General features: G+C 63.4%; 35 protein-coding genes and 2 pseudogenes (1 of these 37 running past the window's edge). 14 read left to right on the plus strand and 23 right to left on the minus strand.

Annotated elements, in window-relative coordinates; translation table 11 throughout:
• Nucleotides 1–1,971: the start of a translocation/assembly module TamB domain-containing protein gene (locus CIT25_RS02060; protein ID WP_095482912.1), read on the minus strand. It extends 4,080 nt beyond the left edge of the window; the window shows 1,971 of its 6,051 coding nt (coding positions 1–1,971); its start codon is at nt 1,969–1,971; its stop codon lies beyond the left edge, outside the window.
• Nucleotides 1,971–3,899 carry an autotransporter assembly complex protein TamA gene (locus tag CIT25_RS02065; protein WP_095482913.1) on the minus strand — a complete coding sequence of 643 codons (1,929 nt, stop codon included), beginning with the start codon at nt 3,897–3,899 and terminating at the stop codon, nt 1,971–1,973. Before CIT25_RS02065 ends, CIT25_RS02060 begins: the two co-directional genes overlap by 1 nt.
• Nucleotides 3,900–4,275: 376 nt before the next feature.
• Between CIT25_RS02065 and CIT25_RS02075 the strand changes: the two genes are divergently transcribed.
• The 7 genes from CIT25_RS02075 to CIT25_RS02105 all read left to right on the plus strand — a co-directional run bounded on the left by CIT25_RS02075 (nt 4,276) and on the right by CIT25_RS02105 (nt 17,043).
• Nucleotides 4,276–9,756 (plus strand): alpha-2-macroglobulin family protein, encoded by a 5,481-nt coding sequence (locus CIT25_RS02075; protein ID WP_095482914.1) that lies wholly within the window; start codon nt 4,276–4,278, stop codon nt 9,754–9,756.
• 312 nt (nt 9,757–10,068) lie between these two features.
• Nucleotides 10,069–12,159, plus strand: a complete 2,091-nt coding sequence (gene pbpC / locus CIT25_RS02080; protein ID WP_095482915.1) for a penicillin-binding protein 1C — start codon at nt 10,069–10,071, stop codon at nt 12,157–12,159.
• Between the two features lie 18 nt (nt 12,160–12,177).
• Nucleotides 12,178–12,900 carry a M15 family metallopeptidase gene (locus tag CIT25_RS02085; protein WP_095482916.1) on the plus strand — a complete coding sequence of 241 codons (723 nt, stop codon included), beginning with the start codon at nt 12,178–12,180 and terminating at the stop codon, nt 12,898–12,900.
• Nucleotides 12,901–13,144: 244 nt separating this feature from the next.
• The gene (locus tag CIT25_RS02090; protein WP_095482917.1) at nt 13,145–14,173 is read left to right on the plus strand and encodes a sulfate ABC transporter substrate-binding protein; all 1,029 of its coding nucleotides are present in this window, start codon (nt 13,145–13,147) and stop codon (nt 14,171–14,173) included.
• Nucleotides 14,174–14,205: 32 nt separating this feature from the next.
• The gene (gene cysT / locus CIT25_RS02095; RefSeq protein WP_095482918.1) at nt 14,206–15,057 is read left to right on the plus strand and encodes a sulfate ABC transporter permease subunit CysT; all 852 of its coding nucleotides are present in this window, start codon (nt 14,206–14,208) and stop codon (nt 15,055–15,057) included.
• Nucleotides 15,050–15,934, plus strand: a complete 885-nt coding sequence (gene cysW, locus CIT25_RS02100; protein WP_095482919.1) for a sulfate ABC transporter permease subunit CysW — start codon at nt 15,050–15,052, stop codon at nt 15,932–15,934. Before cysT ends, cysW begins: the two co-directional genes overlap by 8 nt.
• Nucleotides 15,935–16,002: 68 nt before the next feature.
• On the plus strand, nt 16,003–17,043 hold the full coding sequence (locus CIT25_RS02105; protein ID WP_095482920.1) for a sulfate/molybdate ABC transporter ATP-binding protein: 1,041 nt from the start codon (nt 16,003–16,005) through the stop codon (nt 17,041–17,043).
• A gap of 67 nt (nt 17,044–17,110) precedes the next feature.
• Here the strand turns inward: CIT25_RS02105 and CIT25_RS02110 are convergent, their stop codons facing one another.
• Together CIT25_RS02110 and CIT25_RS02115 are read right to left on the minus strand one after the other, a co-directional pair.
• On the minus strand, nt 17,111–17,587 hold the full coding sequence (locus CIT25_RS02110) for a GNAT family N-acetyltransferase (protein WP_095482921.1): 477 nt from the start codon (nt 17,585–17,587) through the stop codon (nt 17,111–17,113).
• Nucleotides 17,587–17,868 carry a type II toxin-antitoxin system TacA family antitoxin gene (locus CIT25_RS02115; protein WP_095482922.1) on the minus strand — a complete coding sequence of 94 codons (282 nt, stop codon included), beginning with the start codon at nt 17,866–17,868 and terminating at the stop codon, nt 17,587–17,589. The genes CIT25_RS02110 and CIT25_RS02115 overlap by 1 nt, the downstream gene beginning before the upstream one ends.
• Before the next feature lie 271 nt (nt 17,869–18,139).
• On the opposite strand from CIT25_RS02115, the gene CIT25_RS02120 reads away from it, so the two are divergent.
• Nucleotides 18,140–19,126 (plus strand): sulfate ABC transporter substrate-binding protein, encoded by a 987-nt coding sequence (locus tag CIT25_RS02120; protein WP_095482923.1) that lies wholly within the window; start codon nt 18,140–18,142, stop codon nt 19,124–19,126.
• Nucleotides 19,127–19,377: 251 nt separating this feature from the next.
• The gene (locus tag CIT25_RS02130; RefSeq protein WP_006202816.1) at nt 19,378–19,827 is read left to right on the plus strand and encodes an RrF2 family transcriptional regulator; all 450 of its coding nucleotides are present in this window, start codon (nt 19,378–19,380) and stop codon (nt 19,825–19,827) included.
• Between the two features lie 72 nt (nt 19,828–19,899).
• On the opposite strand, the pseudogene CIT25_RS37085 reads toward CIT25_RS02130, so the two are convergent.
• The 15 genes and pseudogenes from CIT25_RS37085 to CIT25_RS02205 all read right to left on the minus strand — a co-directional run.
• Nucleotides 19,900–20,037: pseudogene (locus tag CIT25_RS37085) on the minus strand (IS5/IS1182 family transposase); the annotation flags it as partial.
• Nucleotides 20,038–20,139: 102 nt separating this feature from the next.
• On the minus strand, nt 20,140–20,688 hold the full coding sequence (locus tag CIT25_RS02140; RefSeq protein ID WP_095482925.1) for a dihydrofolate reductase family protein: 549 nt from the start codon (nt 20,686–20,688) through the stop codon (nt 20,140–20,142).
• A 222-nt stretch (nt 20,689–20,910) separates the two neighbouring features.
• A complete protein-coding gene (locus CIT25_RS02145) occupies nt 20,911–21,837 on the minus strand; it encodes an SRPBCC family protein (protein ID WP_095482926.1) in 927 nt (308 codons plus the stop codon).
• Nucleotides 21,834–22,175, minus strand: a complete 342-nt coding sequence (locus CIT25_RS02150) for an ArsR/SmtB family transcription factor (RefSeq protein WP_095482948.1) — start codon at nt 22,173–22,175, stop codon at nt 21,834–21,836. The genes CIT25_RS02145 and CIT25_RS02150 overlap by 4 nt, the downstream gene beginning before the upstream one ends.
• 274 nt (nt 22,176–22,449) lie before the next feature.
• Nucleotides 22,450–22,998, minus strand: coding sequence for a gluconokinase (locus CIT25_RS02155; protein ID WP_425351726.1), 549 nt, complete (start codon nt 22,996–22,998; stop codon nt 22,450–22,452).
• Between the two features lie 7 nt (nt 22,999–23,005).
• Nucleotides 23,006–23,992 carry an ABC transporter permease gene (locus CIT25_RS02160; RefSeq protein ID WP_095482949.1) on the minus strand — a complete coding sequence of 329 codons (987 nt, stop codon included), beginning with the start codon at nt 23,990–23,992 and terminating at the stop codon, nt 23,006–23,008.
• The gene (locus tag CIT25_RS02165) at nt 23,989–24,969 is read right to left on the minus strand and encodes an ABC transporter permease (protein WP_095482928.1); all 981 of its coding nucleotides are present in this window, start codon (nt 24,967–24,969) and stop codon (nt 23,989–23,991) included. The genes CIT25_RS02160 and CIT25_RS02165 overlap by 4 nt, the downstream gene beginning before the upstream one ends.
• Complete coding sequence (locus CIT25_RS02170; protein ID WP_245329740.1) at nt 24,966–26,558, minus strand: sugar ABC transporter ATP-binding protein; 1,593 nt, start codon at nt 26,556–26,558, stop codon at nt 24,966–24,968. The genes CIT25_RS02165 and CIT25_RS02170 overlap by 4 nt, the downstream gene beginning before the upstream one ends.
• Before the next feature lie 71 nt (nt 26,559–26,629).
• Complete coding sequence (locus tag CIT25_RS02175; RefSeq protein WP_095482929.1) at nt 26,630–27,754, minus strand: sugar ABC transporter substrate-binding protein; 1,125 nt, start codon at nt 27,752–27,754, stop codon at nt 26,630–26,632.
• Between the two features lie 298 nt (nt 27,755–28,052).
• Nucleotides 28,053–29,081 carry an HTH-type transcriptional regulator GntR gene (gene gntR, locus CIT25_RS02180; protein ID WP_095482930.1) on the minus strand — a complete coding sequence of 343 codons (1,029 nt, stop codon included), beginning with the start codon at nt 29,079–29,081 and terminating at the stop codon, nt 28,053–28,055.
• A gap of 237 nt (nt 29,082–29,318) precedes the next feature.
• The gene (locus tag CIT25_RS02185; protein ID WP_095482931.1) at nt 29,319–29,534 is read right to left on the minus strand and encodes a hypothetical protein; all 216 of its coding nucleotides are present in this window, start codon (nt 29,532–29,534) and stop codon (nt 29,319–29,321) included.
• 128 nt (nt 29,535–29,662) lie between these two features.
• Nucleotides 29,663–30,073, minus strand: coding sequence for an SRPBCC family protein (locus tag CIT25_RS02190; RefSeq protein ID WP_095482932.1), 411 nt, complete (start codon nt 30,071–30,073; stop codon nt 29,663–29,665).
• Nucleotides 30,070–30,393, minus strand: coding sequence for an ArsR/SmtB family transcription factor (locus CIT25_RS02195; protein WP_095482933.1), 324 nt, complete (start codon nt 30,391–30,393; stop codon nt 30,070–30,072). Before CIT25_RS02195 ends, CIT25_RS02190 begins: the two co-directional genes overlap by 4 nt.
• A 314-nt stretch (nt 30,394–30,707) precedes the next feature.
• A pseudogene (locus tag CIT25_RS02200) lies at nt 30,708–31,678 on the minus strand (squalene cyclase).
• A 267-nt stretch (nt 31,679–31,945) separates the two neighbouring features.
• Nucleotides 31,946–33,118 carry an MFS transporter gene (locus CIT25_RS02205; protein ID WP_095482950.1) on the minus strand — a complete coding sequence of 391 codons (1,173 nt, stop codon included), beginning with the start codon at nt 33,116–33,118 and terminating at the stop codon, nt 31,946–31,948.
• A 236-nt stretch (nt 33,119–33,354) separates the two neighbouring features.
• Between CIT25_RS02205 and CIT25_RS02210 the strand changes: the two genes are divergently transcribed.
• Nucleotides 33,355–33,642 carry a DUF3175 domain-containing protein gene (locus CIT25_RS02210; protein WP_095482934.1) on the plus strand — a complete coding sequence of 96 codons (288 nt, stop codon included), beginning with the start codon at nt 33,355–33,357 and terminating at the stop codon, nt 33,640–33,642.
• Nucleotides 33,643–33,687: 45 nt separating this feature from the next.
• On the opposite strand, the gene CIT25_RS02215 is transcribed toward CIT25_RS02210, so the two are convergent.
• Nucleotides 33,688–34,464, minus strand: coding sequence for a FadR/GntR family transcriptional regulator (locus CIT25_RS02215; protein WP_095482935.1), 777 nt, complete (start codon nt 34,462–34,464; stop codon nt 33,688–33,690).
• Between the two features lie 100 nt (nt 34,465–34,564).
• Entirely contained in the window at nt 34,565–35,461 is an 897-nt protein-coding gene (locus tag CIT25_RS02220; protein ID WP_095482936.1) for an NAD-dependent epimerase/dehydratase family protein, read from the minus strand.
• 155 nt (nt 35,462–35,616) lie between these two features.
• Between CIT25_RS02220 and CIT25_RS02225 the strand changes: the two genes are divergently transcribed.
• The gene (locus tag CIT25_RS02225; protein ID WP_095482937.1) at nt 35,617–36,543 is read left to right on the plus strand and encodes an NAD(P)-dependent oxidoreductase; all 927 of its coding nucleotides are present in this window, start codon (nt 35,617–35,619) and stop codon (nt 36,541–36,543) included.
• Nucleotides 36,544–36,750: 207 nt separating this feature from the next.
• On the opposite strand, the gene CIT25_RS02230 is transcribed toward CIT25_RS02225, so the two are convergent.
• A complete protein-coding gene (locus tag CIT25_RS02230; protein ID WP_095482938.1) occupies nt 36,751–37,548 on the minus strand; it encodes a FadR/GntR family transcriptional regulator in 798 nt (265 codons plus the stop codon).
• A 135-nt stretch (nt 37,549–37,683) separates the two neighbouring features.
• Nucleotides 37,684–38,673, minus strand: coding sequence for a sugar-binding protein (locus tag CIT25_RS02235; protein ID WP_095482939.1), 990 nt, complete (start codon nt 38,671–38,673; stop codon nt 37,684–37,686).
• 430 nt (nt 38,674–39,103) lie between these two features.
• Here CIT25_RS02235 and CIT25_RS02240 point away from each other — a divergent pair, with 430 nt between their 5' ends.
• The 3 genes from CIT25_RS02240 (at nt 39,104) to CIT25_RS02250 (ending at nt 41,741) form a co-directional block, all read left to right on the plus strand.
• Entirely contained in the window at nt 39,104–39,844 is a 741-nt protein-coding gene (locus CIT25_RS02240) for an ATP-binding cassette domain-containing protein (RefSeq protein WP_095482940.1), read from the plus strand.
• Nucleotides 39,845–39,884: 40 nt separating this feature from the next.
• Complete coding sequence (locus CIT25_RS02245) at nt 39,885–40,883, plus strand: ABC transporter permease (RefSeq protein WP_095482941.1); 999 nt, start codon at nt 39,885–39,887, stop codon at nt 40,881–40,883.
• 90 nt (nt 40,884–40,973) lie between these two features.
• Nucleotides 40,974–41,741 carry an SDR family oxidoreductase gene (locus CIT25_RS02250; RefSeq protein ID WP_095482942.1) on the plus strand — a complete coding sequence of 256 codons (768 nt, stop codon included), beginning with the start codon at nt 40,974–40,976 and terminating at the stop codon, nt 41,739–41,741.
• The last annotated feature ends 95 nt before the right edge of the window (nt 41,742–41,836 follow it).

The raw sequence follows: 41,836 nt of genomic DNA on the forward strand, positions 1-41,836 counted from the left end.
GTTGTCGGCCAGCGACACGCTAAGCCCGTTGATGGAACGCTTTCCGTCACGCGTGACCAGTGATGCCCTGAGATCGAGCGGCTGGTCGTCGACGGATCCGGTCAGTGAGACATCGGCGGCGGGGTTGGCGATGTCGGCCTTCCCGGTCGCCGCCAGCTTGATCGTCTTGACCGTATGACCGGACGCCGTCAGGCTGTCGCTGTCGGCCGAGACCGAGAAATCCGGCGCCGTGCGCGCGCCGCTCGCCGTCAGCGCGAAATCGACGGCCCCGCCGACGGGTATGCCAACCATGGGCGACAGCACCGAAACGTCACCGAGCGTGCCCTTGATGTCGGCCTGGATGTCGGTGCCCGTCGCGCTGGCGGTGCCGCTGGCGCTGAGCGTGCCCGAAGTGAATTGCAGCGCATTGGCGGCAAAGGAACCCTGCGGATCGCGGGTCGCCGTCGCCGAGAATGTCACACGCTCGCCGAGAACCGAGCGGATCTGCGGCGGCAGCGCGGTCGAGACGGCATCGGCATTCATCTTGAGCGTCATCGCCAAATCGGCCAGCGTCACCCTGGACGTCACCGAGGCGTTGAGCGCGTCGCTGCGCAGCGTGCCTTGATCGACGACGATCTCGGCCTTGCTGACCGATCCGGCGAGGTCCGCTGTCACCCTGCCGGTCACCAGCGGCGCCAGCGTCGCCACGTCCGTGTTCAGGCCACCGGCCGCAAGCTTGATGGTGACCGGTCCGCTGCGGTCCTGGATGTCGAAGCCGTCGGAATGGATTTCAGCCGTCAGATCGTCCACCCGCGTGCCGCCCGCCACCACCGAGACCAGAGACGCGCCGATGTCGACGATCGGCGCCTTGCCGCCGCCGAACGCGCGGGCCGTGGCGCCGGTGATCGCGACGGTCACCGGCTGCGCCGCAGTGCCGAGGCTGAGCACAATCGGCGGGCCCTTGGCGGCGAGCTCCACCGAAAGATCGCTGGCGCCATTGGGGTCGATGATGCCCGCGGCGGTGCCGTGCACCGCATCGCTGTCGATATTGGCGCGCTCGACTTCGACGCCGCCCGTCACGATCGCGGTTCCGGCGAGGTCGAAGCTGGTTTTGCCGGTAAACAAGGGTTTTATATTGTCGGGTATGAAGCGCTGGAAGTCGCCATCGCCCTTGGCCTCGACATAGTTGCCCTTGTCGGTGAGCTGGTGGCGGCCGGTGAGTTGGGTGACGATCTGGCCGTCGACGACGAAGGTGCCGATGCCGCTCCAGTTGGCGACCGGCCCCGTGCCCGTGACGACGATGTCGACCGGAGGCGCATCTGGCAAATTGAGCAGATTGGCGATGATGCCGCCGGCCGGCTCGGACGCCTTCAGGTCGAGGTCGAGCTTGTTGTCGGCGGGTGCGAAATGGATGTTGGCGTCGACCTTGCCTTGCTTGCCATCATGGCGGGTGATGTTGAGGTTCGTTTCGAGCGCCAGTGGCGCCGCGTCGGCCTTGAACGCACCCTTGGCCGCCAGCTCTGCGATGCCGCTGCCGGCCAGGGCCTGCCCGAGCGCAATTTCTGGCAGGTCGATCTGCTTGATGTCGAGCGACACCGGCAGTGTGGTGGCACCACCTTGGCTCGGCTGCGTGCCGGCCACCGGCAATCGCGCCAGCTCGATGCGATCGGCGGCGATGCGGCCGGCGCTGAAGCTCTTCGACAGAAGCGCCAGCGGCGACCAGTCGACGGCCACCTTGCGCGCCACCAGCCAGGCGCCCTGGCGATCCTCCAGCACCACGTGGTCGACGGTCAGCGCGCCGGACCAGATGCCGTCGATGCCGCTGACCGTGACCTTCCGGTCATCGGTCGACGCCATGGCCGAGATGAGGCCGGCGAGATTGTCGCGGCCGCGCTCGGTCTTGGTCAGCACGACGAGCGCACCGACCACCGCCGCCACTAGGACGAGCAGCGTGTAAAGGACAATGCGGAGGATGCGCTTGAACATTGTCATCAGAACGCCTGGCCGATGCCGGCATAGATGCCGAAACGCGGGTCGTCGGGACCCCGGTTGAGCGGCACCGCCGCATCCACACGCAGCGGTCCGAACGGCGTAATATAGCGCAGGCCGACGCCGGCGCCGACCTTCATGTCGGAAAAATCCGGGAACTGCTCGGTCGAGACCGTGCCGGCATCGACGAACGGCACGACGCCGATCGTGTCGGTGACGGCGATGCGCATCTCGAGCGAGGTCTCGAAGTACGAAAGCCCGCCGATCGGCTCTCCGTCGATGTCCTTCGGACCGATGCCCTGATAGGCATAACCGCGCACCGAGCCGCCGCCGCCGGCATAAAAACGCCGGTCGGCCGGAACGTCCTGAAGGCCGGCACCGATGATCGAGCCGATGGCGACGCGTTCGGCCAAGACGAACTTCGAGGCCGCGTCGATCGACTGATAGGCCGATCCTTCGCCCCTCAGCTTGACGAAGGCCGCACCGTTCAAAATGTCGTAGCTCGGCTCGACATAGGCCAGCGCCCTGAATCCCGTCGTTGGGTTCAGCCGGCTGTCGCGATTGTCGTAGACATATTGCAGCGGAACGCTGGCGATCAGATAGGTGTGCTTGCCGAAGGAATCGGTGATCTTCGAATAGTCGAGCGCGACTTCCGCAGAAACCGTCTGCTGCTTGTCGAGTTCATAGGACAGACCGGTGTTGCCCTTAACCGCGAAATGGTCGTAGGCGTCGGGATGCTCCAATACGGTGTTGACGCCGGCGAAGAATTTCGACGCCGGCCCCACCACGCCCGGCTTTTCGAACATGATGCCAGCATTGTAGTTGAGCTCGGTCAGGTCGTTGCTGCCGATGCCGCTGATTGCGCCCTCGATGCGCAGCTTTTCGGCACGGCCGAACAGATTGCGGTGGCCCCAATAACCTTCGAGGCCGAGCCCCTCGGTGTTGGAAAAGGTGCCGCCAATGCCGAAATAGCGCGGCTTGCGCTCGCTCACTTCGACGCCGATCGGGATGTTGCCGTCGGCGTCGAGACTGTCGGCCTCCTTCAGCGTCACGCTGTTGAAGACTTCCAGCCCGAGCAGCCGGTCGCGCGCCTCGTCGACCTCTTCCGGCGAATATTGGCGGCCGCGCTCCAGGCCGGTCATGTATTCAGTGAAATCACGGTCGACCTTTTCGGTGCCCTCGACCGTGGTGTCGCCGTAGCCGGCAACCGGCCCGGCCGCCACGGTCAGCGTCACGTCGAGCGTCGAGGTGGCGTGGTCGGCAACGATCTCGCGATCCGTCACATTGGCCAACGGCCTGCCTTCCTCTTTGAGCGCCCGCACGATCGACGCCTCGGCTTTGAGCACCGCACCGGAACCGGCATCGCCGCCGGCGATCAGGCCGAAATCGGCGCCCAGCAGTCCCGCCGCATCGCCTTCCAGCCTGATGTCGCCAAGCGTGAATTTCGGCCCGGTCGCAATGTTGATCACCACCGGAATCGGCTGCGGCCCCGAAAATTCGGCGTCGGGCGGCAAATCATCGAGCGGCTTGCCTTCGATGGTGATGGTGACGACGCCCTCGTAGCGGGCGTCCGCGTAAAGTGCGGCGATAAGCTGATCGCGGTCGCCGCGCGCCTTGGCCAGCAGGCCGAGCGAACCGGAAACCGGGCGTTCTTCGTCGGCCTTCAGTGCCGACGCGTTTTCGAGCTTCTTGACGAGATCCTCGTCGGCGTCGGGCGCCTCGATGGTCACCGCATAGCGCAGCGGATCGACGATATCGGCATCTTCGTCGTCCGACGACCCCCACAGCTTGATGCCGAATATCTCGAAAGCGGCCGCATTTCCGCTCGTGGCAACCAGTGCAGTCGAGCACAGCAAAGCGAAAAGCAGGGCGTGCGAAAGCACGCGCCTTGGCGCGGTTCCTCCCGACATCTGCCTTTCACACGCCGACATTACAACTCTACACTAGCTCCCAAAGCTAAAATTGGAATGAAGTTCTGAATTGCTCGTAAAGGAGCCACAATCCAATTGTCTGAAATGGACAGGGCTTGGAATTCACACCTTCTGCGTCGCCGCAAGAAAGCGTGATCCCTGTCCTATGGAGGTACTACCGGCCATCGGCCGGAAAGGAAACCGTTGGCAGGCGGAACCTGCCGCGTCCTCGCGTTGACAAGCTGGACTGAAGCTTGAACATGTCTGGACGTTAGAGCGAGGTGCGTCCATTCGGACGCACAAAGTACGCTCTAAGACTTTGAAGTGACGCATCGTGCTTTCCGAAAATCGATTCCGATTTTTGGGCCGATGCGTAAGCAGTGTCTGGAGGGGTATTATGGCAATGCGCGCGGCTCGTGGTCTGTCGATCCTTTTCCTTCTCTTTTTCGCCTGGGGCGGTATCGCGCAAGCGGCCGAAGCACGCCGGGTGATGACATCGGACAATTCCGATTATTTCGGTTTCGACCTCAGATCCGATCAGAATGTCAGCCTCGACCAGTGCAAGACGACATGTCTCGGCGATCCCGCCTGCCGCGCCTTCACCTACAACCCCAAGGCCAAATGGTGTTTTCTCAAATCCGACTATAACACGCTGAAGCCGTTCAACGGCGCCGTCGCCGGCAAGGTCGTCAACATCGATGGCGACCCCGATATCGGCGCGCCGCCGGACCTCGCCTTCTTCCCCGCCTGGATGGCCGACCAGGCCCAGCAATATCGCAACATGCTCACCGGCCCGGCCTATACCAAGCCTACCGATGGGCTGGCGGCGCTGAAGCAGGCGGCACAACAAGCGTCGCAGACCGGCGACCGCCGCTCGGCCATGCAAAAATACGAAGCTTTGGTTTCGGTATTGCCCGACGACGGCCAGCTCTGGCTTGAACTGGCGCGGGAAACGCTCGCCGTGCCGCCAACCGCCAACAGTGCGGAGGCGTCCACACTGCCCGCGAACGCCACCTCCGCCGCCTTCAACGCCTACAAATTGCTGCGCACCACAAAAACGCGCGCCGAAGCGCTGGCCCTGCTCGGCGACGGGCTCGATCGCCGCGACCTCTCCCGGCCGGCCCTGCAGGCCTACGAAGCGAGCCTCGCGCTGGTCAATTCGTCTTGGGTCTCGGCCGCCTATCAGGATCTCAAGGCCCGCAAGGGCTTCCGCATCGTCGATCACACGGTAGACGCCGACACCAGCGCGCCGCGCATCTGCGCGCAGTTTTCCGAGGACCTGGTCAAGACCGGCGTCGACTATTCGCAATTCGTCACCGTCGACAACGCCGCCCCCAAGGGCGTCGAGGCCAAGGACAAGCAGATCTGCGTCGAAGGGCTCGAGCATGGCCAGCATTACGACGTGACCTTCCGCCCCGGCCTGCCGGCCGCCATCGGCGAGGTGATCACCTCACCGGTGGTGCTGTCGATCTATGTGCAGGACCGCGCCCCGTCCGCCCGTTTCACCGGCGACAGCTTTGTGCTGCCCGCCGGCGCGCGCCGCGGCATCCCGGTCGTCACCGTCAACATGAACGCCGCCGAAATGAAGCTCTATCGCATCGGCGACCGCTCGCTGACCCAACTTCTTTCGGGCTACCAGTTCCTGCGCCAGCTTGACGGCTACGACATCTCCAACATTTCCGATCAGATGGGCGAGCCGGTCTGGCAAGGCCAGCTCGACATCGCCAGCGACCTGAACAAGGAAGTCACCACCTCCTTCCCGGTCGACGAGGCGCTGCCGCAGCGCAAGCCTGGTGTCTATGTGCTGACCGCACAACCGATCGACGAGAATGACGACGACTATGATTCCCGCGCCACGCAATGGTTCGTTGTCTCCGATATCGGCCTGTCGACCTATACCGGACAGGATGGATTGAACGTCTTTGCCCGTTCGCTCGGAACCGCCAAGCCGATCGCGGGTGCTGAACTGACGCTGCTCGCCAGGAACAATGACATCCTCGGCACCGCGACCACGGACGCGGAAGGCCGTGCCGTCTTCAACCCCGGCCTGACGCGCGGCGACGGCGGCATGGTGCCGGCCGTGCTGACGGCGAAACAGGGCAACAACGACTTCGTCTTCCTCGACATGGGCCGCGCCGGCTTTGACCTGTCCGATCGTGGCGTCACCGGGCGTCCGGCGCCGGGCGCGCTCGACGTCTATGCCTGGACCGAACGCGGCATCTACCGCGCCGGCGAGGACGTCCATGTCGCAGCGCTTGCCCGCGACGGCGCTGCCAAGGCGGTCGAGAACCTGCCGCTGACCTTCATCTTCACGCGTCCCGACGGCGTCGAGAACCGCCGCATCGTCAGCGACGGCGCGTCGGCCGGCGGCCACGCCGTCGACCTGCCGCTCGAACCCAATGCCATGCGCGGCACCTGGACGGTGGCGATCCACACCGATCCCAAGCAAGCGGCGGTCGCCAGCCACATGTTCCTGGTCGAGGATTTCGTGCCGGATCGCATCGAGTTCGACCTGTCGTCCGACAAGCAGGAGATCGCGCAGGGCGAAACAGCCAATGTCACCGTCGACGGCCGCTTCCTTTATGGCGCGCCGGCCGCCGGGCTGGCGCTCGAAGGCGAGCTGACGCTGTCGACCACTCGCGACTGGGACCGTTTCAAGGGCTATTCCTTCGGCCTCGCCGACGAGCAGTCAGCGGAACCGTCGGTCACGCCGTTCACAGGCCTGCCGGTGGTCGGCGAGGACGGCAAGGCGACCTTCCCGGTTTCCGTCGACCAATTGCCCTCAACCACCAAGCTCGTCGATGCCAAGGTTACGGTCAGGATGCGTGAGACCGGCGGCCGCGCCGTCGAACGCTCGCTCAACATCGGCATCCGGCCGCAAGGCCATATGATCGGCATCCGCCCGGATTTCGACGGCGACGAGGTGCCGCAAGGCGGCACGGCCAAGTTCAGCATGGTCGCCGTCGACCCTGACGGCAAGCGTGAGGCGCTGCAGGGCGCGCAATGGTCGCTGGTCAAAGTCGAACGCAATTACCAATGGTACCGCTCGAGCAATTCCTGGAACTATGAGCCGGTAACGTTCACCAAGTCGGTGGCCAACGGCCAGGTCGACCTGACCGCCGATGGCGAGGCCACCGTCTCGCTGCCGGTCGACTGGGGCCGCTACCGGCTCGAGATCGAGACATCGGATCCGGAAGGCCCGGCGACCAGCTACGAGTTCGACGCCGGCTGGTATGTCAGCTCCACCACCACCGAAACGCCCGACGGCCTCGAGATCGCCCTCGACAAGGATACCTATGCGGCGGGCGAAGTGGCCAAGCTCAAAGTGTCGCCGCATTTTGCCGGCGAGCTGCTCGTCACCATTGGTGCCGACAAACTCTTGAAGACCGTCACCGCGACCGTTCCAGAAGGCGGCAGCACCATCGACATCCCGGTCGGCGACGACTGGGGCGCAGGCGCCTATGTCACGGCAACGCTGTTCAGGCCGGGCGATGCGCAGGAAACGCGCATGCCGGCGCGCGCCATCGGCGTCAAATGGCTGAAGGTCGATCCGGGCTCGAAGAAGCTCGCCGTCACCTTGACGCCGCCGGACAAGACCATGCCGCGCCAGCAGCTGTCGATCCCGGTCTCGGTGGCCGGCGTGCAGCCGGGCGCCAATGCCTATGTCATGGTCGCGGCCGTCGATGTCGGCATCCTCAACCTCACCAGTTACAAGGTGCCGGATCCGGAGACCTGGTTCTTCGGCCAGCGCATGCTCGGCCTTGAAGTGCGCGACCTCTACGGCCGCCTGATCGACGGCTCGCTGGGCACGTCAGGCAAGCTGCGCACCGGCGGCGACGGCGCCAACATGCAGTCGCAAGGCAGCCCGCCGACCGAAAAACTGGTCGCCTTCTTCTCCGGTCCGGTCCAGCTCGACGCCGACGGCAAGGCGCGGATCGATTTCGACATCCCGCAGTTCAATGGCACCGTGCGCGTCATGGCCGTCGCCTGGACCAAGGACGGGGTCGGCCATGCCCAGTCCGACGTGATCGTGCGCGATCCGGTCGTGATCACTGCCGGCCTGCCGCGCTTCCTGGCGCCCGGCGATTCGGCCGTCATGCGGCTCGACGTCGCCGACACCGATGGTCCAGAGGGCGACTATGCACTGTCGATAGATACCACCGGCGGGCTGTCGACCGGCACTGCCGCCCTGCCCGAGAAGCTGACGCTCGCCAAAGGCAAGCGGCAGACGCTGACCGTGCCGCTGATGGCTGAGAAGCCAGGCAACGCCTCGATCACGATCAAGCTCGCCCATGCCGACGGCACGGCTGTTGAACAGACGCTCTATGTTCCGGTGCGTCCGGCGCAATTGCCGGTGACCACCCGCATGGTGGTCGACCTCAAGGGCAATGGCGGGTCGCTGCGCGTCGACAAGGAGCTGCTGGCGGCAAGCGTGCTCGACGGCGCTTCGGTCAGCGTCGGCGTTTCGCAGGCGGCGGCCTTTGACGTGCCGTCGCTCCTGATGACGCTCGACCGCTACCCCTATGGCTGCGCCGAGCAGACCACCAGCCGCGCCATGCCGCTTCTCTATGTCAACGACATGGCCTCGGGCATCGGCATGGCCAGCGACCCCGACCTGCGTGGCCGCATCCAGGACGCCATCTACAAGGTGCTGAGCTATCAGGCCTCGGCCGGCAGCTTCGGCCTGTGGGGTCCGGGCTCCGGCGACCTGTGGCTCGACGCCTACGTCACTGATTTCCTGACCCGGGCGCGTGAGCAGAAATACGACGTGCCGGCCCAGGCGATGAACCAGGCGCTGAGCAATCTGCAAAACGCGATCGGCTACGACCAGGACGTCAAGGGTCGCGGCAGCGAGATCGCCTATGCGCTCTATGTGCTGGCCCGCAACAAGAAGGCTTCGATCGGCGACCTGCGCTACTATGCCGACACGCAGCTCGAAGCCTTTACGAGCCCGATGGCCCTTGCCCAATTGGCGGCAGGCGTGGCGCTTTATGGCGACACGCAGCGTTCGGAAGCCACCTTCCAGGCCGCCCTGCAACTGGCCCAGTCGACCTCCGCATACGACTACTACAGGTCCGACTATGGCTCGCCGCTGCGTGACGGCGCGGCGATGCTCGCGCTCGCCGCCGAATCGAAGCCGGTGCCGACGATCGTGCCGGCGCTGATCACGCTGGTGACGAAGGAACGCGCCGCCGTCAGATGGACCAGCACCCAGGACGAGTCCTGGATGCTGCTGGCGGCCCGCGCGCTGAAGGCCGGCAACGATGCGATCGCGCTGACCATCAATGGCGCACCGCATGTCGGCGCCTATTCGGAGCAGATCGCCGGCAGCGACCTGGTCGATAGCCCACTGACCGTCGCCAACACCGGCAGCAACCCGCTGCAGGCAGTCGTCACCACGGTGGCCTCGCCGATCCAGCCACTGCCGGCCAGCGGCAACGGCTTCACCATCGGCCGCACCTACTACAAGCTCGACGGCACCGAAGCCAATGTCACGGAGGCGACCCAGAACGAACGCTATGTCGTCGTGCTCAAGATCTACGAGCAGAACAAGTGGCCGTCGCGGCTCGTGATCACCGATTTGCTGCCGGCCGGCTTCGAAATCGACAATCCGGGCCTGGTTTCCAGCGCCCAGTTGTCGAACTTCTCCTGGCTGGCCCAGACCGACGCCGCCCATCTCGAATTCCGCGACGACCGTTTCGTCGCGGCCTTCAATCCGAACGACGGCGACGGCGACCGCAACATCACGCTCGCCTATGTCGTGCGCGCGGTGACGCCGGGCACCTATGCCCATCCGGCGGCAACGGTCGAGGACATGTACCGGCCGCAATATTCGGCCCGCACCGCGACCGGCATGATGGAGGTCAAGACGCCGTAAGGCGCCGATGGTGATCATGACAATGGCGATGGCGCTACCCCTCATTGCCCTGCCGGGCATTTCTCCCCGTAGAACGGGGAGAAAGACGCTTTCGCAAAAGATTTCGCCAATCTTCCAGCGTTGCAGAAAAGGGAGCCGAGGTCACGGCCGGCTCTCCTTCTCCCCTTGTGGGAGAAGGTGGCCGCGAAGCGGCCGGATGAGGGGTGTTCCAGCTTGGCACCGATAGCGCTCTGGCCAGCACCTCTCAACCGTCTTGGCGCTGCGCGCCAATCCACCTTCTCCCACAAGGGGAGAAGGAAGAAGGGCGGCGCGATGCTCTCCAGGAAATTCCTACGCCGAACGGCCATCACCGCCGCCGCTTGCGCCGGCCTCATGGCCATCTCCGCCGCCACCCTTTGGCAGCTCGACCGCGCCTTTCCGCCGCCGCTACCGGCAGAACTCACCGTGTCGACCGAGGTGCTCGACCGCGACGGCCAGCTTCTGCGCGCCTTCGCCACGCCGGACGGCTACTGGCGGCTCGCCACCCGCCTCGACCAGGTCGACAAACAGCTCGTCGACATGCTGGTGACGTACGAGGACAAGCGCTTCTGGGACCATCAAGGCGTCGACGTGCTGGCGCTGGCCCGCGCCGCCGGTCAGTTCGCGACCAATGGCCGTATCGTCTCCGGCGGCTCGACGCTGTCGATGCAACTTGCCAGGCTGGCAGAGCCGCGCGACAGCCGCAGTCTCGGCTCGAAGATCAAGCAGATGCTGCGCGCGCTACAGATCGAGCGGCGACTCACCAAGCGCGAGATCCTCGAACGCTATTTGACGCTGGCGCCCTATGGCGGCAATCTCGAAGGCGTGCGCGCCGCCTCGCTGGCCTATTTCGGCAAGGAGCCAAAGCGGCTGACGCTCTCGGAGGCCGCCCTGCTCGTCGCGCTGCCGCAATTGCCGGAAAAGCGCAGGCCCGACCGCAACCTCGCAATCGCTCACGCCGCTCGCGATCGGGTGCTGGCGCGCATGGTTTCATCAGGCCTGCTTGGCGAGCGCGAAGCCGCACGTGCTGCGCTCGACGACGTTTCCGCCATCCGCCGCACGTTGCCGGCGCTCGCCGCCCATGCCGCTTATGCGATGCTGCCAAGGGCCGTCCCCGGCCAGAAGCTGCAACTGACGATCCGCAAAAGCGTCCAGGAAGGGTTGGAACAGGTGGCCAGGGATGCCGCCACCAGGCTCGGGCCCCGCCTGTCGGTCGCCATGGTGCTGGCCGACGCCCGCACCGGCGACATCCTCGGCGAGGTCGGCTCCGCCAATTTCTTCGACGCCAGCCGCTCCGGCTGGATCGACATGACCAGGATCGTCCGCTCGCCCGGTTCGACGTTGAAACCGTTCATCTACGGGCTCGCCTTCGAGCAGGGACTGGTGGCGCAGGAAACGCTGATCGACGACAGTCCGACGGATTTCGGGGGCTATCGGCCGAAGAATTTCGACATGGGCTACCAAGGCGACGTCAGCATCAGGCAGGCGCTGCAACTGTCGCTCAACGTGCCGGCGATCAGGGTGCTTGACGCGGTCGGACCGGCGCGGCTGCTCGCGCGCTTCCGGCAGGCCGGCGTCACGCCGATCCTGCCGGTCAACAAGGCTCCGGGTCTCGCCATCGGCCTTGGCGGCGTCGGCGTGACGCTGCGCGACCTCGTCCAGCTCTATGCCGGGCTTGCCAATGGCGGCAAGGCGCATACCCTGCGTGACGGCACCGAGCCGGCCAATGCCGAACGCTCCACCACTACCATCCTCGACGATCAGGCGAACTGGCAGATCACCGACATATTGTCGGGCGTCAAGCCGCCCGAAGGCGCGGCCCAGCGCGGCATCGCCTACAAGACCGGCACCTCCTACGGCTACCGCGATGCCTGGTCGGTCGGTTTCGACGGGCGCTACGTGCTGGGCGTCTGGGTCGGCCGTCCCGATGCCGGCGCGGTGCCTGGCCTGTCCGGCTATGTCTCGGCTGCACCCATCCTGTTCGAGGGCTTCGTCCGCTCCGGCCTGGCCACCGTGCCATTGCCAAGCCGGCCGGCCGGCGTCATCCGACCCAGGCGCGACGATCTGCCGGTGACATTGGCGCGCTTCGGTTCTGGCGCCGATGGGTTGGTGCAGGCGGCGCCGACCGAGCCCGCGCCGACGATCATCTTTCCGCCAGATGGCGCCCACGTGGATCTCGACACCACTACCGCCGAAGCCTCGCCGCTGGTGCTGAAGCTGCAAGGTGGCCGCGCGCCGTTCCGCTGGCTGGCCAACGGCAAGCCGCTGGTCGGCATCGACCGGCGGCGCACGGCGACCTGGCAGCCAGACGGCACCGGCTACTCGACCCTGACCGTGATCGACGCAGTCGGGCGTGCGGCAAGCGTGAAGGTTTTCGTCGAGTGAACGTCTTCGTTGAATAGAATGCGCCAAGCGATTCAACGCATTGCGTTTTGCGCCCTGCTGTCGGCTGCCGGCATTGTCCCCGTCTTTTGCGCAGACCTCCCCGCCGGCTTCGTTCGGCTGGCCGACATCGATCGCACCATCCGCCAGGACATCCGCTACGCCGGTCTCGACAACTTCCTGCACCGCAAGGCGGCCGGCTACGACGCGCCGGTATGCATACTCACCGGGCGAGCGGCGGAAGCGCTTTCCGGCGTCCAGAAATTGGTTGCCGCCGAGGGGCTGACGCTGGTCGTCTTCGACTGCTACCGCCCTGCCCGCGCGGTCTCCGACATGGGCGAATGGACCAGGGAAGGCGGACCACCCGACCCGCAATGGTACCCGGCGGTCAAGCGCAAGGACCTCATCGCCAAAGGTTATATCGGCGAACTGTCGACCCATTCGCGCGGCTCGACCGTCGATGTCGCCATCGCGCGAACCGACCGCAACACCGCCCCGAAACCGGCCTGCGGTGTATCAGATGCCGACATGCTCGATTTCGGCACCGGCTTTGACTGTTTCGACCCAATGAGTGAAACGGCGCACCGTCCGCTCGCCGAGGAAGCAACCGCAAACCGCAAGAGGCTTGTAGAGGCCATGCGCGCCGGCGGCTTCAGGAATTATCCGCGCGAATGGTGGCACTTCACGCTGGAAAACGAGCCATTTCCGAAGCAGCGCTTCGATTTTCTCGTCACCGCCGACTGAACCAGTGGCCACCGCGAAAGCAAATCGCGCCCAGATCACATCCAGCCATTGCCGAGGCGCGACCTGTCTCTAGATAGATCGCTTCATGAGCCCGGATTCTGCACCCCGGCGTCGAGAGGAAAGAATTTCTTCGTGAGGCCAAAGATCAGCGAAAAATTGCTTCTGAGGGACAAAAAAAGCAACATTGAGTGCATCTAATTTCTACCAATTCGGTAGATTTGAGGTGATCTCAACGGAGGCGTAAATGACCAATCCTCATTTCAGGAAACTGCTCGGCGCCCTTGTCGCTGCATCGGTCCAATTCGGAACACTCGGTTTCGCGTTTGCCGATACCACCATTCTCAACGTGTCCTATGATCCGACGCGTGAGCTATACAAGCAATTCGACGAGGCCTTTGTCGCCCACTGGAAGGCCGAGACCGGTGAGACGGTAACCGTCCAGCAGTCGCATGGCGGGTCGGGCGCGCAGGCCCGCGCCGTGATCGACGGCCTCGACGCCGACGTGGTGACGCTGGCGCTCGAAGGCGACATCAACGCCATCGTCTCGAAATCGCAGAAGATCAATCCCGACTGGCGGACCAAGTTCGAGAACAATTCGGCGCCCTACACTTCGACCATCGTCTTCCTTGTCCGCAAGGGCAATCCGAAGGGCATCCAGGACTGGGGCGACCTCGTCAAGGACGACGTCCAGGTGATCACGCCGAACCCCAAGACTTCGGGCGGAGCGCGCTGGAACTATCTCGCCGCCTGGGCCTATGCCAACGCCAAGGATGGCGGCGACGAGGCCAAGACCAAGGAATTCGTCGGCAACCTCTACGCCCATGTTCCGGTGCTCGACACCGGCGCGCGCGGCTCAACGGTGACCTTCGCGCAAAAGGGCCTGGGCGACGTGCTGCTGGCCTGGGAAAACGAAGCCTATCTGGCGCTCGACGAGTTCGGCGCCGACAATTTCGATATCGTCTACCCGCCGACCTCGATCCTGGCTGAGCCGCCGGTCGCCGTGGTCGACGCCAATGTCGATGCCAAGGGCACGCGAAAAGTCGCCGAAGCCTATCTGGGCTATCTCTACTCCAAGGAAGGCCAGACGCTGATCGCCAAGAACCACTATCGCCCGTCGAAGCCCGATTTGGTGCCGGCGGAGGACCTCGCCAAACTGCCGGAGATCAAGCTGATCACCATCGACGATCCACTTTTTGGCGGTTGGAAGAAGGCGCAGCCTTACCATTTCGGCGACGGTGGTATATTCGACCAGATCTACAAGCCGGCCCAGTAGGCCTAACAAGCTAGACTCTAGATCAGGACGACATGACCACAGCACCCGCAAAAGCGGGGTGGCGGTTCAGACAGCCGAGCGTCATTCCGGGTTTCGGATTGACGCTCGGCTTCTCTCTTGCCTACCTCACGCTCATCATCCTCATCCCCCTTTCCGGGCTGATCTGGCGATCGGCCGCGCTCGGCTGGGCCGATTTCTGGGCGATCGCCACCGATCGCCGCACCGTCAACGCGCTTGAAATCAGTTTTGGCACCGCTTTCATTGCCGCCGCGGTCAATGTCGTCTTCGGCACGATCGTCGCCTGGGTGCTGGTGCGCTACAACTTTCCTGGCCGCCGCATCGTCGATGCAATGGTCGACCTGCCCTTCGCGCTGCCGACGGCGGTCGCAGGCATCGCGCTGACCACGCTCTACGCGCCGAATGGCTGGCTCGGCAGCCTGCTGGCACCGCTCGGCATCAAGGTCGCCTACACGCCGCTCGGCATCGTCATCGCGCTGATCTTCATCGGTCTGCCTTTTGTCGTGCGCACCGTCCAGCCGATCATGGAGGAGATCGACAAGGAGGTGGAGGAAGTGGCCGCGACGCTCGGCGCCAACCGCTTCCAGACCATCGCCCGGGTTCTGCTTCCGGGCCTCGCGCCCGCCATTGTCACCGGTTTCGCACTGGCTTTCGCGCGCGGTGTCGGTGAGTACGGCTCGGTCATCTTCATTGCCGGCAACCTGCCTTACAAATCCGAGATCGCGCCGCTGCTGATCGTCATCCGGCTGGAGGAATACAATTATGCGGCGGCGACCGCGATCGCGGCAATCATGCTCGCTTTGTCGTTTGTGATGCTGCTGGTCATCAATCTGGTGCAGACGTGGAGCCGTAAGCGCTATGGCTGACCCGGAGATCAAATCCTACGCACCGCACCACGAAAGCCAGTCGGCGGCAGTGACCGAAAGCCGCCCGGCGAAAGCCGTGCTGATGATCGTTACCTTTGCCTTCCTCGGCATTTTCCTGCTCTTGCCGCTGATCGTCGTCTTCAACGAAGCCTTCGCAAAAGGTCTCGGCGCTTACACGGAGGCGCTGACCAACCCAGACACGCGCTCGGCGATCCATCTGACACTGCTGGTGGCGGCGATCTCGGTGCCGCTCAATGTCGTCTTCGGCATCTCCGCCGCTTGGGCGATCGCCAAATTCGAGTTCAAGGGCAAGGCCTTCCTGACCACGCTCATCGACCTGCCGTTTTCGGTCTCGCCGGTCATTTCCGGCTTGGTCTATGTGCTTTTGTTCGGCGCGCAAGGCCTGCTCGGCGCCTGGCTGAAGGCGCATGGCATCGTCATCCTGTTTGCCGTGCCGGGCATCGTGCTCGCCACCATCTTCGTCACCTTCCCCTTTGTCGCCCGCGAACTGATCCCGTTGATGCAGGAACAGGGCAATGGCGACGAGGAGGCAGCGCTGTCGCTCGGCGCCAATGGCTGGCAGGCTTTCTGGTACGTGACGCTGCCCAACGTCAAATGGGGGCTGCTCTACGGCGTGCTGTTGTGCAATGCCCGCGCCATGGGCGAGTTCGGCGCGGTGTCGGTGGTGTCCGGCCACATACGCGGGCTGACCAACACCATGCCGCTGCATGTCGAAATCCTCTACAATGAGTACAACGCCGCCGCCGCCTTCGCCGTCGCTTCGCTACTCGCGGGCCTGGCGCTCGTCACGCTGGTCTTGAAAACACTTCTCGAAATGCGCTACGGCGCCGAGATCGCCGCGACGCGCGGACATTAATGCCTGTTGCCCAAAAGTGTATAGCGGTTTTGGGATAACGACATGCATCGACAAAAAAGGGACGGTTGATGGAAGTTCGCGTTGCCAACGTGCGCAAGGAGTTTGAGCGGTTTCCCGCCCTCCACGATGTTTCGCTCGACATCAAGTCCGGCGAGCTGATCGCGCTGCTCGGGCCTTCCGGCTCCGGCAAGACGACGCTGCTCAGGCTGATCGCCGGACTGGAGCGACCGACGAGGGGAAAGATATTCTTCGGTGAGGAGGACGCGTCGCAAAAGTCGATCCAGGAGCGTAATGTCGGCTTCGTCTTCCAGCACTATGCGCTGTTTCGCCATATGACGGTCGCCGACAATATCGGCTTCGGACTCAAGGTCCGGCACGGGCCGACACGCCCGTCCGCGCAGGAAATCCGCCGCCGGGCCTCCGAGCTTCTCGACCTCGTCCAGCTTTCCGGCTTGGAAAAACGCTATCCGGCGCAGCTTTCGGGCGGCCAGCGCCAGCGCGTGGCGCTTGCCCGCGCCATGGCGATCGAACCGGCTGTGCTTTTGCTGGACGAGCCGTTCGGCGCGCTCGATGCCCAGGTCCGCCGCGAGTTGCGGCGCTGGCTGCGCGACATCCACGACGCCACCGGCCACACCACGGTCTTCGTCACCCATGACCAGGAAGAAGCGCTGGAGCTTGCCGACCGCGTGGTGGTGATGAGCCAGGGCCGCATCGAGCAGGTCGGCACCGCCGATGAAATCTACGACACGCCGAATTCGCCCTTCGTCTACGGCTTCATCGGCGAATCGAGCTCGCTTCCCGTCAAGGTCGAGGACGGCCAGGTCTGGATCGCCGATCGCCCGATCGGCCTCTCCGCGACACAGGCGCCGCAAGGCGAAGCGACGCTGTTCTTCCGCCCGCACGATGTCGAGCTGGTGGACGAATGCAATGGCTGCATCGCCGGCACGGTCGCCGCCAGCCGCCGCGTCGCCGGCACCAGACGCGTGGAGCTCGAAATCGGCGGCGAGCGTCAGCGGGTCGAGATCGAGCTGCCCGTCGACCACCCAGCGGCGCAGAAAAGCCGGGTGGCGTTCCGGCCGCGGCGCTGGAAGCTTTTTCCGGCCGCTTAGCCGCAAGGCGATGGTGAATCCGGCTGATGGTGGTCGCCTCTTCATGCTGAGCGACATCGACTACCTTTCAACGCGCCTTTAGCGAGAGCACCAGGGTCATCGGATTTTTTGGGGAAGCCGCAAAGCCGTAGTGCTCATAGAAAGCTTTCGCTTCAGCCGATATGGCATGAACAAAAATGCCGCGAATCCCGAGGATCGTCGCGGCATGGCCAGTGCGCAGAACGGCATCTTGCAAGAGCGCTGCGCCTAGCCCCTTCCCTTGCCAGCTTGCGTCCACGGCGAGACGCCCGAGGACAGCCATAGGGACGGGATCCGGCATGTTGCGGCGAATGGCGCCTGGCGCTTCCGCAAGATCAAGCCCACCCGAGGACAGACAGTAGTAGCCGACAACGCGCACGCCTTCCGTTACGACATAAGTGCGCGACGCGCCGCTGACCTGGTTGGCCCGCGCCCTGCGGCGAAGCCATTGATCCAGGCTCTCGGTCCCGCTTTGGAATAGTTCGAGATCGTGGTTGTCGGCAAGAGGCGTGGGCGCCGACAGCATCAGCCCTGCCAGGGCTTGGGCGCATTCATAAGGCGTGCAAAACCTTCGCCGCTCGGTGGCTCGTCAAGAATGTCGAGATAGTGTTGGTAACTCTCGGGATCGACCTTGATCAGCGCTTGATCGAGCAACGTGTCCTCGGCCGCGCGGTAGGCGGCATCGATCATAAAGTCGGAGCGGGTTTTACCGCGTATTTTCGCGGCGCGGTCAATCAGAACTCGCACATCCTCTCGGATGCGCAGATTGACAGGCTTGGCGTGGGTTTCAGGTGCAGTTTTTGTCATTGAGGACTCCTCTTTCCCACCATAACACTCCGCATACACAATGTGTATCTATTTCATTGCCTCACTAGGAAGGTGATTGGAAAAGCACCGGCGGTGTGGCGGGAACACACCGAAATGACTCTGCTTGGAAGAAAATCCTAGCAATGGGCTGTCTCGGCAATCTTTTTTCTCACAGCAACACCATAGATCCGGCTTGCATGCCTCGTCGTCTCGGGCATCGTCCGATTATTCTGCGGCATTCGACAAACGACATTTTCAGGAGCCCGTTTTCATGAAGCGATTTTTGCTTGGCGTCGCCACATTGGCCGGTCTGTTCCTGGCATCCTCCCAAGCCTGGTCGGCCGACAAATTATTGAACGCGTCCTACGATGTCGGCCGCGAATTGTTTGCGCAGGTCAACAAGGCCTTCATCGCTGGGCACCCCGGCGTCACCATCGATCAGTCGCATGCCGGGACGTCGGCGCAGGCGCGCGCCATCGCCGAGGGGCTCGGCGCCGATGTCGTCACCTTCAACCAGGTCCTCGACATCGACTTTCTGGTCTCGAAGGGTCTTATCTCCGCCGACTGGCAAAAAGACTTCCCCGACAATGCCTCGCCTTTCTATTCGCTGCCGTCCTTTTTGGTGCGCGCCGGCAATCCGAAGAACATCAAGGATTGGAACGATCTCGTGCGCGACGACGTCCAGGTGATCTTCCCCAATCCAAAAACGTCGGGCAATGCGCGCTACACCTATCTCGCGGCCACCGCCTACGCCAAGGAGGCCTTCAAGGGCGATGACGCCAAGGTGAAGGAATTCGTCACCAAACTCTTCAACAACGTGCCGATCTTCGACAGCGGCGGACGCGCCGCCACCACCACCTTCGTGCAGCGAGAAATCGGCGACGTGCTGATCACCTTCGAGTCGGAAACCCGCGGCATCAGCAGGGAGTATGGCGAGGACAAGTTCCAGCAGGTGACGCCTTCGGTCAGCCTGTTGGCGGAGTTTCCGGTGGCGATCGTCGACACGGTCGCCGACGAGCACGGCACACGCGATCTCGCCAAGACCTATCTCGACTTCCTCTATACGCAGGAGGGCCAGGACATCGCCGCCCGCAACGGCCTGCGGGCCCGCGACGCGGCGGTCGCGGCCAAATACACGGCTGAGTTTCCCGATGTCCGCCTGCTGACGGTGGAAGATGTCTTCGGCGGCTGGGCCAAGGTCCAGGCCGAGCATTTCGCCGCGGGCGGATTGCTCGACCAGACCTACGGCAGTCGCTGAAGCAAGCGATCTTCGAACTGAAACGAAAGTCGGCTTTTGCCGGCTTTCTTCGTTTTTCGCTCCGGAAAGGTGATTTCCCGCTTTCCGGGCGCCTGCCATCCAAAAACGTTACGAAGAATCAACGCGTTTGCGCGCAATGTGTCAGCAGGCGGCTTGTCTGCGCGAACGGCATCGCAAGGCTCAACCGTCATGATTTGCACACAAACAGCCGCCAGACGCGGGTGGTTGGGGCTTCATGGGTTGACTCGGGCATGCTGACCAAAAAAGGCAAATACGGCCTCAAGGCCCTCGTGCATCTGTCCGGCCTGCCGGTCGGCCAGCTCGCATTCGTCAATGACATTGCGGTCGCCAACAACATCCCGAAGAAATTCCTGGATGCCATTCTGGGCGAGTTACGCAATGCCGGCTTCGTCCAGAGCCGCAAGGGCAAGGAGGGCGGCTATCGCCTCGCGCGGCCGGCCTCCGAGATCAAGATCGGCCATGTCGTGCGTGTCCTCGACGGGCCGCTGGCGCCGATCCCTTGCGCCAGCCGCACGCAGTACCAGCGTTGCGAGGATTGCGACGAGGCGACCTGCCAGGTCAGGCACATGATGCTGGAGGTGCGCCAGGCGATCGCCGAGGTGCTGGACAATCGCAGCCTCGCCGCCATGCGCGATGCCGACAATGACGATTTTCCGGTCGAACTGACGTCGCAGATCTAATCTAAATTTAGGCCGTAGACTCATAAGCGCGGAGCCAAAGCCGCATTGACCGACACAATGATCTGGAACCTCCTTTTTTGCTGTCACAGCCCGCTGATGGGCGCGAACGGAGGTTCTGTCGATCATCTGGATCTCGCCGTCGTGCGCAGCCGTGATACACTCCATCAGTCGGCCCCACACGCCTGCCTTCCGCCATCGCACGAAGCGGTCGACGGCGGCTGCGCCCCTTGGCCGCCGATCGTCTGGAGCGCGCCGCTTCCGCAGGCCCTCCATTTCGACAAGCCTAGTTGACGGGAAAGAGCGGATCGATCGTCATTGTCTGCTCTCCGGCGCGTAATGGAGGATGACAACACCTGACTTGAGCGTCCTCGTCTCCAGATGCTTCAGGGGTATCCGGTTCGGGCCGCCCTTGAAGAGCGGCGTGCCTCTCCCGAGAATGACGGGGTTGATCCCGAGGTGATACTCGTCGATCAGGCCGTGCTCCATCAGGCTCGCCGTGAGGTCGGCGCTGCCGAACACGAAGATGTCTCCGCCGTCCCTGGTCTTCAGCTTGGAGACTTCTTCCGCGACATTGCCGTTGAAGAGCTTCGTGTTGTTCCAGTCGGCGCTTTTCAGCGTGCGCGAGAAGACCACCTTCTCGATCTTGTTCATGAAATCCGCGATCCAGCCTTGCTCGGACGGCCAATAGGCTGCCATGAGCTCGTAGGTCACGCGACCGAAGATCAGCGTGTCGGCCTTTTCCTGGGTCTCACGAATGTAGTTCTCAAGTTCTTCTTCGAAGACGAACCAACTGATGTCCCTGTCCGGACCTTCGAAGAAGCCGTCGACGGTCACCATGTCCCATATGATCAGTTTTCTCATAGAACCCTCCTCTTCGTGTATCCCTTTGTGAATTCTCGGCCCTATCCCGCGAATCGGAAGCGCATGTTGGTGATTTGCCCCGCTTCCGAGATCTCGGTCTTCTCCAGCCTGACCGGCTCCATGCCTTCTGACTGAAGAGGCGGATGCCGACGCCGATGAGGACGGGCGCGACACGGATGAGGACCTCGTCCACAAGCCTAATTCGGCGCGAGTCGCAGCACCTCAGCGGGATGCGACGAAGCGTTCCAGTTTGCCCAGAGTTTGCAGTCCCAGCTCCACGGCACCGAAGCCCTTCGCCTCCTGGAACTCGGCAGCCGTGCTGAATACCATGCCCAGCGTTACCTTCGTCGCCCCGTCCTGATCCTCGAACGAGGCCCAGGCGTCGGCATGTTTCGGCCCGTTTTCGCCCCAATGCAGCGTATAGCCGATCCTCTCCTCGGGCCGGACCTCGTTATAGAGATGGTGGTTCGGGAAGACCGTGCCGTCACGCGCGATCATGTCGAATACCCATTCGCCGCCCGTTCGCAAGTCGATCCTCTTCGTTCGACAGGAGAAGCCTTCCGGCCCCCACCATTGCGGCAGCGTTTCAGGGTTCATCCACGCGCCCCACACGATGGACCGCGGCGCCTGAATCACCCGCTGCAGTACCATGGCCCGTTCAGCCGCGCCCGCGAGGTTGTCTAGTCCCGCGCCGAAGCCTTCCCGATAGCCTGCCTCCATGTCCTCCGCCAGCGAGGAAAGCTGCACCGTCACGACCAACCGGCTGCGCTCGTCCGCACCTTCGAAATCGGCTGTCACCAGCGCTGCTGATTGCGTCACGCCTTCGGACGAGACCACCTCGTAGTTCACGCTGCACAGCGCCGGCTGCAACGCCAGCCAGCCGCACTCGCAGCGGATGTCCGAATGGCCCTCTATCTTGCAGAGCGAGACCTCGCGTCCACCCACCCTGGTATCGACCTCCAAGAACTCCACGGTGACCGAGGGCGATGGCGCAGCCCAGATCGCCCGCGCGGCCGGAGCCGTCCATGCCTCCCATAGTACGGCCAGTGGCGCGCCCACGTCCCGTTCGAAGGTGAGCGTCGCAAAGCGGCCCTTCCTTTCATCAGGCACCGCATGGGTCGCACTGTTTGTAGCGAGGTTCTGTGTCATTCTGCGCGCTCCTTCATCACATTCATCACAAATGCGTCCAACCGGTCGAGCCGAGCTTCCCAGATGGCCCGCTGTTCATCGAGCCATGTCCGCGCTGGGTCCAGAGCCTCGGGCACGATGGCGCAGGTGCGTATCCGCCCGTCCTTGGAGGTGGAGATCAACCCAGCCTCCTCCAGCACAGAAAGGTGCCGCATCACCGTGGGCAGACGCAGTCCCGTCGGACCAGCCAAATCCGTCACCCGCGCAGGCCTTTCGGCGAGTCGAGTCAGGATCGACCGACGGGTCGGATCGGCCAGAGCGTGGAAGAGCAGCGATAGATCGGGATAATGCTTAGCCATGTCGCTAACTATCGCCCACTTTTCCGGTGGCGCAAGCGAAAACTTCGTCAAGTCGCTAAGTTTTTTTCCCAACGCGCCGAGTTCTCGGAGTAGGCGGCTTACATTGCCGATTCCGCTGAGAAGTTGCTCGCAGCGATGCGAGCGCAGGCCGATGCCTGCAATCGAAGACAAATTCCTGAAGCCGCCAGTCCGCTTCCCACCAATCTCAGCCGTTCGCGTTTTATGGGTTCACGGACTGGCACCCTGAAAGCGAGAGCCGCGCCGGCGAGCCGGCTCATGAATTCGCCTCGAACAGGCTCACGGCGTCGGCGACAATGTCGGCGATCGGGCGCGTCGCATCGAGCGTCACTGCGTTCTCGTCGGCTGCCGGCGCTTCAAGCGTGGCGAACTGGCTGTCGACCAGGCTTGCCGGCATGAAATGGCCCTGGCGGGAGCCGACGCGCTGCTTGGCGGTCGCTGGATCGATTTCCAGATAGAGGAAAACGATATCCTGGCAAAAGCCACGCAGGCGCTCGCGGTAGCTGCGCTTCAGCGCCGAGCAGGCGGCGACGACACCTTGCCCATCGCCGACCGATCCCGCAATGCGCCGGCCGATCGCGTCGAGCCAGCCTTCACGCAATGCGTCGGTCAGCGGCTCACCGCTTGCCATCCGCGCGACGTTTTCCGGCGGATGCAGCCTGTCGCCCTCGACGAAGATGGCGCCCAACGCTGCGGCCAGCGCTTCGCCGACGGCCGACTTGCCACAGCCGGCAACGCCCATCACCACGACGGCCGGTGCGGACCGGACGGGATCCCTCTGCAATTGTGCTGCCTTTTCGTCCACGATGCGGTCAGCGGCTGGCCGGCGCGCGGCCGTAAAGCAGGAGCATGGCGACGATGACGACGCCGTAGATGATCTGCCGCCCCGCCTCAGGCATCTGCATGACCGAAAGGATGGATTGCAGGAGCGTGATCAGGATGACGCCCGCGACGGTGCCGAGATAGGAGCCGCGGCCGCCGAGGATCGAGGTGCCGCCAAGCACGACCGCTGCTATCGACGGCAGAAGATAGGCATCGCCCATCGACTGTGCCGCCTTGGAGGCGTAGCCGGCCAGAAGCACGCCACCGAAGGCCGAGAGGCCGCCGGACGCGGCGAAGGCGATCAGCACCACGCGCCGCGTGTCGATGCCGGAGAGGTAGGCGGCGCGCTCGCGGTTGCCGATGCCGTAGACCGTGCGGCCGAAGCCGGTGCGGGTCAGCACGAAGACCATCGCAGCACCGATCAGCGCCCAGATGATGACTGCGTTGGGCACGCCCGGAATGGCAAAGCCGGTCGCCAGATCGCGCATCGCCCGGGTCGCCGAATCCTGCGGCGAGAAGCCGCCCGTATAGACCACCATCAGCCCTTGCGCGACGGCGTTGGTGGCGAGCGTGATGATCATCGAGGGAATGCGCAGATAAGCGACGCCGATACCGTTGACGATGCCGATCGCGACACCGCAGAAAATGCCGAACGGGATCGCCAGCGCCACGCCGACCGGGCCGTAGGCGGCCGCCGCACAGGCCATCATCGCGCCTGCCGCCACCGACCACGGCACCGACAGGTCGATCTGGCCGAGCAGGATGACCAGCATCATGCCAGTGGCGATGACGCCGAGAAACGAGGCGACCTTGAGCTGCTGCAGCAGATATTCCGGCGACAGGAAGCTGCGCGAATAGAGGCTGCCGACAAACAGCAGCAGCACGATGCAGGCGAAGGCGGTCAGCACCGCGGGGTCGGCGCGGCGAATGAATTTCGGCATGCGTCCGGCGATGCCGCCTGTTATCGGTTCGCTCACAGGAACCACTCCAGCCGGTTGCGGACCCTGAACAGGGCGAAGGCGCCGAGGCTGACCGCGATCAGCAGGATGACGCCCTGGAACAGCGGCTGCCAGAGTGGATCGAAATCGAAGACGAAGAGCAGGTCGCCGATGGTACGAAACGCGAGCGCCCCAAAAATCGCGCCGATGGCGCTGCCCTTGCCGCCGAACAATGAGACGCCGCCAAGCACCACGGCGGCGATGGAAAACAGCGTATAGGCATTGCCGCTGGCATAGGCCGCCTCGCCCGTATAGGTGAAGAAGGTCAGGAACAATCCGCCGATCGCGGCCAGCAGGCCGGCCAGCGCATAAGCGGCGAATTTGCCGCGGCGGATCGGCACGCCGGACATGTAGGCGGCCATCTCCGACGATCCGGCCGCGTAGGCCGCACGGCCGAGCACCGAGCGGCTGAACGGCACCCAGACGACGAGCACGACGGCCAGCAGCACCACCAGGCTCGCCGGCACCACGCCGAACAGCCGCCCGGTCAGCGCGTCGGCGAGATCCTCGTTGACCGAGCCGCCCGGGAAGGGTCTCAGCAGCAGTGCGATGCCGTAATAGACCGCACCGGTGGCGATGGTGGTGACGATCGGCTGCAGCCGTCCGTAGATGACGATGGCGCCGTTGATCGCCCCGCACAGCAGCCCGGTGCCGAGCACCGCGACGACGCCGAAGGCGGTCTCGATACCGGTGCCGACGACCAGCCATGAGGCCAGGCAGTTGGTCAGCAGAAAGATCATGCCGACGGAAAGGTCGATGCCGGCGGTGATCACCACCAGCGTCTGCGCCATGGCGACGAAGGCGAGCAGCACGCCCTTGTTCGAGGCCGTCTGCACGACATTGGCGGTAAAGCCCGCCGGATGGTTCGAGGTGTAGATCGTGAACATCACGATGAAGATGCCGAACGCCAGCAGCGTTCCGCGTTGTTCGGCAAGCCAGTAACGCCAGTCCTTCACGCGTCCGCTCCTCGGGCTGGCGTTTTCGCCATGCCTCGGGCTGGCGTCTTCGCCATGCCTCTGACAGCCATCTCTTCGCCATGGATGTTGAGTGCGCTGGCGATCAGCGCCCGCTCGGTGATCTCGGCGCCGACCAGCTCGCGCTTGACCGCCCCGTCATAGAGCACCAGCACCCGGTCGCAGCAGCCGATCAGCTCGTCATAGTCGGTGGAGTAAAACAGGATCGCCGCACCTTGGTCGGCGAGCTTGCGCATCAGCTGATAGAGCTCCTGCTTGGTGCCGACATCGATGCCCCGCGTCGGGTCGTTGAGCAGGATGATGCGCGGCTGCCGCATCAGCCATTTGGCGATGACGACCTTCTGCTGGTTGCCGCCGGACAGCGCGCCGACTGGAATATCGAGGCCTGCCGTCTTGATCGCCAGCAGAGCGACCATGTCGTCGATCAGCCGCTGCTCGGCGGCACGGTCGATGATGCCCGCCCTGGAAAGCCGGTCGAGCGCTGCGAAGGAGAGGTTTTCGCGTACCGTCATCGGCAGCATCAGGCCTTCCGTCTTGCGATCCTCCGGGATCAGCGCCATGCCGATCCGGTCATCGCGCGCCGCGGCCGGGCTGGCGATGGTCGCCGGTCTGCCATCGATCAATATCTGGCCGCTGAGGCCGCGAAGCACGCCGAAGAAGGCGAGCAGCAATTCGCGCTGACCCTGGCCGTCGAGACCGCCGAGACCGACGACCTCGCCTGCCCCGACCGACAGCGAGATATTGTCCAACCGGTCGGTCCAGGACAGTTTTCGCGCCTCCAGCACCGGAGCGGCGGTGGCCGGCGCGCGCACCGGTTTTGGTGGGAAGATGTGGCTGTATTCGCGGCCGATCATCAGCTCGACGACTTCGTTGTCGCTCTTCGTGCCTGCAGCGTAGCTGGCGACATTGCGGCCGTTGCGGAACACCGTGCACTGGTCGGCCAGCTCGGCGATCTCGTTCATCCGATGCGAGATGTAGAGCAGCGCCAGCCCTTCCGAGCGCAGCCGCTTCAAGACGCCGAATATCTTGGCGACGTCGGCCGCGGTGAGCGCCGAGGTAGCCTCGTCGAGGATCAGGATGCGAGGCTTCCTGGCAAGTGCTTTGGCGATCTCGACTATCTGCCTTCTTGAAAGAGGAAGGTCCTTGACCAACGCCAGCGGGTGGATGTCGGCGGCGCCCGCGCGCGCCAGCGCCTCCTCCGCGATGCGGCGCTGCGCCTTGCGGTCGATCATGCCGAAGCGCTTGGGCGGATCGGAAATAACGATGTTATCGGCGACGCTGAGTTCGGGGACGAGCGACAGTTCCTGGAAGATGCAGACGATGCCGGCCTGGTTGGCAGCGGCCGGCGACGCGAAGGTCACCTCGCTTCCGTCCAGCATCATGCGGCCTTCGTCAGGCGCGACGACGCCGGCCATGACCTTGATCAGCGTCGATTTGCCGGCGCCGTTTTCGCCGAGGATGGCGTGGATGCTGCCCGACGTGACCGAAAGCTTGGCCTTTTCCAGCGCCCGCACACCGCCATAGCGCTTGGATATGCCCTCCATGCGGAAGAGCGGAACCGCACCGTCCATCGGCCCCTCCCAAGGCGCTTGTTTTTCGGGACCGGCGCCGCGGGATTATCCCGAGGCGCCGAGCGATCACTCTATTGGTTTTCCTTGCTCTGGCCCATGATTTCCTGCGCGGTGAAATTGATGCCGCAGGTCGGGAAGGAATTTCCGACGAAGAAATTGTCGGACTGGTCGGGGAAATAGTCTTGGCCTTCCTTGAAGTTCGGATCCTCGACGATCGCCAGCGGCAGCTTCACCGCTTGCGGGATGACCTGGCCTTCGAGCGCTGCGATCGCCGTCTTGATGGCGACCGCCACCTGGGCGGGCCCGGTTCCGGCCGACGAGCATTTCAGCCCGTCTGCGGCAAACTTGGCGCAGAATTTGCGGAAGCCATTCTCCGTTTCGCCGCCGAACGGCACGAACGGATGCTTGGCATCCATCATCGCCTGGACGATGCCGGTGTCGCCGCCCTGCCCGGTGACGCCGTCGAAGGGACCGTTAGTGGCGATCGCGTCGGCCGAGGCCTTTTGCGCCACGCCATCATCCCATTTGCCGACGACTTCGGTGACCTCCCACTTCTTGCCTGAAGCATCGAGGACCTCGTGGATGCCATTGTGGCGGTCGGTGTCGACCGACGTGCCGGCAACGCCGCGCACCTCGAGGATCTTGCCACCATTGGGAATATGCTTGATCAGCCAGTTGGCCCACAACTCGCCAAGGCCTTTCTGGTCGACATTGACGTTGATGGCGTCCTTGGTGTCGAGAATATTGTCGAAAGCGACCAGCACGACGCCGGCTTCCTTGGCGCGCTTGATAACCGGTCCGAAAGCCGTCGGATTCTGCGCGTTGACGACGATCGCGTCATAGCCGGAATCGATGAAGTTGTTGATCGCCGAAATCTGCGCCGGCACGTCTTCGCCGGTCGAGACGACTTTGAATTCTTTCAGTTTGGCGGCGACCTCCGGCTGCGCCGCATAGGCCTTCGCCGTCTGCACCATCTGGATGCGCCAGGTGTTGGCGATGTAGCCATTGGCGAGCGCAATGCGGTATGGGCCTTCCTTTTTAGGAAATTTGAAGAACTGCGTATCGGCGGCCCATGGCGCAAAGCAGTCCGGCTCGGCGGACGGGCCCGTGACGATTTCGGGTTCGGCGAGCGCCGACGAACTCAGCATGACGAATGCAGTGGCGGCAACGATGCCACCAACGAGTGACTTGATCATCGATATTCCTCCCAGTTGCAGTTTCTGATTGTTCTTACGCGTCTCGCGCGTTTGGCCCGGCACCTCCCGCCTTGCCCGTCGCGCTGTTTCAGGTGGCCGAATGCCGACCCGATCTCCTCCCTTGCCGCACGGCAACCGAAGTAAAAACTATCATATTATACATAATAAACAAGGATGAGCTGTCGCTTATATATAATAAACAAACTTCGGTCTTTGCCGCGAGTTTCGCCCAGAGGCGGACGGTAGCGCTACCATGACGTAGTGTAAAGCGGCATTTCGCAACGCCTGCAAAGCGCTTTCAGCGGGCCGTGCTCTCGCGGCGCTTGAGTTCGAAGCCGAGGTCGACGACCGGCTCTTGCGGCCGCCTGCCTGCAATCGCCGCCAGCGCCATGGCGACCGACCGCCGGCCGATCTCGTAGCGAGGCGTCCGGACGCTGGTGACGGATGGAAAAGCCACTTCCATCATGTCGAGATCGTTGAAGCCTGTGATGCCGATCGTCTTCGGCACCGCGATCGAGGCGCGATGGCACTCGAACAGCACGCCGAGCGCGATATCGTCATTGTTGCAGAAAACCGCGTCGAGCGTCGGCACCTTGGCCAACGCGTCGCGAAACAGTTCGCGCCCGAGCGTCACGCTGGACGGCACCGGCGTGGTGGTGACCAGCCGCGCGTCGAACAAACCGGCCGCCTCCATCGCCGCGCGATAGCCGGCCAGACGCCGCTGCGAGCGCGGGTCCATGCGCGCGCCGATGAAGCCGATGCGGCGATAGCCCATTTCGATCATGTGCTCCGTCGCCGCCTTGCCGCCGTCGAAATGCGAGAAGCCGACCATCATGTCGACCGGATCAGGGCCGGTCTCCATGACCTGCACCACCGGGCAGCCCGCCGTCTCGAGCAGTCTTCGCGAAATTGGCGTCTGGTCGATGCCCGCCACGATCAGCGCCGCGGGGCGCTGCGGGCCGAAAACCTGCAGCAGCCGTTCCTCCTCGAGGCCGGAATAATGGGTGTTGCCGAGCTGGATGCGGTAGGAGCTGTCGGACAGGCTGTCATAGATGCCGCGCAGCACTTCGGCAAAGACGCTGTTGGTGAGCGACGGCACCAGCACGCCAAAGACTTCGGCGCGCGCCGAAGCCAGCGCTCGCGCATTCGGGTCGGGCAAATAGCCGAGCTCATCGACGGCCGCCTGGATCTGGCGGCGCAAATCTTCCGAGACACGCTCCGGCTCACGCAGGGCGCGCGATACAGTGATGGCGCCGACACCGGCCTTGCGCGCGACGTCGGCGATGGTCGGACGGCCGCCGCCGCGGCGCGAGCGCGGTTTGGTCACAGCCTTGCCCCGAACGTCGCACCTTCGCCGAAGCGCGGCCGCGAAATGCTATTCAGCGTCTTTGCCACTGTCGCCATGCCAACCCATGCTTGCCAGAGATTATGGCTGCCGCCTGGCGTCGCGCAGCCTTACCCCATTGTCAAGCGAACGGGCCAGGACTGCTGATCGAACTCGCGTAGGTCTCAGTTTGAATTTCGGCTGTGGGTGGATTTGCAGGTGTCTTCTCGTCCATCGCCTCTATGCCGTGCGTCGTCTGCTGCTGCGCCACCTGTCGGCATAGGGCAACGCGAACAAGTACAGACCGCTGAGCATGAGCAAGGCGAGCGGGATCAGCGGCATCAGGTATACCCAGTAGGCGGGCTCCACACCTACGCCCAACGTGATGAAGATGGCGGCGACGACCGCCGTAAAAATGATCGACAGCCAGCGGTGGAATTGCCGAATCCAGTTCATGAGGACCTCCCCTGAAGACGAGCCGAAGCGGATCGGGCGACCCGCTTGGCCTTGCAACCTTGTTTGATTTGATGGACGTCTTGTTGGCCATTGCGTTCTTCGCAGATGCCTGTTGGTGCCGGCGCGCCTCACTCTATCCGCGCCAGGACCTGCTCCAGGTTCGCAAAGAACCGCTGCCAGCCGTATTTTGCGCCCTGGTAGTACTGTTGCTGATCCGGCCGGAAACCCATCTGCTCCATGCGCAGATGGGTCCCTGTGCTCGTAGGGGTGAGCGTCCACGTGACGACACTTTTGAGATCCTTGGTATCCCAGCTGTAGGACAGCGACTTGTTGGGCTCGACTGCCTGGACCTGACAGTCGACCGCCCCCCAGTCCGCGCTAAGATTGAAACGGTGACCCTCATCTGGCTTGAAATCGTTCTTCATCAGCCACTCCTCGATCAGGTGCGATTGCGTGAGCGCGCGCCAAATCTTTTCCGGCGGAAAAGCGACCTCCCGTTCGACAACGACGGAGCGCGTTTCGGTCGCAGTATTGGTCATTGGTCCATCCTTTTGAGCAGATCCTCGAGGTCGTCGAACCGGCTTTTCCAGAACCCGGTCATTTGGTTTGTCCAGTCGATCAGCGGGGCCAAGGCGCCGAGCTCCGCGCTATAGTGCGTGTTGCGGCCTTCGTGGCGGTCGCGCACCAGCCCGGCCTGCTTCAGCACCCCAAGATGCTTTGACACGGCCGGTTGCGAGACCCCGGCCCGAGCCGTCAGGGCCACGACCGTCTGGTCTCCATCGCGACACAGCCGCTCGAAGATGGCCCGTCGCGTCGGATCGGCAAGCGTTCTGAAAAGGATTTCGTGGGGCTGCGGCATCGCGATCGATAACTCATTGGCTATTGATGAACCAATAACCGACGAGATATGTGTAAGTCAAGCAGGAACGTGGACCGGCAGCAGCGTCACAGGAGCCGCCGGCCATGTCTTGCTACCACCGATTGCGGACTGCTATCGATTAATCAGCAAGCTTCCACTCGGGGTAGCATCAGGTCGTAGCGGGAACGGCAGGTTTGGGAAGCTCCATGAAGGTCGATGGCGCAACCCAAGCCGGCCAAAGCATCTGGCCTCCGTACAGTCTCCGAGCGTTCTACCTCGCCGTTGAGTGGACGGCAGTCCTCCACTGAACGATTTTATGCGCGCTGCTTCCACCATTTGAGCACCCGCATTGCACGGAGGGTCACCCACTTGGACGCTTGCCCGGGCCGGCGTCGACCTCGAACCATACCTGCCCTTTAGGAGTCCAGTCGAGGGGCCAAGTGCCATCTGCCAGGCACTTGGAGCGGAGGCGGGCGATGGCGTCGGCAAGCGGCGGATCAGGTTCGGCACCAGTAAGCATGGACGCGGAACGGAAATAGTCCAGCGCACGCAGTATGTCGTAATGCCAGCGGTTGGGGTGATGGAGACACAGAAACTGATCGTCCGCAGGGTTTCCCGAGCTTAGACGTCGGAAGAGGCTACGCTCCAAAAGGAACGACTCTCCAGATTGGCGAGCTTCTCTGGATTCGGATGTGCCGCCGGTCGCCTTCTCATACTCCAACAGCCCTTCCAGCACATTGATCGTGGTGTGGAACGACGAGCGGATCGAACCATTGGCCCTCTCGCAATTCCAACCGCCGTCATCGAGACGCTCGCCAAGCAGCCGAACAACAATGGATGAAATATCGGCTCCAAAATATGCACCATCAGCAACAGTTCGCCCGTTGATGCACTCTTCAACTTCCCCCTCCCAATAGGGCTGGCCACCCTCATCCCAGCGCGAGTTGAGGCCAACCAGCTCGACGATCCGCTTCGCACGATCCGACGATGGGTCGAAACCAAACTCGCGAAGCTGCGAGAGCGAGAAGGTTGTTGCCGTCCAAGGCTGGCCGAACTTTTCCCAGTCTTGAGGTTTGAAACCGCGCGGGACAAAAGAGCCTGCCGCCCATTGCCCGTCCTCATCTTGGCAAGCCAGAAGCTTGGCTCCCCAGCCAATGGGTTCGATCTTGGCCCGTTCAGCCGCCCACTCCGGTACCGGAGTATCGAGGAGGTCGCGCATCACCTGCCAGCGGATCGCTGGGTCGGAATCGAGAAGCCAAGCAATCACATCGCCTGCGGCAGTCATCTGAGCCGTCCAGTTGCCAACTTAAAATCAACATTACAGCGTGCATCGCTAGTAGGCACAGCCGACGTCTGCAATGGTGGGCGAAATTCGAACTGAGACACCAACCCAAACTCGCGATCCGTTGCTAAATGACGGCAGATATGCTAGATATTTGGGCATGGTGCTGATTTGCGCCAGCAACCCGTCCTTGAGGCGGGTTTTTTTGTATGCCTTGCTCGCCGGCTCTGCCTTCGCCAGGCGCGGCAAGTCTCGGGTCCGTTCTCCGCTTCAGGCCATCGCGGCGGCGCTGCGCCGCGCCTTCCACAACAGCAGCACCATGGCCACTATGTTCAGCAGGTTCCAGGCAATGCCGTTGAGGAACGCGGCGGCATAGGAACCGGTCAGATCGTAAATCCAGCCCGACATCCAGCCGCCGATCGCCATGCCGAAGATCGTCGCCATGATGACGATGCCTACGCGCTGGCCGGCCTCTCGGGCCGGCATGTATTCCCGCACGATGATGGCATAGCAAGGCACGATTCCGCCTTGCGACAGGCCGAAGACCAGCGAGACGACGTAAAGCGAGGCGAGCCCGTCGAAGGGGATGTAGAGCAACAACGACAAGGCTTGCAGCACCGAGCCGATCAGCAGGGTTTTCACGCCGCCGATGCGATCGGCAAGGAAGCCGGACGCCAGCCGGCTGACGACGCCCGCCGCCATCATGATCGACAGCATGTCGGCGCCCCGCGCAACGCCATAGCCGAGGTCCATGCAATAGGCGACGATATGGACCTGAGGCATCGACATCGCCACGCAGCAGCTAAGGCCGGCGACGACGAGCAGCACCTGCAGGGCTGCCGGCGACAGCGATATCGGCTGGACGGGCCGGCTGCCGGGTGAACCGGAAATGGCGGCGCGTGGTGCGCCGCGCCTGAGCAGCAGGATCAGCGGCACCATGGTCACGAGGCAGACGACACCGATCGCGGCATAGGTGAAACGCCAGCCTTCGCTCTGCATGATATAGGGCATAACCATCGGCCAGATCGCCCCGGCGAGATAGCTGCCGGCAGCGGCAGCCGACACCGCGACGCCGCGCCGGCGGTTGAACCAGTGCGAGATGTCGGCGATCAACGGCCCGAAGATCGCCGAGGTGCCGACGCCGATCAAAACACCCTGGACAAGGGTGAACTGCAGCACCGAGGTGGTCAGCGACGCCAGCAGGAAACCGGCACCGAGCGCCACCGAGGCAATGAGCGCCGGTATCCAGTAGCCCATGCGGTCGATGGCGCGACCGATCGCAACATTGCCGACGGCGAAGCCGACCATGGTCGCGGTATAGGGCATCGACGCGGCGGCGCGATCGACGCCGAATTCCGCCTGCATGGCGGGGAGGACCACGACCACCGCCCACATGCCGACACCGCCGATCGTCGACAGCAGCATCGAGATGCCGAGCCGCATCCAGGCATAGGCGCTGTCGATGCCGGGGCTGCTTGCCTGGCTAGAGACGGTTGTGATCAAGGCGTTTCCTGTCCGCGGTTCTGCAAAATCGACCGGTTCAACACCACTATCGGCACATTCGTGGCGCCGTGCAGCGCCACATCACGCAATCCGTGGCTCCAGGGATTTAAGCTGAAATGGAACAGTGGCCGCCGTCCCGGAGTTTTCCATTAACTCACCGATGGAAGGAGGTTGTCATGACCGCGAAAAGGAAATGGTCGGCCGAGGTGAACGAGCACAGCGATGCGCTGGACCTCGAGGAACATGTCTTCGAATCCCACGACCCCAAGAAGATCGCGGCCTCGCTCAAGCGATCGGCCGAGCACAGCGATCGGCGCAAGGCCGAGCCGTTCCAGTCCGCCATGTCGATGCTGAATTTCTACATCAACCGTGCCGGTAAGAACCTGCCGGCCAAGCAGAAGAAAGTGCTGGAGGACGCCAAGGACGAACTGCGCGCAGCGTTTGGGCGTCCGCGAGAAGACTAAGGCGCCGGCAGGAAACTTCGCGGGCGCGACATCCGACGCGCTTTGTCAGCGCGACTTGATGACGCCGTCGGTGTTGGCCAACAGCTTGCGGACCGCGTTGCGCGCCGCATCCGGCCGCTGCAGGCGGATGCTCTTCTCGATCGCCTCGTGCAGCTTCTGCGCATGCTGCAAATCGTCCAGCTCCCGCGTCGTATAGGCGAACAGATGATCGAAAGCCGATTCGATCAGAACGCCGAGCGGCACCAGGAGATCGTTGCCCGAGGCACGCAGGATGGCCAGATGAAAACGCGTATCGGCGCGGGTGCGCTCCTGCAGCGTCGTCGCCTCCCGCATCTCCCGGCAGGCCTGGCTGATCTCGGCCATTTGCTCGTCCGTGCGCCGCATCGCGGCAAAGGCGGTCGCTTCCGGCTCGATGATGTGGCGGAACTCCTGCACCGTTTTCAGGAACACCTCGCGGTCGGGCGATGTCGCGTACCAGGCGAGCACGTCGCGATCGAGCAGGTTCCAGCGCTCTTTCGGCTCGACCCAGCTGCCGATCTTGGGGCGCGAGGCCAGCAGGCTCTTGGCCATCAGCATCTTGATCGCTTCGCGCACCGCCGAGCGGCTGACGTCGAAGGTCTCCGACCACTTGGCTTCGTTGGGCAGGATGGTTCCCGGCGGATAGTCGCCGCGCACGATCCTCAGACCAATCTCATTGGCCAGCGACGCATGCACGCTCGATCCAGGCATGCGCGCCGCATCCGCACGGCGAACGGCGGTCGGGCGCTCGGCGGACGCCGCCTTGGCCGGTGTTTTTCCCTTATTCGGCTTGCCGTCCCGCATGTGCTCACAAAGTCCGGATTCCGAAGACTGTCAAGCACGGGAAAGACCCCGGGTTGGAAACCCGGCCGCCGTGCACAGATCAGCCAGGATCGACGCCCTGTCAGGCCGTCTTGACGTATTTCCGCCAGCTATGCTCAGGACGAAACCCGAGCACGTCCCGCGCTTTGCGGTTGGAGAGCAGCGTCTCGTATTCGCCAAGTTCGCCCTTAACCGGCACGTCAGGATAAAACCGCCTCAGCAGTTCGGCCGTCGGCAGGTCGGACGAAGTGTCGTCGTTGGCGGCGTTGAACACCTGATAGCCGAGCCCGTCCTTCTCGATAGCGCGCAACGTGATCTGGCCGAGATCGCGCGCGTCGATGTAGCTCCAGGCGATCCGCTTGCGGAAACCCGGATCGGCGAACCATTTCGGAAACAGCGAATATTCGTGCGGTTCGATGACGTTGCCGATGCGCAAAGCGTAGATGTCGATGCCGCTGCGCAGCGCGAAGGCACGCGCCGTCTTCTCGTTGACGATCTTGGACAGCGCATAGCTGTCCATCGGATCGACATCATAGTCCTCGTCGAGCGGGAAATGCGTCGGGTCGCGCGGCTCGTTGGCAAAGACCAGGCCGTAAGTTGTCTCGCTGGAAGCGATCACCACCTTGCGGATGCCGAGCTTCACCGCCGCCTCGATGACATTGTAGGTGCCAAGCGCGTTGATGCGGAACACCTCGTTATCGGGCGTGATCATGATGCGCGGGATCGCCGCGAAATGCACCACGGCATCGACCGGCTGCGCGCGCAGCGACGGGTCGAACTCGTGCAGGCCCATATAGCTGGACAGTGCATTGAACACCTGCCCGCTGTCGGTGATGTCGGTGATCAGCGTGCGCACCTTGGGATTGTCGAGCGGCTTGGTATCGATGTTGAGCACCTGGCAGCCCTGCTCGACCAGATACTGCACGACATGACGCCCGGCCTTGCCGCTGCCGCCGGTGAACATGATCCGCTTGGTCATTTTTGCTCTCCACATTCCGTAGGATTCATGTGTATTGTCAGACAATATGGCATTCCGCAATCGCCGACCATCGCCTGCGGCAAAAACCCGCTTCAACAATTCGCCTGCCAAAGCGCAGCACCGTCATCGATACCAGCAACACAGGACGACACGACATGAATACGACTGCCGCGAGCGAAAAGATCGGCTTCATCGGGCTTGGCCTGATGGGACACGGGATCGCCAAGAACATCGTCGACAAGGGCTATGCCCTGACGTTTCTCGGCCGCAAAAACCGCGCTCCGGCGGACGACCTGCTCGGCCGTGGCGCGAAGGAAGCGGCGACCTCGCGCGATGTCGCAGCGGCATCCGATATCGTCTTCATCTGCGTCACCGGCTCGCGCGAGGTCGAAGCCATCATCCGCGGACCCGGCGGCCTCAAGGAGGGCCTGAAAAAGGGCTCGATGGTCGTCGATTGCTCCACCTCGGATCCGACCTCGACCGTAGCGCTTGCCGCCGAACTCAAGGCGCTCGGCGTCGACTATGTCGATGCCCCGCTCAGCCGCACGCCGAAGGAGGCGTGGGAGGGCACGCTCGACGCCATGGTCGGTGCGTCCGACGCGGTCTTTGCCCGGCTGAAGCCGGTGCTCGACACCTGGGCTGGCCGCATCGTCCATATCGGCGACACCGGCGATGGCCACCGCATGAAGCTGCTCAACAATTTCATCTCGCTGGGCTATGCGGCGATCTATTCCGAGGCGCTGGCGCTGGCGCAGAAGGTCGGCATCTCGCCGCCGCGCTTCGACAGCGTCATCCGCAACGGCCGCATGGATTGCGGCTTCTACCAGACCTTCATGCGCTGGACGCTCGAAGGCGACCGCGACGCGCACAAATTCACCATCGCCAACGCCTTCAAGGACCTCACCTATCTCGAATCGATGGCGGGTGCTGCCGGCATCGCCAACCCGCTCGGCAATGCCACGAAGAACGCCTTCGCCGGCGCCTTCGCCGCCGGGCCCGCCGATCAATATGTGCCGATGCTGGCAACGCATATCGGCAAGATCAACGGCGTCGACCTGACACCGAGCAAGGACGGCAAGTAGTAGAAGATTTGAGGTGACCGACCTTAGTGTTTGGTCAAGGCTGGCGCTGCCCCCTCGGCTGCCTGCCGGGCACCCTCATTCCGGAGTAGGCGCGGTCGGCGAAGCGGCCGATCTCCCCCGCAAGGGGGGGGAGATTGGACGTCACTTCGGCTTTCGCCAATCGCCAACGTAAGGCAGGGGCAGACGGCGCCAGCCTTGCTGGATGAATTACCGCCGTGACCGTCCGATAACGTCGTCAGTGTTGGCGAGTAGTCTGTGCACTGCCGTGCGGGCTGCAGCCGGCCGCTGGAGACGGATGTTCTTCTCGATGGCCTCATGCAGCGCCTGCGCCCGAGGCTGGTCGCTGGTTTCGCGCGTGACGAAAACGAAGAGGTGGTCGAGCGCCGATTCGATCAGCACGCCGAGCGGCACCAGGAGATCGTTGCCCGAGGCACGCAGGATGGCCAGATGAAAACGGGTATCCGCGCGGGTGCGTTCCGGCAGCGTCGCCGCCTCCCCCATCTCCCGGCAGGCCTGGCTGATCTCGGCCATCTGTTCGTCGCTACGCCGGATCGCGGCAAAGGCGCTGGCTTCCGGCTCGATGATGTGACGAAACTCCTGCACCGTGCGCAGGAACATTTCGCGATCGGGCGCCGTCGCGTACCAGGCGAGCACGTCGCGATCGAGTAGATTCCAGCGCTCCTTCGGCTCGACCCAGCTGCCGATCTTCGGGCGTGAGGCGAGCAGGCTCTTGGCCATCAGCATCTTGATCGCCTCGCGCACGGCCGAGCGGCTGACGTCGAAGGTCTCCGACCATTTAGCTTCGTTGGGCAGGATGGTTCCCGGCGGATAGTCGCCGCGCACGATCCGAAGACCGATCTCGTTGGCCAGCGACGCATGCACGCTCGATCCGGGGATCAGCGCCGCGTCGGCACGGCGAGCGCCGACCGGACGGGCGGCCCGTGCCTTGATCTTGGCCCGTTCCTTGACCGTGGTAAGTCGCTTTTTCGGTCTTGCGTCCGGCATCCACGTTCCCCCGGTGCAGGCTGAACTCAAGGCGCGGCAAAGCAGGAGCGGTTCGCCCCGGCAATGTCGCCTCGCACGTTTCATGAACCGGCGTGACGGGGCGCCCGTCGATCGGACGCCCCGAAAACTGCGAACCTACTTCTGGATGCAGGTGTCGACCGTATCTTTGGTGCACTCGTCGAGACCGGTGAAGACTGGATCGGCGACGGGCTTGCCTTCGACCAGGTCGATCATCACCGAGGGCGCCTTGTAGCCCATCTCGAACGGCCGTTGGCCGACCAGCGCGGTCACCAGACCCTCCTTGGCAATGGCCACTTCATCACCGATCGTATCGGCGGCGCCGATGACGAACTCGTTCTTGGCGATCTTGTCGGCCATCGGCTTGAACAGGTCGCGATAGGGCTGCGGCGCGCCGAACAGCGGCCAGCCGCCCATGATGCCGAAGGCGTCGAGATCGGGATTGGCGGCGAGGATATCGGTCATCGCCTGCACGCCCTTGGCGCCGTCGTCATTGGTGAACACCGGGCAGCCGGCAACTTCGGTCCAGCCGCCCTCGCCGGCGAGCGCCGGGAGATCCTTCTGGCCTGTAAGCGCGTCGCGCATGCCTTGGGCGCGGCGCAGGATGTTGTCGGCCGCCGGATTGCCTTGGATGGTGCAGATCTTGCCGCCATCCGGCTTGCCCTTCTTGATGTACTCGCCGATCTTGTATCCCATCAGGTAGTTGTCGGTGCCGAGATAGGTCTTGCGCAGCCCCGCATCTTCCTTGCTGAGGTCGGCGTCGAGCGTCATGATCGGGATCGACGGATTGGCGCTTTTGATCGTCTGCGCGATCAGCGGCGCGTTGGACGGCGAAATGGCCATCGCCACTGTATCGGGCTTGCTCAGCATGTCCTGAACGATCTGGGCTTCGCCGGCCTCGTCCGAGGTCGATGCCGGGCCGGTGTAGAAGCACTCATACTCCGAGCTGGCATTTTCCTTGTTCCATTTCTGGCAACCCTGGTTGATGGCCTCGAAGAACGGATTGTCGAGCCCCTTCACCACGATGACGAGCTGTTTCTTGGCCAAAGCCGGCCCGGCACCCAACGCCATGACGGCGACGGCGGCGAGCAATAGTGATTTCCTCATGTCAGTCCTCCCTTGAAACAGACGGACACGGCGTGCCCGCCACACAGACCAGCCCGGGTCAAGCGATGACAGAGGTTCGTTTCGCGAGCGCTCGTGTCGCCAAGCCGGGCCGATAAGCATTTCCAGATGCGGTAGCAGACCAGCGCGATACGGACGCTGCCAGATCCTCGACCGATAAACCTCCGCCTACTCCGCCCGGCGAGCCGGAACAGGAGATCGGCATAATCTCCTCCGGCGCTTAGCTAATATCGGCTTGCGACGAACGTCAATTGCTATTTGTCCTACAAAACGGATTTTTCGAAAGAAGCCGCTGTTGACGCCAAGGGGGCATGTGCGTAAATGGGCGAAAGCGCTGTTTCCGGGAGGGGCCGGAAAAGAGCGAGGGCCGCGGCAGAACCGCCGGCCGAAAGCACGGGGAGGAAGCAGTCTGGTGTCGGTTCTCGAACTCACCAATATCTCGAAACATTTCGGCGCCATCCAGGCTGTCAACGACGTTTCGCTCTCGATCGAGGCCGGACAGGTGGTCGGCCTGATGGGCGACAACGGCGCCGGCAAGTCGACGCTGGTCAAGATGATCGCCGGCAATTTCCCCCCGAGCCATGGCACGATGCAGATGGACGGCAAGGATCTGATCCTGCACAAGCCGGTGGAGGCGCGCCAGCACGGCATCGAGATCGTCCATCAGGATCTCGCGCTGTGCAACAATCTGACGGCCGCCGCCAATGTTTATCTCGGACGCGAGCTGCGCCGCGGCATCGGCCCGTTTCGCATCCTCGACTACGCCGCGATGTACAAGCGCGCCGGCCAGATCTTTGCCGAGCTGAAATCCGAGACCCGCCCGCGCGACCTGGTCAAGCAGATGTCGGGCGGCCAGCGGCAAGCGGTGGCGATCGCCCGCACCATGCTTTCGCAAGCCAAGATCGTGCTGATGGACGAGCCGACGGCGGCGATCTCGGTCCGGCAGGTCGCCGAGGTGCTGAACCTGATCCGCCATCTGCGCGACCAGGGCATTGCGGTCGTGCTGATCAGTCACCGCATGCCAGACGTCTTTGATGTTGCCGATCGCGTCATCGTCATGCGGCGCGGCCGCAAGGTCGCCGACAAGACGATCGCGTCGAGTTCGCCCGAGGAAGTCACCGGGCTCATTACCGGCGCCATCGAACAGGTTTGATGTCAGCGGGTTCCACCACGCAAGCAAATAAAGGTCGACGATGGCAGTAACTCTTGACCAGACGATCGCGCAGAAACAGCACACTTTGCTGAGCAGGGTGTTTGCCAGCCAGACCTTCTGGGTGGTGATCGCGGTCATCCTCGCCTGTCTGTTCCTGTCCGTGGCCACGGATTCCTTCGCCACGACGAAGAACCTCTACAACATCACCCGCAACGTCACTTTCGTCGCCATTGTGGCGCTCGGAATGACGTTCGTCATCATCACCGGCGGCATCGACCTGTCGGTCGGCTCGGTACTTTGCCTGTGCTCGATGGTGCTGGCCGTCACCATGCATGCCGGCTACGGCATCGAGGTCGGCATCGCCGCTGCGATCGCGACAGCGCTGATTATCGGCGCCTTCAACGGCATTTTGATCGCCTATCTCGGCTTTCCGCCCTTCGTGGTGACGCTCGGAATGCTGTCGATCGCCCGCAGCCTGGCCATGGTCGCCTCCAACAACACCGTCATCTTCCAGTTCGGGCCCGATCACGACAAGCTTCTGGCGTTGGGCGGCGGCGCCTGGGTGTTCGGCATCGCCAATCCGGTGCTCTACACCATCTTGCTGGCGCTGATCACCGGCTTCGTGCTGCGCTGGACGAAATTCGGCCGGCACATCTTCGCCATCGGTGGCAACGAGCATGCGGCGACGCTGACCGGCGTTCCGGTGCGCCAGATCAAGGTCGCGGTCTACATGATCTCGGCGCTGGCAGCGGGCGTTGCCGGCATCATCCAGACCGGCTGGCTGGGCGCCGTCACCACCAATCTCGGCAACGGCATGGAGCTTCAGGTTATCGCCGCCACCGTCATCGGCGGCGCCAATTTGGCGGGCGGCATGGGTACGGCCTTTGGCGCCGTCGTCGGCGCAGCGCTGATCGAGGTGATCCGCAACAGTCTCGGCCTGCTCGGCATCAATGCGTTCTGGCAAGGTACCTTTATTGGCGGCGCTATTCTGATGGCGGTCCTGTTCGACCGGCTACGCAATTTCAGGCGCAACGAATAGGACCATGATCCCGAACCGAAGGTCCGCGCCGGCGAAAGCGGCGCTGACCGTCGGTTCGGATAAGATCATTGTCAAACAAAAGACAGTCTGATGGTGAAATCCCTCTTCAGCCTCGACGGACGGCTGGTGCTGATCACCGGTTCCGGCCAGGGAATCGGCTTTGCCCTGGCGCGGGGCCTTGCCGAGCATGGCGCGAGCGTGGTGCTGAACGGCCGCGATCCGGGCAAGGTCGCTGGTGCGGTGGCAAGGCTGGGCGACGCCGGCTTCAAGGCGCATGCCTCGATCTTCGACGTGACCGATTTTCATGCCGTCGATGAAGACATTGCCCGGATCGAGGCCGAGATCGGCGCCATCGACATCCTCGTCAACAATGCCGGCGTGCAGTTCCGCGCGCCGCTCGAGGATTTTCCCGAGGAGCAGTGGGAGCGCCTGTTCAAGACCAATGTCTCGGGCGCCTTCCACGCCGGCAAGGCGGTGGCCCGGCACATGATTCCGCGCGGCAAAGGCAAGATCATCAACATCGGTTCGGTGCAAAGCGAGCTCGCCAGAACCGGCATCGCGCCCTACACGGCGACCAAGGGCGCGATCAGGAACCTGACCAGGGGCATGTGCGCCGACTGGGCGAAACACGGCCTGCAGATCAATGCCATCGCGCCCGGCTATTTCCGCACCGAGATGAACCAGGCGCTGGTCGACAATCCGGAATTCTCCGCCTGGCTGGAGAAGCGCACGCCGGCCGGGCGCTGGGGCAATGTCGATGAACTGATCGGCGCCGCAGTCTTCCTGGCGTCGGATGCATCGTCCTTCGTCAATGGCCACACGCTTTATGTCGACGGCGGCCTGACCGCGTCGGTTTGAGAGGTGGCGCCTTCCCCTTCTCCCCTTGTGAGGGCTTTGCACGGGGAGCGAAGTGGATTTCGGTGGTCAGTGAGGGCCTTTTTGAAGGCCGGCAG

This window comes from Mesorhizobium mediterraneum (assembly GCF_002284565.1).
Lineage (GTDB): Bacteria > Pseudomonadota > Alphaproteobacteria > Rhizobiales > Rhizobiaceae > Mesorhizobium > Mesorhizobium mediterraneum.

What these genes read in the sequence shown, in the direction of transcription:
- CIT25_RS02065 (WP_095482913.1), bottom strand. Translation starts at nt 3,899, where the DNA reads ATGTCGGCGTGTGAAAGGCAGATGTCGGGAGGAACCGCGCCAAGGCGC.
- CIT25_RS02075 (WP_095482914.1), top strand. Translation starts at nt 4,276, where the DNA reads ATGGCAATGCGCGCGGCTCGTGGTCTGTCGATCCTTTTCCTTCTCTTT.
- pbpC (WP_095482915.1), top strand. Translation starts at nt 10,069, where the DNA reads ATGCTCTCCAGGAAATTCCTACGCCGAACGGCCATCACCGCCGCCGCT.
- CIT25_RS02085 (WP_095482916.1), top strand. Translation starts at nt 12,178, where the DNA reads ATGCGCCAAGCGATTCAACGCATTGCGTTTTGCGCCCTGCTGTCGGCT.
- CIT25_RS02090 (WP_095482917.1), top strand. Translation starts at nt 13,145, where the DNA reads ATGACCAATCCTCATTTCAGGAAACTGCTCGGCGCCCTTGTCGCTGCA.
- cysT (WP_095482918.1), top strand. Translation starts at nt 14,206, where the DNA reads ATGACCACAGCACCCGCAAAAGCGGGGTGGCGGTTCAGACAGCCGAGC.
- cysW (WP_095482919.1), top strand. Translation starts at nt 15,050, where the DNA reads ATGGCTGACCCGGAGATCAAATCCTACGCACCGCACCACGAAAGCCAG.
- CIT25_RS02105 (WP_095482920.1), top strand. Translation starts at nt 16,003, where the DNA reads ATGGAAGTTCGCGTTGCCAACGTGCGCAAGGAGTTTGAGCGGTTTCCC.
- CIT25_RS02110 (WP_095482921.1), bottom strand. Translation starts at nt 17,587, where the DNA reads ATGCTGTCGGCGCCCACGCCTCTTGCCGACAACCACGATCTCGAACTA.
- CIT25_RS02115 (WP_095482922.1), bottom strand. Translation starts at nt 17,868, where the DNA reads ATGACAAAAACTGCACCTGAAACCCACGCCAAGCCTGTCAATCTGCGC.
- CIT25_RS02120 (WP_095482923.1), top strand. Translation starts at nt 18,140, where the DNA reads ATGAAGCGATTTTTGCTTGGCGTCGCCACATTGGCCGGTCTGTTCCTG.
- CIT25_RS02130 (WP_006202816.1), top strand. Translation starts at nt 19,378, where the DNA reads ATGCTGACCAAAAAAGGCAAATACGGCCTCAAGGCCCTCGTGCATCTG.
- CIT25_RS02140 (WP_095482925.1), bottom strand. Translation starts at nt 20,688, where the DNA reads ATGAGAAAACTGATCATATGGGACATGGTGACCGTCGACGGCTTCTTC.
- CIT25_RS02145 (WP_095482926.1), bottom strand. Translation starts at nt 21,837, where the DNA reads ATGACACAGAACCTCGCTACAAACAGTGCGACCCATGCGGTGCCTGAT.
- CIT25_RS02150 (WP_095482948.1), bottom strand. Translation starts at nt 22,175, where the DNA reads ATGGCTAAGCATTATCCCGATCTATCGCTGCTCTTCCACGCTCTGGCC.
- CIT25_RS02170 (WP_245329740.1), bottom strand. Translation starts at nt 26,558, where the DNA reads ATGGACGGTGCGGTTCCGCTCTTCCGCATGGAGGGCATATCCAAGCGC.
- CIT25_RS02175 (WP_095482929.1), bottom strand. Translation starts at nt 27,754, where the DNA reads ATGATCAAGTCACTCGTTGGTGGCATCGTTGCCGCCACTGCATTCGTC.
- CIT25_RS02185 (WP_095482931.1), bottom strand. Translation starts at nt 29,534, where the DNA reads ATGAACTGGATTCGGCAATTCCACCGCTGGCTGTCGATCATTTTTACG.
- CIT25_RS02190 (WP_095482932.1), bottom strand. Translation starts at nt 30,073, where the DNA reads ATGACCAATACTGCGACCGAAACGCGCTCCGTCGTTGTCGAACGGGAG.
- CIT25_RS02195 (WP_095482933.1), bottom strand. Translation starts at nt 30,393, where the DNA reads ATGCCGCAGCCCCACGAAATCCTTTTCAGAACGCTTGCCGATCCGACG.
- CIT25_RS02205 (WP_095482950.1), bottom strand. Translation starts at nt 33,118, where the DNA reads ATGCGGCTCGGCATCTCGATGCTGCTGTCGACGATCGGCGGTGTCGGC.
- CIT25_RS02210 (WP_095482934.1), top strand. Translation starts at nt 33,355, where the DNA reads ATGACCGCGAAAAGGAAATGGTCGGCCGAGGTGAACGAGCACAGCGAT.
- CIT25_RS02215 (WP_095482935.1), bottom strand. Translation starts at nt 34,464, where the DNA reads ATGCGGGACGGCAAGCCGAATAAGGGAAAAACACCGGCCAAGGCGGCG.
- CIT25_RS02220 (WP_095482936.1), bottom strand. Translation starts at nt 35,461, where the DNA reads ATGACCAAGCGGATCATGTTCACCGGCGGCAGCGGCAAGGCCGGGCGT.
- CIT25_RS02225 (WP_095482937.1), top strand. Translation starts at nt 35,617, where the DNA reads ATGAATACGACTGCCGCGAGCGAAAAGATCGGCTTCATCGGGCTTGGC.
- CIT25_RS02230 (WP_095482938.1), bottom strand. Translation starts at nt 37,548, where the DNA reads ATGCCGGACGCAAGACCGAAAAAGCGACTTACCACGGTCAAGGAACGG.
- CIT25_RS02235 (WP_095482939.1), bottom strand. Translation starts at nt 38,673, where the DNA reads ATGAGGAAATCACTATTGCTCGCCGCCGTCGCCGTCATGGCGTTGGGT.
- CIT25_RS02245 (WP_095482941.1), top strand. Translation starts at nt 39,885, where the DNA reads ATGGCAGTAACTCTTGACCAGACGATCGCGCAGAAACAGCACACTTTG.
- CIT25_RS02250 (WP_095482942.1), top strand. Translation starts at nt 40,974, where the DNA reads ATGGTGAAATCCCTCTTCAGCCTCGACGGACGGCTGGTGCTGATCACC.